The 40550-nt window shown below is 71.9% G+C and carries 35 protein-coding genes and 4 pseudogenes; 13 read left to right on the top strand and 26 right to left on the bottom strand.

The features are described 5' to 3' along the window. The 18 genes and pseudogenes from AB0M52_RS03515 to AB0M52_RS03430 form a co-directional block, all read right to left on the bottom strand. Window positions 1–425, bottom strand: a pseudogene (locus AB0M52_RS03515) (PAS domain-containing sensor histidine kinase); the annotation flags it as partial. Window positions 426–474: 49 nt separating this feature from the next. Then, window positions 475–1266 (bottom strand): glycerophosphodiester phosphodiesterase family protein, encoded by a 792-nt coding sequence (locus AB0M52_RS03510; RefSeq protein ID WP_363948325.1) that lies wholly within the window; start codon window positions 1264–1266, stop codon window positions 475–477. An 11-nt stretch (window positions 1267–1277) separates the two neighbouring features. Further along, complete coding sequence (locus AB0M52_RS03505; protein WP_363948323.1) at window positions 1278–1613, bottom strand: rhodanese-like domain-containing protein; 336 nt, start codon at window positions 1611–1613, stop codon at window positions 1278–1280. Window positions 1614–1702: 89 nt separating this feature from the next. Further along, window positions 1703–2641 (bottom strand): LCP family protein, encoded by a 939-nt coding sequence (locus AB0M52_RS03500; protein ID WP_363948342.1) that lies wholly within the window; start codon window positions 2639–2641, stop codon window positions 1703–1705. A gap of 194 nt (window positions 2642–2835) precedes the next feature. Next, window positions 2836–4026, bottom strand: coding sequence for an LCP family protein (locus tag AB0M52_RS03495; RefSeq protein ID WP_363948321.1), 1191 nt, complete (start codon window positions 4024–4026; stop codon window positions 2836–2838). 260 nt (window positions 4027–4286) lie between these two features. Next, window positions 4287–5513: an LCP family protein gene (locus tag AB0M52_RS03490; RefSeq protein ID WP_363948319.1), complete on the bottom strand. Its 1227-nt coding sequence runs from the start codon at window positions 5511–5513 to the stop codon at window positions 4287–4289. A 66-nt stretch (window positions 5514–5579) separates the two neighbouring features. Beyond that, window positions 5580–6554, bottom strand: a complete 975-nt coding sequence (locus AB0M52_RS03485; protein ID WP_363948317.1) for an NAD-dependent epimerase/dehydratase family protein — start codon at window positions 6552–6554, stop codon at window positions 5580–5582. Between the two features lie 118 nt (window positions 6555–6672). Beyond that, a pseudogene (locus AB0M52_RS03480) lies at window positions 6673–7012 on the bottom strand (hypothetical protein); the annotation flags it as partial. 133 nt (window positions 7013–7145) lie between these two features. Further along, window positions 7146–7737: pseudogene (locus AB0M52_RS03475) on the bottom strand (flavin reductase family protein); the annotation flags it as partial. Continuing rightward, the gene (locus AB0M52_RS03470) at window positions 7733–9424 is read right to left on the bottom strand and encodes an ABC transporter permease (RefSeq protein WP_363948314.1); all 1692 of its coding nucleotides are present in this window, start codon (window positions 9422–9424) and stop codon (window positions 7733–7735) included. The gene AB0M52_RS03470 and the pseudogene AB0M52_RS03475, both read right to left, overlap by 5 nt. Continuing rightward, complete coding sequence (locus tag AB0M52_RS03465; RefSeq protein ID WP_363948311.1) at window positions 9409–10173, bottom strand: ABC transporter ATP-binding protein; 765 nt, start codon at window positions 10171–10173, stop codon at window positions 9409–9411. Before AB0M52_RS03465 ends, AB0M52_RS03470 begins: the two co-directional genes overlap by 16 nt. A gap of 171 nt (window positions 10174–10344) precedes the next feature. Continuing rightward, entirely contained in the window at window positions 10345–11985 is a 1641-nt protein-coding gene (locus tag AB0M52_RS03460; protein ID WP_363948308.1) for a cation acetate symporter, read from the bottom strand. Continuing rightward, window positions 11986–12336, bottom strand: coding sequence for a hypothetical protein (locus tag AB0M52_RS03455; protein WP_363948339.1), 351 nt, complete (start codon window positions 12334–12336; stop codon window positions 11986–11988). 228 nt (window positions 12337–12564) lie between these two features. Beyond that, on the bottom strand, window positions 12565–14649 hold the full coding sequence (locus tag AB0M52_RS03450; RefSeq protein WP_363948305.1) for a carboxypeptidase regulatory-like domain-containing protein: 2085 nt from the start codon (window positions 14647–14649) through the stop codon (window positions 12565–12567). A 133-nt stretch (window positions 14650–14782) separates the two neighbouring features. After that, window positions 14783–15544 carry a LytTR family DNA-binding domain-containing protein gene (locus tag AB0M52_RS03445; RefSeq protein WP_363948302.1) on the bottom strand — a complete coding sequence of 254 codons (762 nt, stop codon included), beginning with the start codon at window positions 15542–15544 and terminating at the stop codon, window positions 14783–14785. Continuing rightward, a complete protein-coding gene (locus AB0M52_RS03440) occupies window positions 15541–16767 on the bottom strand; it encodes a histidine kinase (protein WP_363948299.1) in 1227 nt (408 codons plus the stop codon). Before AB0M52_RS03440 ends, AB0M52_RS03445 begins: the two co-directional genes overlap by 4 nt. 40 nt (window positions 16768–16807) lie before the next feature. After that, on the bottom strand, window positions 16808–18379 hold the full coding sequence (locus AB0M52_RS03435; RefSeq protein WP_363948336.1) for a sugar transferase: 1572 nt from the start codon (window positions 18377–18379) through the stop codon (window positions 16808–16810). A 268-nt stretch (window positions 18380–18647) separates the two neighbouring features. Then, a complete protein-coding gene (locus tag AB0M52_RS03430; protein WP_363948296.1) occupies window positions 18648–19508 on the bottom strand; it encodes a DNA-formamidopyrimidine glycosylase family protein in 861 nt (286 codons plus the stop codon). 25 nt (window positions 19509–19533) lie between these two features. Between AB0M52_RS03430 and AB0M52_RS03425 the strand changes: the two genes are divergently transcribed. Beyond that, complete coding sequence (locus tag AB0M52_RS03425) at window positions 19534–20856, top strand: glycosyltransferase family 4 protein (RefSeq protein ID WP_363948293.1); 1323 nt, start codon at window positions 19534–19536, stop codon at window positions 20854–20856. A gap of 111 nt (window positions 20857–20967) precedes the next feature. Here the strand turns inward: AB0M52_RS03425 and AB0M52_RS03420 are convergent, their stop codons facing one another. Genes AB0M52_RS03420 through AB0M52_RS03410 form a run of 3 tightly spaced genes read right to left on the bottom strand, consistent with a single transcriptional unit; the run spans window position 20968 to window position 23454 of the window. Further along, window positions 20968–21684 (bottom strand): CDP-alcohol phosphatidyltransferase family protein, encoded by a 717-nt coding sequence (locus tag AB0M52_RS03420; protein WP_363948290.1) that lies wholly within the window; start codon window positions 21682–21684, stop codon window positions 20968–20970. Then, entirely contained in the window at window positions 21668–22735 is a 1068-nt protein-coding gene (locus AB0M52_RS03415) for an iron-containing alcohol dehydrogenase family protein (protein WP_363948288.1), read from the bottom strand. Before AB0M52_RS03415 ends, AB0M52_RS03420 begins: the two co-directional genes overlap by 17 nt. Further along, window positions 22723–23454 carry a phosphocholine cytidylyltransferase family protein gene (locus AB0M52_RS03410; RefSeq protein ID WP_363948333.1) on the bottom strand — a complete coding sequence of 244 codons (732 nt, stop codon included), beginning with the start codon at window positions 23452–23454 and terminating at the stop codon, window positions 22723–22725. The genes AB0M52_RS03415 and AB0M52_RS03410 overlap by 13 nt, the downstream gene beginning before the upstream one ends. 172 nt (window positions 23455–23626) lie before the next feature. Here AB0M52_RS03410 and AB0M52_RS03405 point away from each other — a divergent pair, with 172 nt between their 5' ends. From AB0M52_RS03405 to corA, 3 genes are all read left to right on the top strand, one after another. Beyond that, window positions 23627–24019, top strand: a complete 393-nt coding sequence (locus AB0M52_RS03405) for a CBS domain-containing protein (protein ID WP_363948285.1) — start codon at window positions 23627–23629, stop codon at window positions 24017–24019. A 98-nt stretch (window positions 24020–24117) separates the two neighbouring features. After that, the gene (locus AB0M52_RS03400; RefSeq protein ID WP_111219501.1) at window positions 24118–25212 is read left to right on the top strand and encodes a PLP-dependent aminotransferase family protein; all 1095 of its coding nucleotides are present in this window, start codon (window positions 24118–24120) and stop codon (window positions 25210–25212) included. A gap of 450 nt (window positions 25213–25662) precedes the next feature. Next, on the top strand, window positions 25663–26721 hold the full coding sequence (corA, locus tag AB0M52_RS03395) for a magnesium/cobalt transporter CorA (protein WP_363948331.1): 1059 nt from the start codon (window positions 25663–25665) through the stop codon (window positions 26719–26721). Between the two features lie 108 nt (window positions 26722–26829). On the opposite strand, the gene AB0M52_RS03390 is transcribed toward corA, so the two are convergent. Then, window positions 26830–27618, bottom strand: coding sequence for a hypothetical protein (locus AB0M52_RS03390; RefSeq protein WP_363948282.1), 789 nt, complete (start codon window positions 27616–27618; stop codon window positions 26830–26832). A gap of 59 nt (window positions 27619–27677) precedes the next feature. Here AB0M52_RS03390 and AB0M52_RS03385 point away from each other — a divergent pair, with 59 nt between their 5' ends. Together AB0M52_RS03385 and AB0M52_RS03380 are read left to right on the top strand one after the other, a co-directional pair. Further along, window positions 27678–28208, top strand: coding sequence for a peptidylprolyl isomerase (locus AB0M52_RS03385; RefSeq protein WP_363948279.1), 531 nt, complete (start codon window positions 27678–27680; stop codon window positions 28206–28208). Window positions 28209–28328: 120 nt separating this feature from the next. After that, complete coding sequence (locus AB0M52_RS03380) at window positions 28329–29240, top strand: rhomboid family intramembrane serine protease (protein WP_363948277.1); 912 nt, start codon at window positions 28329–28331, stop codon at window positions 29238–29240. A gap of 98 nt (window positions 29241–29338) precedes the next feature. Here AB0M52_RS03380 and AB0M52_RS03375 read toward each other — a convergent pair whose 3' ends face one another. Further along, entirely contained in the window at window positions 29339–29770 is a 432-nt protein-coding gene (locus tag AB0M52_RS03375; protein WP_363948274.1) for a PH domain-containing protein, read from the bottom strand. Between the two features lie 113 nt (window positions 29771–29883). On the opposite strand from AB0M52_RS03375, the gene AB0M52_RS03370 reads away from it, so the two are divergent. The 6 genes from AB0M52_RS03370 (at window position 29884) to AB0M52_RS03345 (ending at window position 35573) form a co-directional block, all read left to right on the top strand. After that, window positions 29884–31056, top strand: a complete 1173-nt coding sequence (locus tag AB0M52_RS03370) for an acetyl-CoA C-acyltransferase (protein WP_363948271.1) — start codon at window positions 29884–29886, stop codon at window positions 31054–31056. Between the two features lie 90 nt (window positions 31057–31146). After that, window positions 31147–32142: a phosphotransferase gene (locus AB0M52_RS03365; RefSeq protein WP_363948268.1), complete on the top strand. Its 996-nt coding sequence runs from the start codon at window positions 31147–31149 to the stop codon at window positions 32140–32142. Window positions 32143–32269: 127 nt separating this feature from the next. After that, window positions 32270–32782 (top strand): hypothetical protein, encoded by a 513-nt coding sequence (locus AB0M52_RS03360; RefSeq protein WP_363948328.1) that lies wholly within the window; start codon window positions 32270–32272, stop codon window positions 32780–32782. 70 nt (window positions 32783–32852) lie between these two features. Continuing rightward, window positions 32853–33545, top strand: a complete 693-nt coding sequence (locus tag AB0M52_RS03355; protein ID WP_363948265.1) for a response regulator transcription factor — start codon at window positions 32853–32855, stop codon at window positions 33543–33545. Further along, window positions 33538–34926 (top strand): HAMP domain-containing sensor histidine kinase, encoded by a 1389-nt coding sequence (locus AB0M52_RS03350; protein WP_363948262.1) that lies wholly within the window; start codon window positions 33538–33540, stop codon window positions 34924–34926. The genes AB0M52_RS03355 and AB0M52_RS03350 overlap by 8 nt, the downstream gene beginning before the upstream one ends. 56 nt (window positions 34927–34982) lie before the next feature. Next, entirely contained in the window at window positions 34983–35573 is a 591-nt protein-coding gene (locus AB0M52_RS03345) for a hypothetical protein (RefSeq protein WP_363948259.1), read from the top strand. Between the two features lie 39 nt (window positions 35574–35612). On the opposite strand, the gene AB0M52_RS03340 is transcribed toward AB0M52_RS03345, so the two are convergent. After that, complete coding sequence (locus tag AB0M52_RS03340) at window positions 35613–37211, bottom strand: ricin-type beta-trefoil lectin domain protein (RefSeq protein WP_363948256.1); 1599 nt, start codon at window positions 37209–37211, stop codon at window positions 35613–35615. Between the two features lie 155 nt (window positions 37212–37366). Beyond that, entirely contained in the window at window positions 37367–39604 is a 2238-nt protein-coding gene (locus AB0M52_RS03335; protein ID WP_363948253.1) for a hypothetical protein, read from the bottom strand. Window positions 39605–39728: 124 nt separating this feature from the next. Here AB0M52_RS03335 and AB0M52_RS03330 point away from each other — a divergent pair, with 124 nt between their 5' ends. After that, a complete protein-coding gene (locus tag AB0M52_RS03330) occupies window positions 39729–40430 on the top strand; it encodes a glycosyltransferase family 2 protein (protein WP_363948250.1) in 702 nt (233 codons plus the stop codon). Here the strand turns inward: AB0M52_RS03330 and AB0M52_RS03325 are convergent. Then, a pseudogene (locus tag AB0M52_RS03325) lies at window positions 40427–40550 on the bottom strand (transketolase); the annotation flags it as partial. The gene AB0M52_RS03330 and the pseudogene AB0M52_RS03325 sit on opposite strands and share 4 nt — an antisense overlap.

The following is a 40550-nucleotide window of genomic DNA, read 5'->3' as shown; positions in this document are numbered from 1 at the left end:
GGGCCGGGCTCGTCGGCGCCGGCCGGGTACAGCGCGTGCAGGCTGCCGACGGTGTGCCCGCCGATCTCCGCCCGGGAGACCACCATCCGCCGCAGGCCACGTTCGGCCAGCTCGACGGCGAGCTGGTTGGTGAGGTGATCGGTCCGTACGCACTGCACGCGCGGGCCGGAGAGGAGGCAGACGGTGGCCGGGTCGCTCGCCGACAGCGGCCGGCCGATGGTCCACTCGGCGGCACCGGTGGCGGCGATCACCCGACCGCCACTCGGTGCGAACTCCACGAATGCCATTCCTGCGGCGCCGAGCGCCGGCTGCGCCACCCGGAGCAACTGGGTCAGGACCGGCAGGCCCGCGTCGCCCGAGTTGATCATCTCGATGACGACGGTGTGCCCGGCGATGAGAGCCGCGTAGTCGGTGCGCTCCGGCATGACCCCGAGTGTGCCCTGCCGCCCGTGTTCGCGGGCACCCCCGACCGGCTCACCGACGCAACCGGGCCAGCGTCTGCGCCGGACGGTCGGTGATCACTCCGTCCACCCCGGCGGCCAGTACGAGATCGAGGTCGTCCGGCTCGTTCACGGTCCAGACGTAGACCCGGTTGCCGGCGGCCCGCAGCGCCGGCACCAGCGTGGGGCGGGCCCGCACCAGCCCGACCCCCGGGCCGGCGATGCCGGCACCGAACGGCAGCCGGCCCAGCCGCAGCCAGCGGGGCAGCACCTCCAGCAGCAGCACGGTCGGCAGCGCGGGAGCCAGCGCCCCGATCCGACGTACGGCCAGTGGCGAGAAGGACATCACCGTCACCCGTACCGGATCGTCGGGCCGCGGTTCGAGCAGGCCGTACCGGCGCAGCAGCGCGACCAGCCGGCGCTCGACGTCGCCGCCGTAACGGGACGGGTGCTTGGTCTCCACCAGCAGCCGAACCGGCCGACCGGCGGCGAGGACGGCTTCCAGCAACCGTTCGAGGGTAAGCAGCCGGGTGTGCGAGTCGTCGAGCACCTCGTCGCCGTCGGCCGGTACGCAGCCCGGGTGCCAGGAGCCGTAGTCCAACTCGTCCAGCTCGGCGAGGGTACGCGCGCTGACCAGCCCACGGCCGTTGCTGGTCCGGTCCAGCCGGCGGTCGTGTACGCAGACCAGGTGCCCGTCGCGGGTGAGCCGGACATCGCACTCCAGCCCGTCGGCGCCCTCGTCGATGGCGCGCAGGTACGCGGCAAGGGTGTGTTCCGGCAGGTCGTGCGACGCGCCACGGTGTGCGAAGACGAGGGGTGTGGCCATCCGGTCCCGCCCTACAGGACCCAGCCCGGCTGCCCGTCCGAGCCGATCACCGGCCGTCCGGCGGCTGCCCAGTCGCCCATCCCGCCCTCGACGTTGCGCACCTGGTCCCACCCGTTGCGCATGAGGTACGCGACGACCTGGCCGGAACGCCCGCCGGAGCGGCAGATCACGGCGACGTCCCGGTCGGTCGGGACCTCGGCGATCCGGGCCGGTAGTTCCATCATCGGCAGGTGGTGGGCGCCGGGCGCATGACCGGCGGCCCACTCGTCGTCCTCCCGGACGTCGAGCAGGTACGTCTCTTCGGTGATCTCCGAAATGGTTGCCGTGGGTATCTGAGGTCCGAACACGGGTACCAAGCCTAGAACCTCGTCCCGGCGACCCTCGCGTCCGGCGCGGCGACGCCCCACGTCGGGTCGCCGCGCCGCCGTCCTGCGGGTCAGAGTCGGGTCACCCAGCGCGGATGGGCGCCGGCCCACTGCGGCATCCGGGTGCCGCGTACCGCATCGAACAACCCGTCGCCCCCGTTGTCGAGCACGACGTACGACACCTGGTCGATGGTCTGTGGGTACGAAGGCACCTGCACGCCGCGCAGTGCGTCGGTGGACAGGCCGCGCAGCGCGAGCAGCAGATCCTCCACCGGCACCCCGTTGGTGTCCACGGTCAGCGACCCGCCGACCGCCCGGATGAGCCGATGGAGCTGGACGGGATTGCTGCGCAGATCGGTCTGTCCCGCGCGTTCGAGCATGGCGCCCAGCAACTGCTGCTGGTTGGTCTGCCGGTCGTAGTCGCCGCCGGGCAGGTCGTAGCGCTGGCGTACGTAGTCGAGCGCCTGCGCGCCGTCCATCTGTTGGCAGCCGGGATGGAACACCCGGTTGGTGTGGATCGAGCGCACCTCGGTCCGCACGCACATGTTCACTCCGCCGAGCAGGTCGACCACGCTTCGTAGGCCGGCAAAGTCGACCAGGGCGGCACCGTCGAAGCGGATCCCGGTGAGCTTGGCCAGGGTGGCGGAGAGCAGCCTCGCCCCGGCCTGGCCGCCCCCGCCGTACTCGTAGGCGGTGTTGATCTTGTCTTCGCCGCCGGGGTAGCCGCCGCCGGGCGGGATGGTGACCAGCAGGTCGCGTGGCACGGAGACCAGGTAGCCCTCGCGTAGCCCGGCGGGGACGTGCACGATCAGGATGGTGTCGGTGCGCTGCTGCGGCCCGGTGTCGCCGGGCCGGCGGTCCGAGCCGACGAGCAGGTAGTTGAGCGGGCCGTCCAGGTCGGTGCGGCCGGCGCGGGCGGTCGGGTCCAGCAGTTGCTCGCGGGTGATCGAGCGCTCGTACCGGGCGGTGAGCACCCGGAGGCCGACCACGGCGAGCGTGGCCAGCAGCACCACCGCCAGCCCGATCCCGAGCAGTACGCGGGGCCAACGCGGCCGCCCCGAGCCGCCGCCCGATGCCCGCTTTCCGCCGTCCCGCGCCAATCTGGCCGTGACGTCCCTCCCCGTCGGCCCAACATGAATCCTGCTCATGTCAGGCTACGAAGGATTACGGAGGGTGGCGGCCGATCCGGGGTATCGGCACCGGGTCACTTGCGGGAGGAGATCACCTCGGGGTTGTAGAAGACGAACTCGGCGAGCTTGTCCTGCTTGACCGCGTGGAACATGTCCAGGGTCTGCTCGCTGAGCGCCTCGTTGCCGTTGCCGTTGCCGTTGTACGTGCCGCCGTTGGTCTTCAGCATGATCAGTTCGTTGCCGGTGACCCCGCGCATGGTGAAGACGAAGTCCTCCACCGGCACGCCCCCGGTGTCCAGGATGAACGCCTTGCCGGCGGCCTTGATCAGCCCATTGAGCTTGCCGAGATCGGTCATTGTGCCGTTCGAGCTGGCCTTCTTGGCCATCGCTTTGATCAGCTGCTGCTGGTTCTGCTGCCGCGCGTAGTCGCCGCCGGTGAGGCCGTAACGCTGGCGGGAGTAGTCCAGCGCGGCCCAGCCCTCCATCTCCTGGCAGCCCTTCTTGTGCACCACCGGGGTCCTCGGCTTGCCGGTCTTCTTGGCGTCCGCGTTCCACATCGGCTCGCCGTCGACGTACGACATGTGGATGGACTTGACGTCCTGCTTCGGACAGATGCGCACGGTGCCGAGGGCGTCGATGACGTTCTTGAAGCCACCGAAATTGATGATCGCCGCCCCATCGAAGCTGACGCCGGTCATGCTCTTGATGGTCTGCGCCATCAGTTGGGCGCCGCCCTCCCAGCCGCCGCCGTTGCGGGCACCCGCCTGGAAGGCTGCGTTGATCTTTTCCACCCCGCCCTGGTAGCCCGTCTTCGGGAACGCCGGGATTCGCGCCTCGGTGTCCCGGGGGATCGAGATCAGGTAGGCCTGGTCGTGGGTGGCCGGGATATGCAGCACGATGATGCTGTCCGCCCGGACGTCGTCGGCGGCCCACCGCTCCCGGGCATCCACGCCCAGCAGCAGCATGTCAATCGGGCCCTTGAGGTCGCTACCGCCCTCCGCCAACGTCTTGCCCGCGTCGCCGAGCAGGTTGCGCTGGGAGATGCTGCCGGTGGCCTGACTGATCACCGCCTTGCTGCCGACGATGGCGATGCCGCTGGTCATCATCAGTACGGCGCCGAAGACCACGGTGAGCCGGGCCCAGAGCGGGTCCTTGCGCCGGGCGAGCCCCTTCCCGGCCTTGCCGGATCGTGCCCTGCCCTTGGGCGCGGGCGGGGTGGCGGACGCACGAGGCGGCTCGAGCAGGGAGGGGCTGTGAACCGGCATGCATGCTCCAGCTCGTGTACTCGGGGGGGCGGGAACACTTTACGTACGCATTCCCGCCGTGGCGAGTTCGCTTGCTGGCCAGTCACCGTTCTCCGCCGCGTCATCCAGCTGAAATGGCCGAACGTACAGATCCAAATAGACGGTTGGCGGTTGGTTCACAGGAAATGTTCAGGCATTAGCGCCGGCGGTGGCGGCGTCCGGTTGGCCGGTGGGCGGTGAACCGGGACGGGCGCTGCGGTCCATGCGCGCAGCGCCCGTCGTCAGCCGTTGTCGGACTCCGGTTTCTTGTTCGCCCGCACCCAGTCGGCCATCGTGTCGGCGGACATCGCCCGGTACATGGTCAGGGCGTTCTCCCGGTCGGAGACGACCACCGACTCGCCGTTGATCATGTCGCTGCCCAGGTGGGGGCTGGTGACGAAGGTGAGGTTCTCGCCCCGCAGGTTGCGGAATTCCAGGGCCATGTCGGTCAGCGAGAATTCCTGGTCCACGGTTACCGCGTCGGTCACGGACCTGAGGAATGCGTTGAGTTTCTTCGGATTGGTCAGCGTGTCCGTGCTCGCCGCCTTGTCCATCAGCGCCCGGAGGAACTCCTGCTGGTGGCGCATCCGGGCGAAGTCGCCGTCCGGGAACTGCTTGCGCTGCCGGATCCAGTCCAGCGCCTCGGTGCCATTCATGTGGTTGGTGCCCTTGGTGAACTTCCGGTACGGCTTGTGGATCGAGGTGATGGTCCGCTCCACCTTCAGGTCGACCCCGCCGAGCGCGTCGGTGACCTGCTTGAATCCGCCGAAGTCGATCGCCATCACGTGGTCGATGTGCACGTCGGTGAAGCACTCGACGGTGCGTACCGCCAGCGGCAGCCCGCCGAAGGCGAACGCCGCATTGATCTTGCGCCGTTGGCCGGAGTCGCAGGCCGCGCCGGCGCTCTCCGGGATCGGCACGTACAGGTCCCGCGGAATGGAGACGAGATATGCCTCCTCATGGTCCGCGGGGATGTGCAGGACGATGATGGTGTCGGCGCGCCACTCACCGGCCCGGTCCATCTGTGCGTCCGGGTCCCGCGAGTCGGTGCCGACCAGCAGGATGTTCAACGCGCCGTTCACGGCCTTGGCCGGCCGGCCACCGGTGATCTCCGAGAACGGGTCGGTCCGGGCCAGGTTGTTGTCGAGGCTGCGGGCGTAGAACCACGCACCGGTGCCGCCGATCAGCGCCAGCACCAGCACCACGACGCCGGCCACCAGGGCGATCCGGCGCCAGCGCGGTCGCCGGCCGCGCGGCGGTTGCCCGCCGCCGGGTCCGCCCGGCCCCACCGGTCCGCGCGGACCTCCCGGCCCGCTGGGGAAGGCCGGCTCGTCGTCGTACGACGGATACCGGCGCGTGCCGGTCGTTCCGGCGGCGCGGTCGCGTCGACCCGGGCCCGGTACCGCCGCGCGACCGGCGCTGCGGTGCAGGTGGGGGATCGGCAGTGCGACGGGGATGGTGGCTGCCATGTAACTCAGGGTACGCAGCCTCGGCCAGTGCCGCCCTCCGTCGGCGTTTGCGTCGTGTCGGGCCGGTTACCCTAGCTGCTCGCGGAAGTGCTCAATCGTGCGTCGCAGGCCCACCTCGGGCGTTACCGTCGGCTCGTACCCGAGCACTTCGCGGGCGAGGGTGAGGTCCGGCCGGCGCATCTCCGGGTCGTCCGCGCCGCGGGTGACGTACGCCACCTCGGACTTGCTTTCGCAGAGTGACACGATCGTCTCGGCCAGTTCCCGCATGCTCATCTCGTGCTCGGTGCCGCAGTTCACCGGCCCGCTCTCGGTCGAGTCGAGCAGCAGCAGGATGCCCCGGACGAGGTCCGCCACGTAGCAGATCGAGCGGGTCTGGTTGCCGGTGCCGTGCACGGTGATCGGCTCGCCGCGCAGCGCCTGGGAGATGAAGGTCGGGATCGCGCGGCCGTCGTCCGGACGCATCCGCGGGCCGTATGTGTTGAAGATCCGTACGATCGCGGTGTCCAGCCCCCGGCTCCGGCGGTACGCCATCGTCGCCGCCTCGGAGAAGCGCTTGGCCTCGTCGTACACGCTGCGGACGCCGATCGGGTTGACGTTGCCCCAGTACGTCTCCCGCTGCGGGTGCTCCTTCGGGTCGCCGTACGCCTCGGAGGTGGAGGCCAGCAGGAACCGGGCGCCGTCGGCGACCGCGCGCTCCAGCAGGTGCAGGGTGGCCACCGAACCCACCCGCAGGATCTCCACCGGCAGCTTCTCGAAGTCGGTCGGGCTGGCCGGGGAGGCCATGTGCAGGATCGCGTCGAACCGCTCCGCCAGCGCGGGATGAGCCGGCAGCCCGTCGGAGACGTCGGCCTCCACCAGCGTGAAGGTCGGCGTGTCGAGCAGGTGGGCGACGTTCTCCTTCGACCCGGTGACGAAGTTGTCCAGCGCGACCACCGTGCAGCCACGCCCGATCAGTGCATCCACCAAGTGTGACGGAACGAAGCCGGCACCACCGGTGACCAGGACGCGGTGACCGGGGCCGAAACGCTGCTCAACCTTCATACCGCTCAGCCTATAAGGAGGTGCCCCCGGTTAACGCTGGGCGTCGTACCGGGGGCCTGACTTAACACTGCGCTACTGCGTGCACCCGCAGTCGCAGTGCCGGTCGCGCCTTGATCGATCAGTGCGCACCCGCACCGGTGAGCGCGCGCACCTCCAACTCGGCGTACTTCTCCTCGTCGCTCTCCTTCGAGATGACCGTGCCGATCCAGCCGCAGAGGAAGCCGAACGGGATGGACAGGATGCCCGGGTTCGACAGCGGGAACAGAACAGGCGTAGAAGTCGTGCGCCAGGCTGGACGACGAGACCAGGGTCAACCCCGCGACCACCGCCAGGATGGTGGCGAAGGCGACCGCCGCGATGATCGCCAGCAGCGCCGCGCCGCCCAGATCGCCGCCGAAGAAGTCGATCCCGAGCGCCTCGGCCAACTGTGGTGCGGCGGTGTTGCCGGCCCAGTCCTGCTCCCGGGTAGTCGTGACCCAGCTCACTCCGTTGGCCGGTCGCTGGCACCGCGCCTTCGGTCGGTGGCGCGGTGCTTCTGGGCTGGCGCCAGCCAGGCCGCCACCCCCGGTCGACACGCCGGAACCCGACCGCTCAGGTCAGTTCGCGGTACCGGCCCCGGTAGTGCAGCAGCGGGTCGGTCTCCGCCACCAGCTCGACGACCTCGATGGTCGCCTCGACCAGCAGCGCCCAGCCGTACTCCCGGGCGCTGTCGAGCCGACACCCCGCCCACCCGCCGGCGTCGGCCGGCACCGGACCGTACGGCGTGTCGGCCCACGTCCCGGTGGCGAACAGGCCGCCGGGCGACGGGAACAGCCCGGCGAACCGGTCGGCCAGCTGCCGGTGCGGCGGGCCGAGCGGCGCGACCGCGAACCGCCCGGCCTCCTCGACCGCCGCCCACAGGTCAGACTCGGCGTCGATCAGGCCGAGCAGACGGTCCGGCTCGCCCTCCGCCACCAACGTGGAGGACACGGTCAGCCCGGCTGGCCCGGGTGCCGTCCAGAGCGTCACCGGCGCGGCGAGCCGACCCCGCAACCGGCGTACCGGCGAGCGCTCGCCCGCCGGCACGGCGAACGGGTCGGTGTGGTGGATCTGGGCACCCGGCTCATGATTCACGTGAAACATTGTGACCCGCTCGGCCGGCCCGCGGAGCCCGTGCCCAGGTCAGGAACGCGACGCCGTCAGCGGCGGGGGGTGACTGCGGCCAGGAGTTCCGGCTGGCGGCGGTCCAGCACGTCGCCGGCCAGGTACGCGCCGAGCAGCGCCGCCCCGACGCCGTACGCGACGCCGAGCGGCAGGCCCAGCCAGAGCCAGGCGTCGCCGAGCAGCGCGGCGGCGATCACCATCGGTACGGCACCCACGGCGGTGGCGACCATGGCCAGCAGGGTCAGCAGGCTCTTGGCCACCCCGGCGCCGCTGTTCATCGCGAACGGGTTGCTCGTCTCCGGCAGCGAGTAAGCGCCGAGCACCGAGACGAACGAGTTGACCGCCAGCCCCGCGCCGTAGGTGGCGACCAGCGTGCCCGCCATGAACCCGATCCAGGCCGGTTCGCCGAGCACCAGCGCCACCACCACGGCGACCACCGCCAACATCGGCAGCACGTACAGCGAGAAGGCGGTCATCCGGGCGCGCAGCTCCAGCCGGCCGGGCACCCCGGCGACCACGTTCGCGGCGTACGCGCTGCCGTCGAAGCCGAACTGGTTGGCCAGGGTCACCGCGGCGAGCAGCCCGACGAAGAGCATGGAGAGGCTGACCAGGACCGGTGAGGTCTCCCCGAGGGGGCTGAACCCCTGCTCGCTGTCGATGGTGAAGCCCCGCCCGCCCAGGTTGACCATCACCGGCACGAAGAGGCCAACCACCGCGATGGTGATCAGGTTGGCCCGCCGCCGGGCGTCCCGCCACCAGTAGCGGGCCTCCCGGGCGACCAGCGCGCCGAACTGGTCGCGGCGCAGCCAGCCAGCCGCCCGCGGGAAGAGCCGGGCCACCGAGCCGCCGGTCAGCTCCGGCTTCGGCCGCGCCGGGCCGGCGGTCGCCGTGCCCACCATGGCCGACTCCAGCGAGCGCGACCACCAGGCCAACAGCGCGGCAATTGTCAACGCGGTGATCAGGAGCTTGAGCGGCGCGGCCCAGGCTCGCCCCTGGGCCACGTCGATGCCGGCCGTCCATGGTGCGCCGAACGGGGTCCAGCCGACCACGGTCGCCACCCCGGTGAGCCGGTCCCAGTTGGTGTCCTGGATCGCGGCCAGGCCGGCGATCTGCAGCGGCCCGAGCAGCGCGGCGGCCACCGCGAGCAGGACGGCGGCCAGGTCCCGCACCCGTCGGGACCGGAGCATGGTGGCGAACGCGCTGGTCACCGCCCGTGCCGCAGCCACGCAGAGGAGCAGCCCGGAGACCACCCCGACGGCGGCCACCAGGGCGGCCAGCCAGCCGCCGAACACGCCGGCGGTGACCACCAGGCCGGAGAGCGCCAGCAGCACGGCGACCGTGGGTACGCTCACCAGAGCCGCCGCGAACAGCCCCGTGACCAGCGTGCGCCGGGACAGGGGCAGCAGCGCGAAGCGGGCCGGATCGAGCGTCTCGTCGACGCCGAAGAAGACCAGGGGCAGCAGCAGCCAGCCGAGCACCGCCAGCCCGCCACCGAACGCGGCGACCAGCATCGCGTACCGGTCGTTGCCGGCCAGCCCGGGGGCCGCGAAACCGACGAAGGCGCCGATCGCGAACCAGAGCCCGACCAGCGACCCGATCAGGAACAGCGCCACGCGCCAGCCCTGGCCCCGGAAGTTGTTCCCCATCACCCGCAGCTTGAGCCGGACGAAGTGCCGAGCCGAGACGCGCCGGACAGGGCTCGCCGGAGCGTTCACCGGGACAGCCACGCCAGCTCCTCACCGGTGGCCGTACGCCCGCCGACCACCTCGACGAAGACCTCCTCCAGCGAGCGGTCGCCGCGTACCTGCGCCAGCGTGCCGACCCGCTTGATGGTGCCCTCGGCGAGGATCGCGACGTGCGAGCAGAGCCGCTGCACGACCTCCATCACATGGCTGGAGAAGACCACCGTCCCGCCGCCCGCGACGTACCGCTGGAGGATGTCGCGGATCAGCGCGGCCGAGACCGGATCGACCGCTTCGAACGGCTCGTCCAGCACCAGCAGCCGCGGCCCGTGCAGCAGCGCGCAGGCCAGGCCGATCTTCTTCTTCATGCCGGCCGAGTAGTCGACCACCAGGGTGCGGCCGGCGTCGGCGAGGGCAAGCACGTCGAGCAGCTCGGCCGCGCGCTGGTCGACCACCGCCGGGTCCATACCGCGCAGCAGACCGTGGTACGCCAGCAGCTCCGCGCCGCTGAGCCGGTCGAACAGGCGTACGCCGTCCGGCATGACGCCGAGCAGCTGCTTCGCCCCGACCGGGTCGGCCCACACGTCGCGCCCGAGCACCCAGGCGCCGCCGGCGTCGGGCCGCAGCAGCCCGACCGCCATCGACAGGGTGGTGGTCTTGCCCGCGCCGTTCGGGCCGAGCAGCCCGTAGAACGAGCCGGCCGGCACGTCCAGGTCCACGCCGGCCACCGCGATCTTGCTGTCGAACCTCTTGGCCAGGCCGCGCAGCGCCAGCGCCGGGTGCTCACCAGTCATGTCACCGACGGTATCCGGTCAGGACCAGCGCTCCCACCAACCCGCGACGGAGTCGAAGATCATCCCCGAGTCGTACGTGACCCGCCCACCGCCCGCCCGCCGCCCGCCTGTCGGCCGTGGTGTTAAGAGGGGGCCCTTTCTCTACCGCAGGCGTTAAGAAGGTGCCCTTCCTTACAAGCGGAGGGTGTCGGGGGCGTGTAGGCGGAGCATGGTGCGGCCGATGTCGGCCGGGGCGCGGCGGCGGGTCGCCAGGGAGACCGCGACCATCACCGTGAAGGCCAGCGGCACCGTCCAGGCAGCCGGCTGCGCGGTGAGGGTGGCCGGCCAGCCGGTCAGCGGGGGGCCGAGCACGGTGACCAGCACCGCCGTCACCGCCGCGCCGCCGCCGACCAGGATCCCGGCCGCCGCCCCCGCGTCGGTGAGCCCGCGCCACCAGATGCCGAGCACCAGCAGCGGGCAGAAACTGGACGCGGCGACGGCGAACGCCAGCCCGACCACCTGTGAGACGTCCAGCCCGGAGACGTTCAGCGCGAGGATCGTCGGCACCACCCCGGCGATCACCGTGGCCAGCCGGAAGCCGTGGACCGAGCCTCGGCCGAGCACGTCCGTGGAGATCACTCCGGCGACGCTGGTGAGCAGCCCGGAGGAGGTGGACAGAAAGGCCGCGAACGCCCCGGCGGCGACCAGGGCGGCCATCAGCCGGCCGGTGGTCCCAGCGCCGAGCGCCGCCTCGGGCAGCAGCACCACCACCGCGTCGGTCTGGCCGCTGACCAGCAGTTGCGGGGTGTAGATCCGGCCGAGCACGCCGTAGATCGTGGGCATCAGATAGAAGACCCCGACCAGGGCCAACACCACCAGCGTGGTGCGGCGGGCGGCCGCGCCGTCCGGATTTGTGTAGAAGCGGACGAGTACGTGTGGCAGCCCCATGGTGCCCAGGAAGGTGGCCAGGATCAGCGAGTACGTGGCGAAGAGGCCCCGGTCGTCGGCACCGGCGGTGCTGGGCAGCAGCCAGTCGGTGACGCTCGTGGCCGCCCCGGAGACCTCCGGCACCGGCTCACCTGCGGCGAAGGTCAACTCGTCGCCAGGGCGTACCTCCCGGGTCTGCCCGTCGGGCAGGGTGAGGACGGCGCGATGCTCGACCACGACGGTGGTCGCGGTCCGGAACGTCGGCCCGTCGGGCGGGGTCACCGGCGGTCGCCCGTCGGCCTGCCACTGCAACGCGAGGAAGATCGCGGGTACGGCGAGCGCGGTCAGCTTCAGCCAGTACTGGAACGCCTGGACGAAGGTGATCGCGCGCATCCCACCGAACGCGACGTTGGTGGTTACCACCGCGGCCACCACCAGGGCCCCCACCGGGTACGGCGAGCCGGCCAGCGTGGCCAGCGTCAGCCCGGCACCCTGCAACTGCGGCACCAGGTAGAGCCAGCCGATGAAGATCACGAAGGCGGTGGCCAGCGCCCGCAGCCGGCGGGAGCCCAGCCGCAGCTCGCAGAAGTCGGGCAGGGTGAACGCGCCGGACCGGCGCAGCGGCGCGGCCACGAACATCAGCAGGGCCAGGTAGCCGGCGGCAAAGCCGACCGGGTACCAGAGCACGTCCACGCCGTACTTGAGGATCAGCCCGGCGACGCCCAGGAAGCTCGCCGCCGACAGGTACTCGCCGCCGATCGCGGCGGCGTTCCAGGTCGGGCTGACCACCCGCGAGGCGACCAGGAAGTCGGAGGTGGTGCGGGCCAGCCGCAGCCCGTAGAAGCCGATCCCGACGGTGACCAGGGTGACCGCCACGATCGCCGGCACGACGAGGTCGTTGCCCATTCAGCGCTCCGGCCGCTGAACCAGGTCGGTGAAGTCCTGCTCGTTGCGTTCGGCCAGCCGCACGTACGTCCAACCCACGGCGGCCAGGAACGGGAAGGAGAGCACCGCGAGCAGCAGCCAGGGCAGGTTGACGCCGAGCACCGTGGTGCGACCGAGCGCGGGTGCGATGGCGAACAGCCAGGGCAGCCCGCCCAGCCCGACCAGCACCACCGCGGACAGTTGCAACGCCAGCGCCAGTTGGGCCCGGACCAGGCCGCGGACCAGTGCGTCACCGACCCGGGTCTGCTGGGTCAGCTCGGTGTGGGCGCCGCCGACGCGGTGCTGCCGGCGGGACACCTCGGCCAGCACCACCCGGGTACGCGCGGGTGGCCCCGGCGCGACCTGCTCCCCGAGGGCCGGGGACGGCTCGGGTCGGCGGGGTGCCGGCACTGGATCCTCGACGGCCACCCCGGCAGTCTCGTCCGCCCGACGGGAATGTCAAGAGGGCTGTGGACAACCTGTGGACAACGAGCCGCGCCTGTGGAAAACCCGGTGGACCGGGGGTGGCATCGTGAGCTGCCACCCCCGGTCGACGGTGGATCAGCTGGTCGAGATGACCAGGTCGGCGCTCATTGAGCCGGTCGCCGGCACGGTGAACCGGGCCAGCCGACGGTTGCCGTCCGGGTCGACGACCCGGTACCGGCCCGAGTACATCTCACCCTCGCCCCGGTGAACGTTGTAGCTGAAGAAGATCCGCTGCCGTCCGGTCAGCCGCATGCTGAACTCTCCGTCGGAGAGCCAACCACTGGCGGCGATGTCACCGGTGTCGGCGCTGTGCGCGACGACCCAACCGCTGGACAGCGGCCGGCCCTCGGTATCGCGGAAGGTGCCGGTGAGCTGCACGCCAGCGTTGAGTGCCGCATCGAGGACAGCCGTGGCACCGCTGGTGACCGGCACCGGAGTGGCCTTGAAGCGGCTCGTCGCACCGCCCGACCAGACGGTGGCGTACGAGCCACGGCTGAACACCACCGGCCACTCGTACGGGCCGAGCCGGGTCAGCGTGTAGACGCCCTGTTCGTCGGTGCGTGCGTCCTCGGCACCGACGCCCGGGTGGGTGGTGAGTACCGACACGTTGGCGTACGGGAGGGGCGCGCCGGTCTGCGCGTCCGTCACCCGGCCGGTCACCCGGCCCGCCCGGTCGAGCCGTACCGTCGGCCCAGTGGCCACCTGCCCGACGGTCGCGGTGACAAGCGCCGCCTCCCGCTCGTCACCGGTGCCGCCGTTCGGGCCGACCCACTGCCGCCCGTACGTCGAACCCTGCGGACTGGCGAACAGCTTGTAGTCGCCGGCGGTGAGCGGTCCGATGTTGACGCGGCCGCTTCGATCGCTGCACATGCCGTAGCTGTCCCCGAGGGCCACCCGCTTGGGCAGGTAGGTGGCCAGGCAGACCGCCGACACGGGTGCGCCGCTCTGCCGGTCCACCACGGTGGTGGTGATGACCGCGCCGGGCCGCAGCTTGACGGTCAGCTCGGTGGTGTGGTCGGCGCGGACCCGTACACCGGTCCGGTCCCGAGGGAAGTAGCGACCGTCGGGCGCGTACAGGTAGATGTCGTGCCGCCCCTGCGGCAACTCGGAGACGAGCACGGAGCCGGTGCCGTTGCTGCACGCGTCGTGGGCGCAGAAGTTGGCGATCGGAGCGCCGGTCACCGAGTCGATGGCCGTGACCCGCACGGAGCCGGTGCCCAGCAGGCTGTCGGTGATAGTGGTTTCCTGACCGCCCCGCACGGTCACCAGGTCGGCCAGGTCGGCAGTGGGCTGTCCCCGGTAGTACTGCTGCCGGTCCTCCGTGAACAGCCCAACCTTGTACGCGCCGGCGAACACCCGAACCTCGAACCCGCCGTCGGCGTCGGTGTCGGTCCAGGCCGCGCTGTGCATGTTCGCGGTGTAGAGGTAGACCTGCGCACCGCTCAGTGGTGCACCGGCTGCGGTGGTGAACCGGCCCGACAGCGTGCCCACCGGCAGCACCGTGTCGTCGACCACGGTCTCCGAGTCGTCGGTGACCTCGAAGACGGCCGCGCTCTCCTCGTCGAGCTCGCCGGGTACGTACTGCGCCTGGTAGGAGCCTTCGATCGGCTCGAAACTGACCCGGTAGCGTCCCGCGATCACGGCCATCTCGTACCGGCCCTCGGAGTCGGTGCTAGCACCGCTCCACTCCCCGGAGTCGACCCCACGGGCCTGGATGCGCAGGTCGGGTACGGGCTCACCGGCGGCGTCCAGGATGCGCCCGGTGATGGTGCCAGCGGCCAACAACTGTTCGTCGACGGTCGTGGTGGCGCCAGCGGCAACGATGACCGGGTCGGCGTCCCACGGCCGCAGCTTCTGCCGGTGGTACTGCTCCGGCCGGCCGCCGGGAAGGAACCCGACCGTGTACGAGCCGGGGGCGATGTGGGGCAAGGTGTAGTTGCCCTGGTCGTCGGTGTGCGTGTCGGCGACGGCCGTGTAGTCCCCGGCCGGATAGACGAAGACCGGGACGTCGGGGGCAGCGGCGCCGGCACCGGTCGTCAGACGACCGCTGATGGTGCCGGTGTCCGCGGCGAAGGCGGGGGTGGCACCGGGCAGCACGACGGCCACCACGGCGACGCCGGCCAGTACGGCGCGGCGGATGAGGCGAGGTTGCATCTGCATCCAAACGTGAGGGTGCGGGGCGCCCCGTGCAGGCGGTGCGCCCGCGCCGGTCCCGCGCCCCGTACCGGACCGGCACGACCGAGGATAGAACAGCGGCGATACCCACTGCGGATGAGAAGTCCGCTGTGGACGCTCAGCGGCTCCACTCCTGCTTTGCGGCGCGGACCAGCTTGTCCTTCAGCTCCCGGATGTGCCGCCGGCTGACCGGCAGTTCGGTGCCGTCGACCACCACCACGTACCCCGAGTTGACCAGGCGGAGCTCGGCGATCAGCCGGAGCTGCACCAGGTGCGACCGGTGGATCCGGACGAACCCGGCGTCGGCCCACCGCTCGGCGAGGGTCGCCAGCGACACCCGCACCAGATGCGCCCCGTCTGCGGTGTGCAGCCGCGCGTAGTCACCCTGCGCCTCCACCCACCGCACCGCCGACCGGGGCAGCATCCGGGTGCTGCCGGCCAGCTCGATCGGGATCGTCGGATCCTCCTCGGTCCGGGCCAGGGCGGCCGGGTGGGACGGCACCACCCGCGAGCCGACCACCCGGCGCAACGCCTCGGCCAGCCGCTCGGCGCGTACCGGCTTGCGAACGTAGTCGGTGGCACCGAGGTCGAAGGCGTCCGCCGCGCCGTCGTCGTACGCGGTGACGAAGACGATCGCCGGTGGCCGGGCGAAGCGACGCAGCACCCGGGCCAGCTCCATGCCGTCCAGGCCGGGCATCCGGATGTCCAGGAAGACCACGTCCACGTCGCCGTCCCGGAGCACCCGTAGCGCCTCGGTGGCGTCGCCGGCGGTGTGCAGCCGGGCCACCCGGGGATCGGCGCGCAGGTGGTAGGCCAGCTCGTCCAGCGCGGGCGGTTCGTCGTCCACCGCGAGCACGCGCAGGAAGCCCGAGGCGGTCACGAGCCGGCCCGTACGCCGGGATGGAACTTCGGCACCCGCATGCTCACCTTCGTACCCGAACCCAGACCTGTCTCCACCACCAGGCCGAAGCCGTCCCCGAAGACGGACCGGAGTCGCTCGTCGACGTTCGAGAGACCGACGTGCTGGCCCGGATCGTCGCCCGGGTCGCCAGCGGTCCCGGCCAGCTCGGCAATCCCGGCGGTCAACGTGCCCGGATCCATCCCCACCCCGTCGTCCTCCACCGTGATGTGGCATTCGGCGCCCGCGTCCCGGGCCTCGATGCTCACCATGCCCGTGCCGGGCTTGCGCGACAACCCGTGCCGGACGGCGTTCTCCACGAGCGGCTGCAGGCACAGGAACGGCAGGATGACCGGCAGCACCTCGGGGGCGATCTGGAGCCGAACCTGGAGCCGGTCACCGAACCTGGCCCGCTCGATGGTCAGGTAGCGGTCGATCGACCGGAGCTCCTCGGCCAGCGTGGTGAACTCGCCGTGCGCCCGGAACGAGTACCGGGTGAACTCGGCGAACTCCAGGATCAGCTCCCGCGCCCGTTCCGGGTCGGTGCGGACGAACGAGCCGATCGCGGTCAGCGCGTTGTAGATGAAGTGCGGGCTGATCTGGGCCCGCAGCGCGCGGACCTCGGCCCGGGCCAGCCGCTCCCGGGACGAGTCCAGCTCGGCCAGGGCGAGCTGACTGCCGGCCCAGTGCGCGGTCTCCAGGGTGGCCTGCACCAGGCCCGGAGCGGGGGCGCCGTCGGTGATCGCGACCAGCGCTCCGGCGACCCGACCTTCCTCACCGGCCAGCGGGGCCACCACCGCCCCCCGGACCGGGCAGTCGACCCGGTCGCAGCGCAGCTCCGACTCGCCGAGCACGGTGGAGCGCTCCGAGGCGACCACCCGTCGGGCCGCCGCACGCAGCTGCTCTCCGTGATGCGCGCCGCGCCCGTCGAGGGCGAGCAGTTCCTCGGTGTCGGTCAACGCCAACCCGTCCGCGCCGACCAGGGTGCGCAGGTGACGGGCGGCCTTGGCCGCTCCGGCAGGGCTCAGCCCGGCCCGCAGCGGCTCGGCGGCCAGCCCGGCGGTGTGCAGCACCTCGTAGGTGGCCCGCTGACCCGCGGTGGCGATGCCGCGCCGCCCGCGCAGCCGGCCGACCGCGAACAGGGCCGCGGCCAGCACGGTGCACAGCGAGACGACGCCGACGACGGCCGAGAGGTTGCCACTCACGCGCACGATCCTGGTCGTTTCGGCCGGCCCGGCCAAGGGGTCAGTACGCGCCCTTGCGCGCCAGCACCACACCCACCGTGCGCCACAGGATGCTCAGGTCGTACGCCAGCGACCAGTTGTCAACGTAGTAGAGGTCCAGCCGGACCGCCTCGTCCCAGGACAGGTCGGAACGGCCGGACACCTGCCACAACCCGGTCATGCCGGGACGGACCAGCAGCCGACGCCGCACATCGCCCAGGAAGTCGCCGTCGTCGGCGGGCAGCGGGCGCGGCCCGACCAGCGACATCTCGCCCTTGAGCACATTGATCAACTGCGGCAGCTCGTCCAGCGAGGAGGCGCGCAGGAAGCGGCCGACCGGGAAGACCCGCGGATCCTGCTTCATCTTGAACAGCATGCCGTCGGTCTCGTTCTGGTCGACCAGGCTGGCCAGCCGGTCCTCCGCGTCGACGTACATGGTCCGGAACTTCCACACCCGGAACGTGCGCCCCTCGTGCCCCACCCGGGGCTGACGGAAGAAGACCGGCCCGGGGTCGGAGATCCGGATGGCAATGGCGATGGCGAGGAAGACCGGGATCAGCACCAGCAGGCCCAGCCCGGCACCGACCCGGTCCATCATGCTCTTGGCCAGCAGCGCCGGCCCGGACAGGGTCGGCTCCTCGACGTGCAGCAGCGGCAGGCCCTCGATCGGGCGGATGTGCACCCGGGGCCCGGCGATGTCGGTCAGCTGCGGGGCCACCACCAGGTCGACGCCGGAGCCTTCCAGCTGCCAGGCCAGCCGGCGCAGCTCGCCCGGCTCGGCGCTGGCCGAGCCGCAGACCGCGATGGTGTCGCCGCCCACCTCACGTACCAGGGCCAGCACGTCGCGGCCGGCGTACACCGGGACCGGGGTCTGCACCCCCTTGGCCGCCGCGTAGCCGTCGGTGATGTGGATGGCGACCGGCACCAGCCCGGCCGAGGGGTTACGGGTGACCGCCGTGTACACCTCCAGGCACTCCGGCAGGGTGCCGACCAGCACCATCCGGTGCGCCGCCTGCTGGATGTTGCGGCGGACCACGTGCAGCACGAAGCGGGCCAGGATCCGGCCCAGCAGGATCAGCAGCAGCGCCAGCAGCAGGGCGGTGCCGACGGTGAATCGGGACAGGTCGGTCTTGGTGGCGAAGGCGAGGAACGACACGGTGGCGCAGACCGCCACCCCGGCGCGGATCACCCGCTTGAACTCGTCCGGCCCGAGCCCGAGGCAGCGCCGGTCGTAGGCGCCGTTGAACCAGAGGATGACCAGCCAGCCCAGCGGCAGCAGCAGGAAGGCCACGGTGAAGAACCAGGTCGGGTCGTTCTGGGCGTCGTAGAAGCCCGCGGTGGCCTGGTCGAAGGTGCGGATCGCGGTGAAGCTGGAGAAGGCGACCGCCGCGAAGTCCAGCAGCAGCAGGATCGCCGTGTAGGGGCGGTGCCAGCGGGAGACGCGTCGTCGGGCTCGGGCCCACGCCGATCGGGGTACGCCGTTGGGGGACGGCGGGTTCGGCGGCTGGATCTCGAAGCTGTCGACGTGCCGCACGAGTTTGCTCCGGCCTTCGTTGGATACCGGGCGCTGGAGGCTAGTCGTCACCTCACCCATGTCCTCCCGCATGACACGCGCCGCTCACTCGCCGTGAGGGCCCGGGTCGCCCACCGTTCCAGTTTCCCACGCTCGATCCGTACCCGTCGCCGACCCGGAGGACATTGCGCGGCGGGCTCGTTTTCGCCTGGGATCTGGCCGGCTCCACGCCATCCGGAAGCCGGGGACCGGGCCACTATACCGATGGATGGCGGCCCGGGTAGAGCGCCGGACCGGTGGTTGCGTACCCCGCGTCCGATTCCTCTCCGTAACCAGTGAGTGGTGTTACTCACCGTACGAGTTTGGACAACCGTCGGTCAGCAAGGGGCTTGCCGCCGGTCTGGCAGGTCGGGCAGTACTGGAGGCTGGAGTCGGCGAACGAGACCTCCCGGACGGTGTCCCCGCAGACCGGGCAGGGCAGCCCGGTCCGGGCGTGTACCTTCAGCCCGGATCGCTTCTCGCCCTTCAGTTCGGCGGCCCGCTGCCCCAGCGAGCGGGTCACCGCGTCGCCGAGCACCCGCCGGGTCGCCGCGTGCAGGGTCGCGCACTGGTCGTCGGTCAGCCGGTCGGTCAGCGCGAACGGCGACAGCTTCGCCGCGTGCAGGATCTCGTCCGAGTACGCGTTGCCCACCCCGGCCAGCACCGCCTGGTCGGTGAGCACCCCCTTGACCTGCCCGCGGCGGCTGCGCAGCGCTCCGGCGAAGGTGGCGAGGTCGGCCGAGAGCGCATCGGGCCCGAGCTTGGCCACCCCCGGTACCGCCTGCGGGTCGGTCACCAGGTAGGCGGCGAGCTTCTTCTGCGTACCGGCCTCGGTCAGGTCGAAGCCGGAGCCGTCGTCGAGGCGGACCCGGAGCGCGATCGGGCCCTTGCCGGGACGCAGCGGGACGGTCGAGGCGAACGCCTCGCGGTAGTGCAGCCAGCCCGCCCGGGCCAGGTGGACCACCAGGTGCAGGCCACCGTCGAAGACCACGTCGAGGAACTTGCCGTGCCGCCGGGCGTCGACCACCGCCCGGCCGGCGACAGCCGCCGGTGCCGGGTCGTACGTTTTCAGGGCGCTGATCGCGGCGACCTCCAACCGGTCGACACGCCGGCCCACCGCGCGCTGCCGCAGGTAACCCGCGAGCGCCTCCACCTCCGGTAGTTCGGGCACGTTGTTAACGGTAGCGTTTGTGCGCGTGAGAATCGTGGTGGCGCACAACCGGTACCGGGAAGCTCAGCCCTCTGGCGAGAACACCATCGTCGACGCGGAGATCGCCCAGCTCACCGCGGCCGGGGTGGAGGTGCTGCCGTTCCTGCGCAGCTCCGACGAGATCCCCTCGATGCCGACCACCGCGAAGGCGCTGCTGCCGATCTCCCCGATCTACGCGCCCCGGGCCCAGCAGGAGCTGGGTCGGCTGCTCACCGAGCACCGTCCGGACGTGCTGCACCTGCACAACCCGTACCCGCTGCTCTCGCCCTGGGTGGTGCGGACCGCCCACCGGCACGGGGTGCCGGTGGTGCAGACGGTGCACAACTACCGCCAGGTCTGCTCCTCCGGGCTGTACTTCCGGGACGGCGTGATCTGCCAGGACTGCCGGGGGCGGGCGCTGGGCGTGCCGGCGGTGGTGCACCGCTGCTATCGGGGGTCGCGGGCGCAGAGCGCCCTGATGGCGACCACCCTGGCGGTGCATCGGGGCACCTGGAAGTCGGTGGACCGGTTCATCGCCCTGACCAGCGCGGTCGCCGACCACCTGCGCGACTACGGCATCCCGGACGAACGGATCGTGGTCAAGCCGAACGCGATCCCCGATCCCGGTGCTCCCGGGCCGCTCGGCCGGGGCTTCCTCTTCCTTGGCCGGCTCTCGCCGGAGAAGGGGCTCGGCCTGCTGCTGGAGGCGTGGCGCCGGCACCCGGACGGCGCGCTCGGGCCGCTGCGGGTCGCCGGTGACGGCGAGTTGCGCCCGCTGGTCGAGGCGGCGGCGGCCGAGCGGTCCGACGTGACCTTCCTCGGCCCGCTGGACCGCGCGGGGGTACGCGAGGCGCTGGCCGCCAGCGCCGTGGTGCTGGCGACCTCCACCTGGCACGACGTCCTGCCGACCGTGATCATCGAGGCGCTGGCCAGCGGACGTCCGGTGCTCGGCACCGCGCTCGGCGGCATCCCGTACCTGGTCGGCGCGGACACCCCCCGGGAACCCGCCGGCACCGGCCCGGCCGTGGCAGCCTCGGCGGCCGCCCCGCCGAGCCCGGGAGGCCCGGCCAGCGCGGATGGTCCGGGCCGCAGTGGCGTCGGCGGCCCGATCGTCGGGACGAGTGCCCTGCCGGCCGGGATTCTGACCGGGGAGGCCGGCTGGGTGGTGCCGCCCGATCCGGCGGCGCTCGCCGCCGCCCTGCCGGTGGCCGCCGCCGAAGCCGCCGCCCTTTCCGCCCCGGCCCGCGCCCGCTACGAACGCACCTTCCACCCCGACGTGGTCACCAAGCGCCTCATCGACATCTACACCACCATCACCCACCACCCCTGACCGCCCGCCCCTGGCCGCATCGATCATGGAGTTATGGCGGCCGGTTCGAGGTGGTTCACCCCTTTCGCGGGGCACCACAACTCCATGGTCGCGGAGGGTGCGGGGTGAGGGTCAGCGAAGGCTGGCGCGGGCGGAGAAGGCGATGCTGGCCAGTAGGAAGCCGCCGTTGATCACCGTGAAGGCGATCAGGGCCCAGAAGGTGAGGGCGGGGGCCACGGCCAGCACCAGGGCGGCCACGAAGATCACCGCGCCGTAGTCGCGGACCAGCTTCACCAGGCGTACGGGCAGCGAGGTGGAGGTGACCATGCTGGCCGCGTTCGGGCCCGCCTGCATCACCGAGGTGACCAGGTTGACCATCCAGGTACCGGCGAAGGCCGCCACCAGCCACGTCGGCGTCTCCGGTCGCTGCGCCACCGCGGTGGCGGCCAGCGCTGCGACCAGGGCGATCTGGGCGGCCACGTCGCAGAGCACGTCGACCCGGGCACCGGCCGTGCTGCCCTGCCCGGTCACCCGGGCCAGCTGACCGTCGGCGCAGTCCAGGGCGTACGCGATCTGCCAGCCGACCAGGGCGAGCAGCCCGACCACCCAGGCCGGGACGTCCCCGGCGGCCACCGGGCCGGCGAGCGCGACCACGGTGACCGAGGTGGCCAGCCCGAGCACCAGGTTGGTGATGGTCAGCGTGGTCGGGCGGAGCCCGAGCCGCTGCGCGACCAGCGCGAAGACCGCGCCGATCCACTGGCTCACCGACTCGCTGAACAGACCACCACCCCGGTTCGTCCGGTAAAAGTCGGCGGCCGTGGGGCGCGACGGCTCAGCCAAGCTGATCACGGAGGGCGTCAATGTAGTCTCCCAGCCGGGTGCGAAGGTCGTCAGCGGACAGCGCGAGGTGTTCGAGGATCGTGTAGCGGTCCGGCCGGGTACGCGGGGCGAAGGCCACCGCCTCGACGAACTGCTCCTCGGTGAGCCCGAGGTCGTCCGGCCGGGTGGCCAGGCCGTGTCGGTGCAGGCAGCGGGCGAGCTGGCCGAACCGTTCCAGGTCGCCCCGGAGGAAGGTGCAGAACAGCGCGCCCAGGCCGGCCTGCTCACCGTGCGAACCGGTGCCCGGGTAGAGGTGGTCGATGGCGTGCGAGATCTCGTGGTCGCCGCCGCTCGCCGGCCGGCTGGAGCCGCAGATCGACATCGAGATGCCGCCCAGGATCAGCGCCTCGGCCAGCGTGGTCAGGAACGCGTCGTCAGTGATCTTGCCGGGATGGTTGACCAGCGCCTCCGCCCCGGTCCGGGCCAGCGTCACGGCGAGCCCGTCGATCGGTTCGCCGCGTACCTCGTGGGCCAGCTCCCAGTCGGCGATGGCGCTCAGGTTGCTCACCGCGTCGCCGATGCCGGCCTGGGTCTGCCGGTCCGGCCCGTTCTCCACGAAATCGAGGTCGACCAGGACCGCGATCGGGATGTGCACGCCGTACGAGCCCTTGCCGCCCTCATGGGTCAACGACGCCACCGGGGAGGCGATGCCGTCGTTGGCGAGGCTGGTCGCCACGGTGACCATCGGGATGCCGTAACGGGTGGCGGCGTACTTGGCGGTGTCGATGGTCTTCCCGCCGCCGATGCCGACGACCGCGTCGTAGTGCCGGTGGCGTAGCTGGTCGCCCAGCTCGTTGGCGGAATCGACGCTGCCGCCGGCGACGGTGAAGACGTCGGCCGAGCCGAGCGACGGCCGGCAGAGTTCGACGATCTTCTCACCCTGCCCCGGGCCGACCACCACCGCTACGTCGCCGCCGCCGGAGATCCGCCGGTCGGCCAGCAGCGCGCCGAGGTCGGCCACCGCGCCCCGACGGACCTCGATCGACAGCGGCGTCGTGACGGTACGGGCTAGTAGCGGCATGCGATCTCCCGCGCCCGGGCCAGGTCGTCGTGGTTGTCGACCTCCACCCAGGCGACGTCCCCGATCGGGGCCGGCCGCACCTCGCCGCCGCGGTCGGCGAACTCCTGGTACCCGTCCTCGTAGTACAGGTTCGGGTCACGCCGCCAGGTGGCCTCCAGCGCGTCGGCGAGGGCCTCGGCCACCTGCGGCTCGATCAGCGTCGCCCCGATGTACTCGCCGTACGCCTCGCCCGGGTCCATCAGCTTGGTGATCCGGGTGAGCTGGCCGGCGGCGTCGAAGGTGGTCTTCATCTCCTCCTCGGCCAGTGGCTTGATGGTGTCGATCGCCAGCAGGATGCCCGGGCCACGCTCGGCCAGCAGGGTCTTCTCCACGCTCACCGGGTGCACGGTGTCGCCGTTGACCAGCAGCACGCCCCGGGCGAACCAGTCGCGGGCCAGCCAGAGGGAGTACGCGTTGTTCCACTCCTCGGCCTTGTCGTTGTGCACTAGGGTGATCTTGACGCCGTAGCTGTGCTCCAGGTCGGCCTGGCGTTCGCGGACGGCGTCCGCCGCATAGCCGACCACCACCACGACATCGGTGAGCCCCACCTCGGCGAGGTTGCGCAGTGCGATGTCGAGGATGGTGATCTCACCGTCCACGGGCACCAGCGCCTTGGGCAGGGTGTCGGTGTAGGGGCGCAGCCGGCGGCCGGCTCCAGCTGCCAGCACCATCCCGACCATGCCGGCATCAGTTCCTGTTCTCGCGGCGTTCACCGAAGGAGGATAGCGCCGCCGCTCACGGCCCGGTCGACCGAAGGATGCTGAAGGCCCGCTGTCTGGTCTTGTCCTGGAAACCTGCTGGGCTCACCATTGCGGTTAACCGTGTACCGCCGTCCCAAAGGGGTGATGGGTGATGCAGGTTCGGGAAGCGATGTCCAGTGAAGTTCTCGTGGTCGGCCCAGAGCACACCCTGCGCCAAGCGGCGCGGATGATGTCGGAGCGGGGCATCGGCTCGGCCGTGGTGATCGACCCGGATGCCGAGGGAATCGGGATCATGACCGAACGCGACGTGCTCAACGCGATCGGTGCCGGGCTGGATTGCGACGTCGAACGGACCGGCGCGCACCTGACCTGGGACGTGGTCTACGCCGGGCCGGAGTGGACGATCGAGGAGGCAGCCGCGGCGATGGCCCGGGGCGGCTTCCGGCACCTGGTGGTCCTCGACGGCCGTGAGGTGGCCGGGGTGATCTCCGTACGCGACATCATGCGGGTGTGGGCGGCCAGCCGGATGGTCGGCACCAGCTGACGGTCGGGGGACCCTGTTCACCCGACCCGGTGGCTCAGGATGCGGACATCGCCGTGCCGTCCGCGTACGCCCCGCCACCGCCCGTACGCTGAACAGCCATGACCGCCGAGCAGCTGATCTCCTTCGCCCGTGGCGCCCCCTCACTGGACATCGTCGATGTCGAAGGGCTCAAGGCCGCCGCCGTCCGTGCCTTCGACGCCGACCCCGCCGGGGTGACCGCGTACGGCACCTCCGTCGGCTACCTGCCGCTCCGCAAGTGGATCGCCGACAAGCACGGGGTCGAGGCCGACCAGGTGCTGATCACCAACGGCTCGTTGCAGGCCGACGCCTTTCTCTTCGACCACCTGGTCCGCCCCGGGGACGCGGTGGTGGTGGAGCGTCCGACCTACGACCGCACCCTGCTCAACCTCCAGCGGATGGGCAGCGAACTGCACGGCGTCACCATTCAGCCGGACGGCCTGGACACCGCCGAGCTGCGCAAGCTGCTGGAATCCGGGGTACGTCCCCGGCTGGCGCACGTCATTCCGAACTACCAGAACCCGGCCGGCGTGACGCTCTCCCTGGACAAGCGCCGCGAGCTGCTCGACCTCGCCGGCGAGTACGGCTTCACGATCTTCGAGGACGACCCCTACGCCGACATCCGGTTCCGGGGCGAGCCGCTGCCGTCGATGCTGTCGATGGACACCCGCGGCGTCGTCGTGCACGCCTCCAGCTTCACCAAGACGGTCTGCCCCGGGGTGCGGGTGGGCTACCTGGTGGGCCCGGCGGACCTGATCGGCGACGTCGCGAAGAAGGCGACCAGTCTCTACATCTCCCCGGGCATGGTCTCCGAGGCGATCGTGCACCAGTTCTGCGTGTCGGGGGACATCGAGCGTTCGATCGACACGGTCCGGGCGGCCCTCGGCGAGCGGGCCCGGGTGCTGGCCGAGTCGCTGCGCCGGCACATTCCCGAGGCCCGGTTCGTGGAGCCGGACGGCGGTTACTTCCTCTGGATCGAGCTGCCCGAGGACGTCGAGGCCGACAAGCTCGCCCCGGCGGCGGCCGAGCGCGGCGTCGCGGTGGTCAAGGGCAGCGACTTCGTGGTGGACGGTGGGCGACACGCGCTCCGGCTGGCCTTCTCCGCGGTGACCGCGGATCGGATCGACGAGGGCGTCCGGCGGCTGGCCGAGGCGATGGAAGCCGTCCGCAGCTGAATTTCTGTCGGGTTTCTGACAGAACGACGATCCCAGCCGCCCCAGGACTCCCACTGGGGCGGCTCGCGGCTCACAATGCTGCGAGCGTCACACACCACGCGTACTGGAGGTCACGCCGGCTCCGGCCGCTGCGGTCCTCACCCCGGCGCGGCCCGGCCGCCCGCACGCCGGTGTGACGCGGCCAGCACAACCCCCCGCCCCCACGGCGCCGGGCGGGCCGGATCGCCCCCTCACCCCCCGATGCGGTCCGGTCCGTCCGGCGCCACCCCTCGTCGCGGCCGCCATGATCCGCCCGGCGGCGTACCCTGCAACCCGCAGCCGCACGCGGAAGGGGGCGTGATGACGGATCGGATTCAGCAGGGACGGACGACCTCCACCAACGGCGACCGGGCGGCGCTCCCGGACGGCGGCCGGGTGCTGCGGCCCCGGAACTGGTCCCCGGTACGTGCCATGACGCGCCGGCTCAACCCCGACGGACCCCAGGGCGCGGAGCTGCCGGACGGCCCGCGGCGCAGCGCGGTGGTCGACTGCGCGCTCTACCTCGACGGCCGGCGGCAGGCCGGTGACTGGGACTACGCCGGGGCGCTGGAGGCGGCCCGCCACGCCGAGAGCGGCTTCGTCTGGCTCGGGCTGCACGAGCCGGACCTGGCCGAGATGACCGAGATCGCCGCCACCTACGGGCTGCACGAACTGGCCGTGGAGGACGCGGTCAAGGCCCAGCAGCGCCCGAAGCTGGAGCGCTTCGGCGAGGTCAGCTTCCTGGTGTTGCGTACCGCCCGGTACTGCGAGCACACCGAGCTGACCGAGAACTCCGAGGTCGTGGAGACCGGGCAGGTGATGCTCTTCATCGGCCCGCACTTCCTGATCAGCGTCCGGCACGGGGACGCCTGCCGGCTCGCGCCCGTCCGCGAGGAACTGGAGGCCCGGCAGGAGTTGCTGCTGCACGGCCCCTGGGCGGTCGCGTACGCGATCACCGACCGGGTGGTCGACCTCTACCTGGAGGTCGCCGACCAGCTCGAGGACGACATGGACGTGCTGGAGACGGAGGTCTTCGACCGCCAGGCCAGCGGGCGGATCCAGCGGATCTACCAGCTGAAGCGGGAATTGGTGGAGTTCAAGCGGGCGGTGATGCCGTTGCAGCGTCCGCTGCTGGCCCTCACCACGCAGATGAACCGGGACGTGCCCAAGGAGGTACGCCGTTACTTCCGCGACGTGCAGGACCACCTCAGCCGCACCGTCGAGCAGGTCAACTCGTACGACGACCTGCTGAACTCGATCCTCCAGGCGCGGCTGGCCCAGGTGACGGTCGACCAGAACAACGACATGCGCAAGATCGCCGCGTGGGCCGCCATCGCCGCCGTGTGGACCGCCATAGCCGGCATCTACGGCATGAACTTCGAGTTCATGCCGGAGCTGAAGATGACCTACGGCTATCCGGTCGTCCTGGCCCTGATGCTGGCCATCTCGCTGACCCTCTACCGCTGGTTCCGCCGCAACGACTGGCTCTAGGCCGGGCCCGCAGCCCCCGCAGCCCCGCCGATCTTGCAGTTTCGGTCGCCGCTCCGGCTTTCCCGGCTGGCGCGGCGACGCACGAAGCAAGATCGGCGGGTGCGGAGGTCAGGGACGGGTCTTGTTGACGGCCTTGGTGAGGTTGTCGGCGGGGCGGCCGGTGGTGTCGCGGGCACCTTCGGCGACCGACGGGACCTGGTCGGTCGGGCCGATCTTGGACGCGGCGGCCGCCTTGGTGGCGGCACCGTTCCCGCTGGCCGCCGCCTTGCCCGCCGCGGTCGATCCCTTGCTCGCCCCGGCCGGGCCGGCGGTGCGTACCTCGATGGTCTCCACCTCGTCGCGCATCGGCTCGAGCGACGTGGTGGCGTCGTACTCCGCCCACACCTGCTGCTCGCGGTAACGCCGCAGGGCCATCGCGCCGGCCAGCCCGGCCACCGCGCCGGCGGCGAGCAGGCCGGCCATCATGGTCCCGCTGCGGCGGGACTTCCTCTTCGCCTTCATGTTCTTCGCCTTGACCTTTCTGGTGACCGCGGCCTGCTTGGCGGTGGCGGCCTTTCTTCCCGCAACGGCTCTGCCGGCCGCCTCGGCCTGCGCGTTACGTACGGCCATGGCCAGGGGCGCGAGCGCCGCGGCCGTCGTCACGAGGCCGCTCGATGCCCGGTCCCGGACCATGCCGGCGGTCGGCGCGACGGCACCACGGGCCGCCTGCACCCGCGGGCCGACCGTGGCGCCGGCACCCCGTGCCGCATGCGTCGCGGCCTGCCTCAGGTGACCGATGCCGCGGTTCAGCTCGGCCCTGGCCAGTTGCCCCTGGGTCTTGCGCCGCCCGATTCCAAACACGGTCCCACCTCCTGGGAGTTGCTCCTTCTCATCCTCCACCTTCGGATGCCTCCGCATGTCCAGATCGGGCACATGGGAGGATCCGCATGGAACTGACCAACGAGTAAGGAGTACCCGTGGCCGAGGCTGTCTACGCCACTCTGCACACCAACGCCGGCCCGATCCGGCTGGAGCTCTTCCCCAACCACGCGCCGAAGACCGTCCGTAACTTCGCCGAGCTGGCCGAGGGCACGCGCGAGTACACCGACCCGCGGACCGGGAAGCCGGGCAGCGGCCCGTACTACGACGGCACCATCTCGCACCGGGTGATCAGCGGCTTCATGATCCAGATGGGCGACCCGACCGGCACCGGTCGCGGCGGCCCGGGTTACACCTTCGCCGACGAGTTCCACCCCGAGCTGCGCTTCGACCGTCCGTACCTGCTGGCCATGGCGAACGCCGGGCCCGGCACCAACGGCTCGCAGTTCTTCATCACCGTCTCGCCGACGCCGCACCTGAACAACCGGCACACCATCTTCGGTCAGGTGGCCGACGAGCAGTCCGCGAAGGTCGTCGAGGCGATCGCCAACACCCCGACCGGCCCGAGCGACCGGCCGCTGCAGGACGTCGTCATCGAGCGTGTCGAGGTCGAGCGTCCCTCGGCGTGACGCGCCGAGGTCCCGTCCGCCGGCCGGGCCTGGGTACGGCGGGTCGGGACCGGCCGGGGTATTTGTGGGCCGAGGTACCTTTGCTCGCATGATTGAGCGCTCGGGCACCTGGGGACAGCGGTGAGCGAATCCCCACCGACCACCCCGGTCTGCTACCGCCACCCCGGCCGGGAGACCTACGTCCGATGCACCCGATGCGACCGGTCGATCTGCCCGGACTGCATGCGCGAGGCGTCGGTCGGGTTCCAGTGCCCGGAGTGCGTGGCGGACGGACGCCGTAGTGTGCGGCCGGCGCGTACCGCCTTCGGTGGCGGTGCCGCCGGCCGGCACGGCTACGTGACCAAGACGCTGATCGGCCTCAACGTGCTGATCATGCTGCTCTCCATCGCCTCGGACCGGGGTGGGGACGCGGCGGCCGGCGGCGCCGGCTTCGGCGGCCTGTTGGGCGGTGGCACCCCGCTGACCGAATGGGGTGCCGTACTGGGCCGGGCGATGTTCCCCGACGGCACCATCGGCGGGGTCGCCGAGGGCGAGTGGTACCGCCTGGTCACCGCGATGTTCCTGCACTACGGCGTGGTGCACCTGCTGCTCAACATGTGGGCGCTCTGGGTGCTCGGGCGGTCGCTGGAGGGAGTGCTCGGCCCGCTGCGCTTCGCCGCGCTCTACTTCGTCGCCGGCTTCGGCGGCAACGTCGCCGTGTACGTGTTCAGCGCCCCCAACCAGATGTCGGCCGGTGCCTCCACCGCCGTCTTCGGCCTTTTTGCGGCGATGTTTGTGATCATGCGGCGGCTGGGTCGGGACACCTCGGCCATCGTGCCCATCCTGGTGATCAACCTGATCTTCACGTTCACCGTGCCGAACATCTCGATCGCCGGTCACCTGGGCGGCCTGGTCTTCGGCGGGCTCATCGCCCTGGTGCTGGCCTACGCCCCGAGGTCGCGCCGGACGCTGGTGCAGGCCGGTGGCGGCGCGCTCATCATGGTCGCGCTGCTCGGGCTGGTCCTGGTCCGCACCGCCGCGCTGCTCGGCTGAGGACAACGCGCACGCCGACGACGGCAACGTCCGCCTCGGGGATCCACCGGTGGCACCGACCGCCAAACCGTCGGGCGGCGGTCGGTGCACGGGCGGCCTCAGCCGGCCGGTGGCCGGGCGGCGAGCAGCGCGTCGGCGACCTCGGCGGGATCGATGCCGAGATCGAGCTGGCTGAACAGGTGCAGCGAGTCTCCCGCGTCGATCTCCAGTGCCGCGCCGCCGAACCCGCGCCCGGAGCGGCGGTCCACCCGGATCGCCTCGATCACCGACCAGGGCAGGCGGCGGTGTCCGGTCCACCCCTGGGGCACGCTGATCCCGTCCGCGTCCATCGCGAGCCGTACCGGCGCGACCAGATCCCGCACCCCCCACGCGACGAGGGCGGCGGCGGCCAGCCCGCCGAGTACCGGCCGCAGCAGGTCACCGTCGGCGAGCAGTAGCCCCAGCGCGAGCAGGACGACCGCCGCGACCAGCTTGAGCACCGGCAGGGTCGGGGACACCCGCCACTCACGCGCAATCGACTCGAAAGCCACGGCACCAGCATGCCAGCGGCCCGCGGCGATCAGCATGCCAGCGCGAGCGCGGGCGGACGATGCGCCGGCGTGGGCGTAGGATCGGGGGCAGCCCAAGTTACCGGGGAGTAGACATGGTTGACGCGGTTATCGTCGGTGCGGTACGTACCCCGGTCGGGCGGCGCAAGGGCAGCCTGGCCACGGTGCACCCGGTGGACCTGTCGGCGCACGTGCTGCGCGCCCTCGTCGAGCGCACCGGCATCGATCCGGCCCAGGTCGACGACGTGGTGTGGGGTTGCGTCTCCCAGGTCGGCGAGCAGTCCTGGAACGTCGCCCGCAACGCCGTGCTGGCCGCCGGCTGGCCGGAGTCGGTACCCGGCACCACCCTGGACCGGCAGTGCGGCTCCAGCCAGCAGGCGCTGCACTTCGCCGCCGCCACCGTGCTCGCCGGCCAGGCGGACCTAGTCGTCGCGGGCGGTGTGGAGTCGATGACCCGGGTACCGATGGGCTCCAGTGTGGCCGGCGGGATGCCGTTCAGCGAGCAGATCCTGGCCCGCTACCGGGGCGTGGCAGGCGTCGCGGAGGATTCTCCGCTGCCGTTCAACCAGGGCGTCGGCGCGGAGTTGATCGCCCAGCGTTGGCGGCTGTCCCGTACCCAGCTCGACGAGTTTGCCCTGGCCAGCCACGAGAAGGCGGCCGCCGCCCAGGACGCCGGGGCGTTCGAGGCCGAGTTGGCCCCGGTGGCGCTGGCCGACGGCGGCAAGTTCGCCGCGGACGAGGGCGTCCGGCGCGACACCTCGCTGGAGAAGCTCGGCGAGCTGCCCACCCCGTTCCGCCCGGACGGCGTGGTCACCGCCGGCTCGGCCTCGCAGATCTCCGACGGTGCCGCGGCGCTGGCGGTCACCACGAGCGAGTGGGCCAGCCGGCACGGGCTGCGTCCGCTGGCCCGGGTGCACACCGCCGTGGTCGCCGCCGACGACCCGGTCACCATGCTCACCGCGCCGATCCCGGCCACCGCGAAGGCGCTGCGCCGTGCGGGGCTGGGCATCGAGGAGATCGGGGTGTACGAGGTGAACGAGGCATTCGCCCCGGTGCCGCTGGCCTGGTTGGCGGAGACCGAGGCGGACCCGGAGCGACTCAACCCGCGGGGCGGCGCGATCGCCCTCGGGCATCCGCTCGGCGGCTCCGGTGCCCGGATCATGACCACGATGCTCGCTCACATGCGCGACAACGGCATCCGGTACGGCCTGCAGACCATGTGCGAGGGCGGCGGGATGGCCAACGCGACCATCGTCGAGCTGCTCTGACCCGTGCCGTCGGAGATGGTGACCCACCGGCCGGATGCGGGCCGCGAAACCCGGTCGCGGGGCCGGCTCGACCGGGGCTAGGTTGCCCCGGTGACCGCCGCCGTACCGCACACCGACCTGACCGACCCGCGCTGGCGGGACGCCGCCCTCGACTGGGTGACCGAGGCCCTCGCGCGGACGGGCCGGCGCGTCGCAGGTCCGATCGAGCCCCGGGTCCGCCCCTGGTCGCTGGTCTGGCGGGTGCCCACCGACGCCGGCGACGTGTGGTTCAAGGCGAACAGTCCGGGCACGAGGTACGAGGCGGCACTGCTCGCTGCGCTGGCCCGGCTCACCCCCGGCCGGGTGCTCGACCCGATCGCGGTGGACGCCGCCCGGGGCTGGTCGTTGCTGCCGCACGGCGGTGCGACGCTGCGCGAGGTGACGGGTGGCGACGCCGACCTCGGCCGTTGGGAACGGGTGCTGTCCGAGTACGCCGAACTCCAGCGGACCACCGCCGCGCACGTCGAGGAGTTGCTCGCCCTCGGCGTGCCCGACCACCGGCCGGAGGTGCTGCCGGCGCTCTTCGCGGCGCTGCTCGACGACCGTCCGGCCCTGCTCCTGGGCACCCCGGACGGGCTGACCGCCGAGGCGTACGACCGGCTGCGCGCCCTGCTCCCGGCGTACGCGGACCGCTGCCGGTGGCTGGCCGAAAGCGGCATCCTCCCCTCGATCCAGCACGACGACCTGCACGACGGCAACGTCTTCGTGGCCGCGACCGGTCACCGCTTTTTCGACTGGGGCGACGCCTCGGTGGCCCATCCCTTCGGCACTCTGCTGGTCACGCTGCGGTCGGTTGCCCACGTCACCGGGCGCGACGCCACCGACCCGGCCTTGGACCGACTGCGGGACGCCTACCTGGAGCCGTGGACTGACGGTCGCGATCGTGCCGCCCTGCGGCAACTGGCCGAGGTCGCCGCAGGGGTGACCATGGTCAGCCGGTCGTTGTCCTGGCGGCGTGCGCTGGCCACCTCCGATCCGGCCCGCGCCGAGTACGCCGCTGCCGTGCCCGGCTGGTTGGAGGAGTTGCTCGACATCGAGCCGAGCTGATCCACCGGACCGGTCGCCGGGCGGGGTGTCGCCGGTGCCGGACGGGTAGTGCGACGCCTTGACGTGGAAATTGCAAAAAGCATGTAGTGAGCCACGTCACCCTGTGGGCAGCGTCGTTGGGCAGGGCATGGACGTCTTCTCCCGAACGTTCCTCCCGGCCGCCTCCGAGGCCGGTCTGGCGATGCAGACCGCCAGCCGGCACATGCCGGTGTTCCGTCGCTGTGTCGGTTCCGGCGACGCCACCATCCTGGTCACCCGGTGCAGCCGGCCCGACCGGCCGGTGACCGGGGAGTATCTCTTCCTGCTCACCCACCGACGGCTGGTGGTCACCCGGCAGACCCGGGTGTTGCACCGCCTGCGGCTGCATCTCAACACCGAGCTGCGCGAGCTGAGCCACGTCACCTGGAGCCCCGATCCCCGGCTGCACTCGGTCGAACTGGCCGCCACCGCCATCGACGGCGTCCGCGAGCGTTTCCTGATCCGTACCCAGCACCCGAAGCAGGTGTGGCAGCTCGACGCGCTGTTCAACCACGCCTTCCGTAGCCGGGTACGCAGCGCCCGACCGCGGGTCGTGGCCACCGTCGCCGAGGCTCCCACCGCCGCCCGACCCGCCGCGTTCCAGCCCGTGGTGGCCCGCTGAGCGGCTGTTCTTACCGAATCCGAACACTGCCCGACGCCGTCCCGCCGCGCCGATCGGCAATCATGGCCCGGTGACCGTCGACAACCCGCGACGCGGTCTGGTCCTCGTGGTGGAGGACGAGCCGAGCATCGCCGACCTGGTCCGGCTCTACCTGAGCCGGGACGGCTTCGGCGTACACGTCGAACGGGACGGCGTGGCCGGCCTCGCCGCCGCCCGCCGGCTGCGCCCGGTGGCCTGTGTACTCGACATCGCGCTGCCGGGCCTGGCCGGCACCGAGGTCTGCCGGCGGCTGCGCGAGGCGGGCGACTGGACACCGGTCATCTTCCTCACCGCCCGCGACGACGAGGTGGACCGGATCGTCGGCCTGGAACTGGGCGCCGACGACTACGTCACCAAGCCGTTCAGCCCCCGCGAACTCGTCGCCCGGGTCCGCGCCGTGCTGCGGCGCACCGCCGGGCCACCGGACGTCGTGGGGCAGCCCGTCGCGCTCGGTCGGGTCAGCCTCGACCCGGGCCGCCGGGCGGTGACCGTCGACGGCTCCCCGGTGCAGTTGACCTCCACCGAGTTCGATCTGCTGGCGCATCTGATGGGTCGGCCGGGTCGGGTCTTCACCCGGGAGGAGCTGCTGGCCGGGGTGTGGGGGTACGCGGCCCACGCGGGCACCCGTACGGTCGACGTGCACGTGGCCCAGGTCCGGGCGAAGCTCGGCGGGGCGAGCGTGATCCGTACCCACCGAGGCGTCGGGTACGCCGCCGATGGCTGACCGTCCCGGCCGCACGCTGACCGCCCGCGCGGTGCTGGTGACCTGCGCGGTGGCCCTGGTGTCGGTGCTGGTCACCGCGCTGGTCGCGGTGCCGGTGGCGGTGCGTTCGGCCGAGCGACGCGACCAGCGGGCGCTGGCCACCCAGGCGCAGGTCGCCGCCGAGCTGTTGCGGGCCCGGCCCGCCCGGGTCCGCGAACTGGCCGGCGAGCGCCTGGTCCGCCAGCTCGGCAACCAGGGCGTCACCATCTACCTGATCTCCGACGGTGCCGCCGACCGCCCGGGCCTGCCCGAGCAGCTGGTGAACCGGGTGTCCGGCGGGCGCGACGTCTCCGGCCGCCGGCTGGTCGCCGGGAAACGGGCCCTTGTCGAGGGACGGGCGCTGCCCGGCGGTGACGGCGTGGTGCTGACCCGGCCGGCCGGTGCCGGGGTGTGGCGCCAGGTGCTACGGGGTCTCTGGCTGCCGCTGCTGGCCGGACTCGCCGCCGGAGCGGTGGCCGGTTGGCTGCTCGCCCGCCGGTTGGCCCGGCCGATCCGGCGGGCGGCCACCGCTGCCGCCCGGCTGGGCGCCGGGGACCGGTCCGTCCGGGTGCCGGTCGAGCCGCCCGCCGAGGTGGCCGACCTGGCGTACGCGTTGAACGGGCTGGCTGCGGCGCTGGCCACCAGCGAGGGGCGGCAGCGGGAGTTCCTGCTCTCCGTCTCACACGAACTGCGTACCCCGCTGACCGCCATCCGGGGCTACGCCGAGGCACTGGCCGACGGCGTGGTCGCGCCGGAGGCGGCGGCCGACACCGGCCGGACCATGCTGGCCGAGGCGGAGCACCTGGACCGGCTGGTCGCCGACCTGTTGGCGCTGGCCCGGCTGGAGGCGGTCGACTTCCCGATCGAACCGGTGCGGGTCGACCTGGCCCGGCTGGCCGCCGACGCCGGCCGGACCTGGGCCGACCGGTGCGCCGCCGTCGGGGTGGTGTTCCGGGCCGAAACACCGGAGCGGCCGGTGCCGGCGTACACCGATCCGGTGCGGATCCGGCAGGTGGTCGACGGGCTGCTGGAGAACGCGCTGCGGGTCGTACCTCCCGGGGCGCCGGTGGTGCTCGCGGTCCGGCCGGCCGGACCGGACCCGGTGGCCGGCGCGGTGGTCGAGATCCGCGACGGCGGGCCCGGGCTGACCGACGACGATCTGGCGGTGGCCTTCGAGCGCGGTGCCCTGCACCAGCGCTACCGGGGGCTGCGCAAGGTCGGCAGCGGGCTCGGCTTGGCGCTCGCCGCTGGGCTGGTCCGCCGGCTCGGCGGGGAGATCGCCGCCGGGCACGCGCCGGAGGGCGGGGCCGCCTTCGCCGTCCGGTTGCCGCCGGATCCTTACCTGATTCGAACGTCGACCTGACACCTCGCTCAATCGGGCCGGGGATGCTGGTGGCACCACGGACGAGAGGACGAGATATGGCACGCAGGGGATCCGTCACCGCCACCACCGCACTGCTCGTTGCGGTCGCGTTGGGCGCCGCCGGCTGCGGTGCGGCCCAGCCCGGTAGGGACGCCGCTTCGGAGACTGCCGTCGAGGTGGTGGCGGCGATGGGCGCGGAGGGTCAGGCGCTCGCCGCACTCGGCTTCGACCCCGCCGAGCTGGACCCCGAGGCGACCACGCCGGCACCGTCGGAGTCGTCCGCGGGCGAGCAGAAGACGCGGGAGGAACGGGTCGAGGAGCGACGCAAGCGCCGCGCGGCCCGGGTGCTGCTGCGCGAGCACATGCTGCACGGCGAGGCCGTGGTGCAGACGAAGGACGGCGGTACGAAGACCGTCGCCGTGCAGCGTGGCGAGGTGACCGCCGTCGACGGCGACACGATGACCGTCAGGTCGGCCGACGGCTTCACCCTGACCTGGAGCTTCGGCGACGACCTGCGGGTCGTCGAGCGGCGTCGGACGATCCGGTCGACCGACATCAAGGTCGGCACGAACGTCGGTGTCGCCGGTGCCAAGACCGGCGACAACGCCCAAGCCCGCCTGATCGTCGTCCCACTCAAGCAGGACTGAGTGGGGTGGCCCGCCGCATGGCGGCGGGCCACCCCACTGTCAGTAGACCCGAGAACCGATGAAGTCGTCGTACCCGTAGCCCACCGGACTGGCGAACGAGCGGGACTCGAAGGACCACTGCTGCCGGGAGTTGCTGGAGCAGTTGGCCAGGCGCAGCCTTGGGGTGCCCAGCAGCGGGTTGTCGAAGGCCAGGCAGAGATTGCTGTTGCCGGCGGCCCTGATCTGGTTGCCGGAGAACACGAACTTCTGGTTCGCACCGCCGTGACAGTCGTAGATGTTGACCGCGGTGCCGGAGGTCAACGAACCGCCGGACACGTCGAGGCAGCGGTCGTGGGAGAGCTCGGAGTGCAGCGACTGCCGGGTTGGGTCGTACCAGAAGCCCTGGTTGCGCCCACCGTGGCAGCGGTACGACTGCTGGACGGTGCTGTTGCGCGAGTCGTAGCCCTTGCCGTCCAGGCAAGTGCCGGTGGCCGTATTGCGCAGCTGCTTGAACTCCATCAGCCCGGAATAGAGCACGCCGTTGCCGGTGCTGGCCGGGTCGACGCAGCTCGCCCGCTCCTGACCGGAGGCGTAGAACTGGGTGATGCACTGGGCGAACATGCCGTGCCCCCGGTAGTTCGGGTGGAACGACTGGCGCGCCGCGTTCTCGTCCCAGATGCCCAACTCGATGTAGAGGCCACGGACCGAGGTGTTGTCGGTGCACACCTCGTGTCCGTGGAAGAGCCGGCTGGCGTCGAGGTAGCGGGTGCCGGTGTTCGCCGCCGCCGCGCGCAGCGCCGACTCGAACAGCGGCACCGCCTTGTTCCGCGCGAATGCCGCGTCGGCGAGGTAGAGCAGGCAGCCGCCCGAGTACCAGCCGGGGAAGTTCGGGTTGTCCTCCACGTCCGGGCTGGCCGGGCTGGCGTACGACATGAGCACCAACTCGTAGTCCGAGCGCAGGTAGCCGGCGTTGGTCATCGTCCGGCGGATGTCGGTCAGCGCCTCCTCGACGGCCCGGCGGCTGCCGTCGGTGCGTACCGTCCACTGGTTGGAGTAGGTGGGGTAGCACGGGCCCTGGAAGAAGACCCGGCGGATGGCGCAGTCGGTGGCGACCGGGCCGAACTGGATCGTGCCGTCGCCGTTGGCGCCGACGACCACCCAGATCAACTTGATCTGCGTGTTGCGCGCCTTGATCGCGAGGTGGTCGCCCTGGTTCAGCTCGTTGTGCTGGGTCGGGCCGCCCGCGATCAGGTTCCACGGGGTGGCTCCCGAACAGGCGATGTTGTAACGCTCGTCGGCGGCGATGCCGGTCCGGAACACCGCCTGGTCGTAGGAGCGGTCGCACCAGTTGTCCGGCTGGTGGGTGCCGGGCACGTAGTTGCCCACCCCCTCGCCGGAGATCTGGCTGTCGCCCATGGTGATCAGCGCGGTGCGCCGCTGTTCGAGCGGGCGGATGCCCGGCGCGCCGTAGAGCGCGGTGGCCTCGGTGGCCCGGATGGTTTCCAGGTGGGCGGGGAGTGGTTGGACGGTCGGACGGTCGGCCGCGGCGGCTGGTGTGGCCGTGGCCAGCATCGGCAGGACGAGAGCGGTGGCGAGGACGGCGACCTGGGTGAGCCGCCGTCGTTGCGTCCGTTCACGCCTGGCAGGGGTACCAGACATCGACGCACTCCTTTCAGCTCGATCGCGGGACGTCGATCGAGTTACCGGGCGGTAACGCGGCCATGGAGGCATGTGAATGCGTCTCGGAATACTTGCGCGCGCAGTGCCGAACCGGGCCAATAGGGCGGGTCGTGGCCGGTCGGGCGGTCGTCAGCTCATCGGTCGGCGGGCAGGGCGTAACCGACGTAGCTGCGGAACTCCAACCGCCAGTCGGGCGGCACCAGCTCCGCGCAGAGCGGACGGCTGCCGACGCAGAGGATCGCGTCCACCGAGGTCGGATCGGCCGCCGGCCGGTCGGGCAGGACCGACTGGAGGGCGAGCAGTTCGGGCGGCTTGCCGTCGGCGTCGCGCAGCAGCAACCACCAGGGGTACTCCCAGTCGTCGTTGCGCTGCGACAGGCCGATCCGGCGCGCGTCGGCGGCGCGGACGGCGTCGGCCGCCCAGCGGTACTCCTCCGCCCACTGGGGACGCCGCAGGAAGCGGGTCTCCCATTCGGCCGTGGTGAAGACCGAGCCCGCGCCGACCAGCCGGCGCGGGAAGCCGTACGACACCGCCAGCACCCCGGCCAACGCGCAGGTGGCCAGCACCGTCACCGCGAGCGTCAGGGCGACCGGCCGCCGCCCCCGGCCGGCCGTGCCGGCAGGGCGGCCGGAGCGGCGCAAGAGAGCGTCCAGCCAGAGCCCGGCCAGCGGCACCGACACCGCCAGGGCGTAGAGCACCAGCCGGTTCCCCCAGGGTTGCCACTTGATCATCGCGGTGTGCAGCAGCACCGCGATCGCGACCGTCAGGGCGTACGCGCGCAGTGCCCCGGCCGAGTCGGGGTTGATCCGGCTCGGCCGGCGTACCGCCGCCACGGCGGCGATCAGCGCCAACGTCCCGGCCAGCGGAAACGCCACCCGGTCCTCGTCCGGGTACCAGGACGGTTCCGGGAAGGTCTCCTGCCCGAAGGTGATCGCCCGGTCCTGCGGATCGACCCCGACCAGCCCGGCCACGCCGGTGATCGCCGCGGCGGTCACCTGGCGCAGCGGGGCCAGCGGGGTGTCCAGTGCGGTGTGCCCGATGCGGAGCGCGTTCACGAGTACCGACGGCGGATCGTGTCGTTCCATCGGCACCGACTCGCGCAGCCGGGGCGGGCCGAGCGGGTGACCGAATTCGGCGTTCACCCGGCCCAGGAACGGACCGACCACGGTGGCGGCCACCAGCAGGATCAGCATCGAGGTGCCGACCGTACGGGCGGTGCCGGCGAGCGGGATCCGGCGGCGGGTTGGCCGGTCGGCGTACGCCAGGCGAAGCTGACCCAACCCCCACAGCACCAGCAGCGGGCCCACCGCGAGCAGTCCGCTGGTCTTGGTCAGCGCGGTCAGCCCGGCGGCCGCCCCGAGCGCGAGCAGGTCGGCCACGCCGGCGCGCCGCCGCAGCCCGTCCAGGGCGAGGGTTGCCGCGCAGGCCACCCAGGCGGCGCAGACCAGATCGGTCTGGGTGCTGGTCGCTTGGAGGGTCACCATCGGCGTGGTGGCCAGCACGAACACGGTGAGCAACTGGGCCCGCCGGCCGCCGCCGAGCTGTGCGGTCACCCGGGAGACCGCCAGCAGGCAGCCCAACCCGGCACCCCATTGGACCAGGTTGTACAGCGCGTCGCCGCCGGTGAACAACCGCAGGTGCAGCAGCAGGTACTCCGCGCCCGGCGGGATGGTCACCTGCCGGTGGATCGCGGTGGCCCAGAAGGACAGGTCACCCTGGGCCACCCAGCGTTCCACCTTGGGCAGGTGGTACGTCTGCGAGTCGAAGTTGTTCGGCGCGGCCAGCAGTGCGATCAGCAGCTCTACCAGGAGCAGCCCGCCAACCGTGCCAGCGAGCAGCCGTTCGCCCCGGCTCGCCGTACGCCAGAAACCGGTCAGTGCGGCGCGCCAGCCGACGGTCGACCCGCCCGGTGTGGCGTCCGCCCTGGAGGGTGACGCGGCACGCCCCGGCCCGGCGGTCGCGGTGCCGGCGGTCGTCCGGACGGCCACCGGTGCCGGCGTGCCCGACGAAGCCGTGGCGAGGGCAGGCGTCGGCGAGGTGAGCGAGTCGGCGTCCGGAAGCGACGGAGTCGTCCCGCCGGCGGTGGCCGCGCCCCGGCCCGCCGTGTCGACGCGGCGGCGCCACCCGGCGGCCACCGCGCAACCCGCGAGAAAGAGCAGCCAGGCCGCGCCGAACGCGGGTGCCGTCAGCAGCCGGAGCGCACCCAGCACCTCGACGGTGAGCACCGCGAAGACGCCGGTGGCCAGGGCCGCCCGGATCACCGCGAGCCGACGCGGCGCCACCCTATCCATGGCTCGGGGCCGCAACGCCACGCTGAGCAGGGTGACGGCGGCGATGGGGGCCAGGACAAGCAGGAAGCCGGCGGCCGACATGGCCGGAAGTAAACACCATCGGCCTGAGTGTCCGAACCGCGGTTTCCATTGGTGGTCGCCACCACATTGCTGACCTGCCAGGCTAGGCTATGGCCGACATATTGCCGCCCTCGTGGAGATTCCCGTGAAGCTGTCGATCCTCATGCCGGTCTACAACGAGGAAGAACGCATCGCGGATGCCCTGAAGCAGGCGCTGGCCGTCGAGTATCCGTGCGAGATCGAACTCGTGGTGGTCGACGACGGCAGCCGCGACGGCACCGGGGAGATCCTCGGTCGGGCCGACGACGCGCGGCTGCGGGTGATCACCCATCAGCGCAACGCGGGCAAGGGCGCGGCCATCAAGACGGCGGTCGCCAGCGCCGAGGGTGAGTACATGGTCATCCTCGACGCCGACCTGGAGTACGACCCGCAGGACATCCCCACGCTGCTCGCCCCGGTGCTCGACGGCCGGGCGACGGTGGTCTACGGCAATCGCACCTTCGGCAGCCACAGCGCCTACAGCTTCTGGTATGTGATGGGCAACAAGGGCGTCACCATGGCGGCGAACGTGCTGTTCAACTCCTACATCGGCGACCTGGAGACCTGCTTCAAGCTGATGCCGGTGGCGTTGTACCGCTCGCTGGACGTCCGCTCCCGTGGCTTCGGCATGGAGGCCGAGGTGACCGGCAAGCTGCTGCGCCGCCGGATCCGGCCGTACGAGGTGCCGATCAGCTACCGGGCCCGGGGCCGGGAGGAAGGCAAGAAGATCACCTGGCGGGACGGCGTCGAGGCACTCTGGATTCTCGGCCGCGAGCGCACCCGCCGCCGCCCCGCCGACCCGGCCTAGACCCGCGCCGGAGACAGGAAGCCGCTGAGCGAGCGGCGCAGCCCCGCCGCGTCCAGCCCATGCCAGCGGGTGTGGTCCTCGGCCGAGCCGTAGCGGCGCAACTCCTCCCGCCCGACCCCC

This window comes from Micromonospora sp. NPDC051296 (assembly GCF_040682255.1).
In the GTDB taxonomy this organism is placed as follows: domain Bacteria; phylum Actinomycetota; class Actinomycetes; order Mycobacteriales; family Micromonosporaceae; genus Micromonospora; species Micromonospora craterilacus.
The sequence above is the reverse complement of the archived record's forward strand: the minus strand, read 5'-3'. Positions and strand labels throughout refer to the sequence as shown.

What these genes read in the sequence shown, in the direction of transcription:
- AB0M52_RS03510 (WP_363948325.1), bottom strand. Translation starts at nt 1,266, where the DNA reads ATGGCCACACCCCTCGTCTTCGCACACCGTGGCGCGTCGCACGACCTG.
- AB0M52_RS03495 (WP_363948321.1), bottom strand. Translation starts at nt 4,026, where the DNA reads ATGCCGGTTCACAGCCCCTCCCTGCTCGAGCCGCCTCGTGCGTCCGCC.
- AB0M52_RS03490 (WP_363948319.1), bottom strand. Translation starts at nt 5,513, where the DNA reads ATGGCAGCCACCATCCCCGTCGCACTGCCGATCCCCCACCTGCACCGC.
- AB0M52_RS03485 (WP_363948317.1), bottom strand. Translation starts at nt 6,554, where the DNA reads ATGAAGGTTGAGCAGCGTTTCGGCCCCGGTCACCGCGTCCTGGTCACC.
- AB0M52_RS03465 (WP_363948311.1), bottom strand. Translation starts at nt 10,173, where the DNA reads ATGACTGGTGAGCACCCGGCGCTGGCGCTGCGCGGCCTGGCCAAGAGG.
- AB0M52_RS03460 (WP_363948308.1), bottom strand. Translation starts at nt 11,985, where the DNA reads ATGGGCAACGACCTCGTCGTGCCGGCGATCGTGGCGGTCACCCTGGTC.
- AB0M52_RS03450 (WP_363948305.1), bottom strand. Translation starts at nt 14,649, where the DNA reads ATGCAGATGCAACCTCGCCTCATCCGCCGCGCCGTACTGGCCGGCGTC.
- AB0M52_RS03435 (WP_363948336.1), bottom strand. Translation starts at nt 18,379, where the DNA reads ATGGGTGAGGTGACGACTAGCCTCCAGCGCCCGGTATCCAACGAAGGC.
- AB0M52_RS03415 (WP_363948288.1), bottom strand. Translation starts at nt 22,735, where the DNA reads ATGCCGCTACTAGCCCGTACCGTCACGACGCCGCTGTCGATCGAGGTC.
- AB0M52_RS03410 (WP_363948333.1), bottom strand. Translation starts at nt 23,454, where the DNA reads ATGGTCGGGATGGTGCTGGCAGCTGGAGCCGGCCGCCGGCTGCGCCCC.
- AB0M52_RS03405 (WP_363948285.1), top strand. Translation starts at nt 23,627, where the DNA reads ATGCAGGTTCGGGAAGCGATGTCCAGTGAAGTTCTCGTGGTCGGCCCA.
- AB0M52_RS03400 (WP_111219501.1), top strand. Translation starts at nt 24,118, where the DNA reads ATGACCGCCGAGCAGCTGATCTCCTTCGCCCGTGGCGCCCCCTCACTG.
- corA (WP_363948331.1), top strand. Translation starts at nt 25,663, where the DNA reads ATGACGCGCCGGCTCAACCCCGACGGACCCCAGGGCGCGGAGCTGCCG.
- AB0M52_RS03390 (WP_363948282.1), bottom strand. Translation starts at nt 27,618, where the DNA reads ATGCGGAGGCATCCGAAGGTGGAGGATGAGAAGGAGCAACTCCCAGGA.
- AB0M52_RS03370 (WP_363948271.1), top strand. Translation starts at nt 29,884, where the DNA reads ATGGTTGACGCGGTTATCGTCGGTGCGGTACGTACCCCGGTCGGGCGG.
- AB0M52_RS03360 (WP_363948328.1), top strand. Translation starts at nt 32,270, where the DNA reads ATGGACGTCTTCTCCCGAACGTTCCTCCCGGCCGCCTCCGAGGCCGGT.
- AB0M52_RS03350 (WP_363948262.1), top strand. Translation starts at nt 33,538, where the DNA reads ATGGCTGACCGTCCCGGCCGCACGCTGACCGCCCGCGCGGTGCTGGTG.
- AB0M52_RS03345 (WP_363948259.1), top strand. Translation starts at nt 34,983, where the DNA reads ATGGCACGCAGGGGATCCGTCACCGCCACCACCGCACTGCTCGTTGCG.
- AB0M52_RS03340 (WP_363948256.1), bottom strand. Translation starts at nt 37,211, where the DNA reads ATGTCTGGTACCCCTGCCAGGCGTGAACGGACGCAACGACGGCGGCTC.
- AB0M52_RS03335 (WP_363948253.1), bottom strand. Translation starts at nt 39,604, where the DNA reads ATGTCGGCCGCCGGCTTCCTGCTTGTCCTGGCCCCCATCGCCGCCGTC.